This window comes from Paractinoplanes pyxinae, from assembly GCF_026626335.1.
GTDB lineage: Bacteria > Actinomycetota > Actinomycetes > Mycobacteriales > Micromonosporaceae > Actinoplanes > Actinoplanes pyxinae.
Genome location: NZ_JAPNTZ010000006.1, coordinates 340,245 through 396,257, shown reverse-complemented (window position 1 = coordinate 396,257; position 56,013 = coordinate 340,245). Strand labels below are relative to the sequence as shown.

Sequence of the window (56,013 nt, the reverse complement as noted above, 5' to 3'; positions counted from 1 at the left end):
GCTCGCCCTGCTCAACGCGTGGAACGTCACCCGCAACACGGACGCGGCGGGCCGGCAGATCCTCGGCCCCGGCAAGCTGCCCGCCCTGCACGCCGCGGTCACCAAGGCGTGCGGCGAGGTCATTCACGACCCTCGCCAGTGCGGTTTCCAGCCGTCGTCGATGCTGTGCCCGGCCGGCACTGACACTCCGAATTGCCTGACGGCGCCCCAGGTCCGTACGGTCGTCGACTTCTACCGCGGCCCGCATGGCCTGTACAACGGCGGAATGCCGTACGGCTCCGAATTGGGTTGGAAAGATGCGTTCGTCGTGAGTTCCGGCTCGCCGCTGACCGGCCCGACGGCCACCATCGCGCTCAACTGGTTCCGCTACCTGGGCTTCGCCCACAACCAACCGAACTTCCAATTGCGCGACGTACGGTTCACCAAGGCCACATTCGACCGGCTGAACGTGCTTGGCAATGCCATCTACAACGCGAACAACCCCAACCTGGCGGCGTTCCGCGCCCACGGCGGCAAAATCATCCTGTACCACGGCTGGGCCGACCCCTCGATCCCGCCTTTCTCAACCCTCGACTACTACACAGCAGTCCAGAAACGTGGCGGCAGCCAGTCGTTCTCGCGCCTCTACATGATCCCGGCCGCCTACCACTGCCTGTTCGGCCCGGAAGCGTCCGACGAACCGTCCGAGATCGCCGTCCCCGAGTTCCTGCAGCCGCTCATGGACTGGGTCGAGAAGGGCACCCCGCCCGCCGCGATCAACGTGCCCACCGTTGACCCGGACTGGAACGTGATCCGCGACCTCGACATCCAGCCGTTCAACGCGCTCACCCCGGTGCATGCGGCCCCGGGCAGCCTCAACGCCGGTTACCACTACGTGGGCCGGTACTGAAAAGGGAGAGGCCACTGTGGCCGATCGGATCTGTCACCCCGTCTGAACCGGCCATTGATCTCGCGACATCCCGCCGCGAAGACTGGCGGTCCGGGCCGGACGAGGGCGGGGTGCCAGATTGACCGAGTTCATCGTCGGCGAGTCCGTCCTGATGGACGAGCCGCTCTCCGACTACGACGCCATGCGGGTGTTCTTCGAGCTGGCCGACGAGCGTGGTCATCTCGCCCCGTCCGTGATCGTCGACGACGAGGGCCAGGTGCTGACCCATCGGGACTACTCCGATCGGGTCGGCGCGGTGCACGAGGGGGCGGGCGCGTGGGCGTTCTGCCGGCAGCCACTGCCGGAGGCACTGGGAGCGGCCGAGGGCGCCGGGTGGGTGCGTCAGATCGCGCCGCACCTGCTCCTCCAGGACAGCGTGCCGTACCCGGCCGAGCCCGTCTTCAACTACCAGCCCTACCTGCAGCGTTTCGGCTCGGAAGCTCCCGTCATGTTGCCTCCGGTGGCGAACGCGGCCGCGATCGCGTTCGCCCCGGACGGGACGCGGGTGTGCGTTCTGGAGGAGCGGGCCCGCGGCGGATATGCCGTTCACGAGTACGAGCTGGGCCTGGGCGGGCAACGGCTGATCGCCACCTTCCCGGGCGGGGCGGGCTGGTTCCTGACCGAGGTGGCGTACGGACCGGACGGCCGGTGGGTGCTGGTCACCGGGGGTGGCCGGGCTTGCCTGATCCGGGTGGCCGACGGCCTGGTCGTGCCCCTGCCGGTCGGGGCCGAGGCGGCCGCCTGGAATCCCCGCCAGGGGCCCGACGCCCTGCTGCTGATGTCCACCGACCGGGTCGGCGGCCGGCTCCTGGTTCAGGACTACGACCTCGCGACCGGGGAGGTCCACCCACGGTCCACAATCGAGTCGCACGACGGCCGGCCGTTGGACGTGCGGGAGATGGCGCTCTCCGCCGACGAACGGGCTCTGGTCATCGCCCCGGTCGGAGCGGTCGGCCTGGACCAGGCTCCCCGCGGCGGTGTCTGGGTGGCCGCCGTGGTCGAGCTCGATCGGGGCACGATCGACCCGGTCTCGGCCGCCCGGTTCAAGACGGCGCAGGTCAGCCGGCGACACGGCAATCCGCGCTGGTGCGAGCGGCCGGTGCGAGTCACGGGCAGCACGGCGCCGCACCCGCGGCTGATGGAGCGCGGCTGGACGCGGCGTGACGAGCAGCCGCCGCCCGTGGAGCGCTGGCAACCGATCCTGGACGCCGTGATCCGGGCCTGGCGTTCCGGCACGGTTCCGCACGGCACGCTGGCGCAAGAGTTCATCCAGTACGCACTCAGCGTCGACAACCGGGACGAGGCGCTGCGGCAACTCGGCGACCTCAGCCGCGGTCACGCCGTACCGCGGCTGGTGCGGCAGCGCATCGACGACGGCCGCCGGCTGTGGACTCCCGTTCCCGCCGATCCGGCCGCGGTCGCCGATCCGGTCCCGCCGATCGTGCCGGCCGCGGTCGGGCAGCTGATCGACGCCGGCGACAGTGCCGCGGCCGCCGTCGCCGCCCGTGACCTCATCGCCGCCGCGGCCGGCGAACCGTGGCTGTGGCTGGCCGAGCAGAGCTCCCGGGCGCTGTACGCCGGCTCCTACGAGACCGCGGCCCGGATCGCGCTGTGCTCGCTCCGGTGGCACGTGCACCACGTGGCCGCGGACTGGTCGTTGGCTCGCACCGGCCTGGGCACCGCCGCCCGCGAGGTGGCGACCAGGCTGTACGTGCAGGGTTTCACGGCGTGCACCCACCTGCCCGAGCGGCAGAAATTCGTGCATATCAGCGACGACCGGCACGCCGAATCGGTGCGGGGAGTACTGCGTCCGCAAGTTGCGCTGCGAGGCATTCACCGGTGGGATGTGCTCGCTGCGCAAGCTTTGAAGCGAGCCGTCGCCCGCCACCGGGCCAGTGAAGGAGTTGAAGGCTGTTGAACTGGGCATTCATCTCGTACCAGCGAGATGACCTCCGGCTCGTCGAGCCCATCGTGGCCCGGCTCCGGGAGGCGGGCGTCGGCGTCTGGCTCGACCGCGACGACCTGCAAGCAGGCGACAACTGGCGCCAGGCGATCAAGCGGGCGATCCGGGAGGGTGGCGCCTTCGTCCCGATGTTCTCCCCGCGCTACAACTCCCGCCGCAGTACCTACATGAACGTCGAGCTGCGTGAGGCCATCGAGCAGGCCCGACAGATGCATGTCGACCGCCGGTGGATGGTCCCGGTGATGCTCGAGACCTGCGAGTTGCCGGACATGCGGATCGACAGCAGCACAGACCTCACCGACCTGCACTACGTTGACTTCACCGCAGACTGGAACGCCGCCATGGCGTCCCTGATCAAGGCGCTGCGATCGATACTCGAGGACGACCGGGAGCCGGGAGCGACCCTGCCTGGCGCCGACATCCCGATCTGGGACGACCCGGATGTGCGACGGATCTATCGGGTGATCGATCGGCAGCCGTTTCCGAACTTTCATGTCTTCAACGACAGTCCTCATCAACTCCAGCTCGTCCGCGACTTCGTGCTGGCCGATCAGAACGCCGGCTCCGACGGACCTCCGGCCGCCTTCGTCGACGCCTGCCTGGCCGGGATCCGCGCCGTGGAGAGCCTGGCCGCCGTCGCCGACCCGGGGTGGCTCAAGTTCTTCACCTTCATGACCGACGCCAACAACCACTTCCTCTGGGACCTCTACCGTCCCGCCCTCGAGGTGGGCGCCATCGCCTCGTGGACGGTCGAGACCATCGAGAAGCACGGCTGGGGTCCGGACGGCAACTCCACCGCGATGGGCCAACGGCACAGCAACGCGCTCGGCCTTGCCGCGGCGGCGGGACAGGTCCCGCCCGGCACCGGGGACCGCGCGCGACAAGCCGCCGCGGAGGGCTACTTCCAGCGCTTCCAACAGAGCTGACAGAAACCGGCCGGGAGGTAAGGATGGGGGATGCGGGTTTTCCGGGACGGCTACGGCGTCCCCCATCTGCGGGCGGACACGGTCGATGAGCTGGCGTTTCTTCAGGGGCGGGTGACGGCTCGGGACCGCCGCGAGCAGATCGAGGTGGAGCGGCGCAAGTCCGAAGGGCTGTTGTCCGAGAGGATCGGAGCGGACGGGCTGGGCTGGGACAGGTTCGCGCGGCGGGCCCGCATCGACGACACGGCCCGGCGGTGCTTCATCAATCTTGATTCGCGTACGCGGGACTGGCTCCGGGCGTACGCGGAAGGGGTTCGGGCCGAAGGCCTGGTCTGGCACCCGTGGTCGTCGCTCGGCGTGTTCCTCGCGCGGCACATCATGTTCGCGAGTTTTCCCAGCAAGATGTGGAACTCGCACGTCGAGCGGACGCTGGGGCCGGATGCCGTCGGGTGGTTCTTGAACGAGGACGCGGCGGCCAGTTCGGGCAGCAACTCGTGGGCGGTCCCGGGGATCGTGGCCGGCGACCCGCACCGGCTGATCGAGCTGCCGGGTGTCTATCAGCAGGTCCGGCTCTCGTGCCAGGAGTTCGACGTGGCCGGCCTGACCTTCGCCGGTGTGCCGGGCGTGCAGCATTTCGGGCACACGGGCGGCGTGGCCTGGGCCGTCACCAATGCGATGGCCGACTATCAAGACCTGTTCGTCGAAGAGCTCCGGCGCACGCCGGCGGGGGTCGAGGCTCGCGGTCCGCTCGGCTGGGAGCCGGCCGAGTCGCATACCGAGACCATTCCCGTACGGGGCGGGGGCAGCGAACTCGTCGAGGTGATCGAGACCGCCCGCGGCCCGATCGTCGACGGCAACCTGAGCCTGCGCACGCCGACCCGGGCCGGGTTCGATCTGGGCTTCGGCGCCCTGTTGCCGTTGCTGCACGCGTCCACCGTGGACGATGTGGCCGACGCCCTCGAACGCTGGGTCGAGCCGGTCAACAGCGTCCTCACGGCCGACACCACCGGGCGGGTCCTGCAGCTCACGGTGGGCCAGGTTCCGGTGCGCGACGAGCGGAACGGCCGCTTTCCGGTGCCGGCCTGGGATCAGACGTACGCGTGGCAGCCCGGCCACGTGCCGATGACCCGCCTCGAGGTGACCGGCGTCGCCGTGAACGCCAACGACCGCCGCCCGGACACCGAGGCGTACGGGAACGTTTTCGCCTCGAAGGCGCGAGCCCACCGCATCCGCGAGCTGATCGACGAGGGTGTGCCGTCGCACCGCATCCACATGGACACCCCGATGCGGGCGACGAGCCTCGAGGCCGGACGGCGGGCCGCCTGGCGGTTCGAGGTCGCGCGCCGCCTGCACGAGCATCCCGCGCTCAAGCCGCTGATGCAGCCGCACGGCTTCGACCCGCTGTTCAACGGCTGGACCGATCCGCGCGTGCGCATCGGCAACGTGCTCGACGGCGTGCTGGTCGGCCTCGGGCTCACCCTGGCCGAGGTGGTCGACCCGGAGACGATCGAGTCGGGGCCGTGGGGTTCGCGGCACCTGCTCGCGCCCGTCCGGCTGCCGGGGTCGCAGGTCGAGATCCCGCGCACCGAACTGTCGGGGGAGCGCGACTCGGTGCTCTGCCTGAATAGCATTCCGGGCGTGACCGATCTGTGCTCGCGCGGCCCGGTCGCCCGCTATGTGTGGGACATCGCCGACCGGCAGCGCAGCCGCTGGGTCGTGCCGTTCGGCGCCTCCGGCGATCCGGACTCGCCGCACTTCCTCGACCAGTTGCCGCTGTGGGCCGCCGGCGAGCTGATTCCGCTGGTCACGGACTGGTCCGCGTTGATCGAGGAGCCACTAGGCTGACCGCATGAAACTTCGCGCGGAGCTGCAGCGCACGGGCGGCGCCACCACCGGCTTCCAGGTTCCGGACGAGTTCGTCACCGAGCTCGGCGGGGGCGGCCGGCCCAAGGTCGTGGTCGTGCTGAACGGCTTCACCTTCCGCTCGTCGATCGCCAAGATGGGCGGCAGCTACTGGCTGGGCGTCAGCGCCGAGCGGCGGGAGGCGGCCGGGGTCAGCGGCGGCGAGACGTACGACGTAGAGGTCGAATTGGACGCAGCCCCGCGCGAGCTCGAGGTGCCGGACGATCTGCGGGCCGCGCTGGAGGCCGAGCCGTCCGCCCGCGACTTCTGGGCGACGCTCTCGTTCTCGAACCAGCGCTACCACGTCGACCAGCTGAACTCGGCCAAGACGCCCGAGACGCGGGCCCGCCGCCTGGCCAAGTCGCTCGCGCTGCTCGGCCAGGGCAAAGCTCGCTGATCAGCCCGCGGGGCGGTAGGCGACCTCGGGGTCGAGCAACCGGATCCAGGCCGGCCGCCACTGCGGGGCCCGCGCCTGCGTCTCTTCCTGCAGGTTCGTACGCCACGGGCCGGACACGCCGTCGTCGGCCCACCACTTCGGCCACGAGTCGTAGCGGCGTTCCACCAGCACCGCGGTCGGGGTGGTCTGCACGCGCAGGAACAGCCACCGCCCGTACCGGGGGTCGGCCTCGGCCCGCCGCAGGTTGCGCACCAGCTCGCTGAGCTGCTGGAAGGTGCCGAAGCGGGGCTCGTCGGGCTGTTCGCGGGGCGGGTGCTTGCCGGCCTGCACGCTCAGGCTGGTCGCGTCGGCGTAGGCCAGAACCGTGCAGCGGCCGTCCTGGTGCGGCGAGCGTTCCCGCATCCAGGCCGCCAGCGCCTCCAGCTCGGCCGTGCGCGGCGGCTCGGGGCGGTTCAGCTCGGCCGCGTCCTGCATCGCGGCCCACACCAGGCGGTCGTGCTCGCCCTGGCTGAGCCGCCGCACCCGGCGCATCGGCGGGCGCTCGCCGGCCGGGATGCGCGGGGGCCGGGTGCCGGCCGTGATGCCGCCGCGGCCGGCCGCGAACAGCGCGGCGTGCAGGTCGAGCGCGGGCTCGGTGAGCCGGCCCAGCAGCCGCTCGAAGGACGAACCGCTGATCTCGCCGCGCACGGCCGCGGTGAGCAGGTCTTCGCTCGCGGTGCGCACGTCGTCGCGCTCGGCGGGCGTCCGGAGTTCGTGCTGACCCCATTCCCGTACGACCTCGGCCAGCTCTTGCAGGGTGGCCTCGGTGCTCAGCACGGGCGCCACGGTGTGGGTGAGGCCGTCGCTCAGCCCGTCGCGGTAGCGGGTGCGCGACCAGCGGCCTTCGGCGTGCCACACCACGAAACCGAGCCGGTCGGCCTCGGCCAGCGCGGTCAGGTCGTCCCAGGGCAGCCACTCGGGGGCGCCGGTGAGCAGGTCGATCGGCGGGTCGGCGTCGACCGTGGCGCTGTGGTCGCGGTCGTAGCCGAACAACACCGCCCGCGCGCCGTCGACCAGCGCGAGCCGGGCCCAGCTGCCGCCGTGGTCGTCGTGGTGCGCGCCGCGCTCGTCGACGAACCAGACGTCGGCGTAGCCGATGCCGGTCAGCGCGGCGGAGAGCGTCGCCCAGCGCGTCCAGAGCAGTCCGGGCGCCGGCAGATCCACGTCGGTGAGCATCAGTCCACTGTGCCAAACGGCTCGGCGCGGATGTCACCCCCCTAGGGCCTTGCGTGCCTTACCTCTGCGAAAACGCCCGGACCGGACGACGGCCCCGTACGTGCATCGACTTCTTACAATGCCGGGGGTCGTGGCCGGGGGGCCGCGATCCCAACTGCAGAAGGGTCACCCGAATGCCGTTGAAGAAGCACCGACTACTGACCGCGGCGCTGGCCGGAATCGTCCTGACCGGATTGGCCGCCGCTCCCGCCTCCGCCGGAGGCTCCCGCGTCCTGACCGACGCGGTGCCCACGCCCAAACTGGGCTGGTACAAGTGTTACGAGATCGCCGAGTGCGCCACCGTCAAACTGCCGCTCGACTACCGCAAGCCCAAGGGTCCCAAGACCGAGATCGCCGTGCTCCGGGTCAAGGCCAAGAACCCGGCCAAACGGATCGGCAGCCTGTTCGTCAACCCGGGCGGGCCGGGTGGGTCGGCGACGCAGTTCGCGCTGGCCGCGCCCCAGTTCCTCAGTGACTCCCTGCTCGAGCGGTTCGACGTCGTCGGCGTCGATCCCCGCGGCATCGGGGCCAGCCAGCAGGTCAAGTGCTTCCCGTCCGTACGGGCCCAGACCGCGGTGCTGAATCTGATGAACGTGCCGTTCCCGGTGACCAACGCCGAGGAACGCAACTACATCGCCGGCTCCAAGAAGCTGGGCCGGGCCTGCTCGACCACCGGCCGCCCGCTGACCGCCCACTCCTCCACGGCCGAGGTGGCCCGCGACATGGAGGTGGTGCGCCGCGCGGTCGGCGACAAGAAGCTCACCTACCTGGGCTTCAGCTACGGCAGCGCGCTGGGCCAGTACTACGCCAACATGTTCCCGTCCCGATTCCGGGCGCTCGTCGTCGACGGCGTGCTCAACCCCAACGCCTGGGTCGGCAACTCGCGGCAGATCCTCGACCAGCGGCTGCACTCCGGCGACGCCGGCTACAAGGCGCTGATCGAGATCCTGAAGCGCTGCGACAAGGCGGGCGAGACGAAGTGCGTGTTCGCCGAGGGCAACCCGGTGAAGCACTTCGCCCAGGTGGCCAACCGCCTCAAGACCGACCCGGTCGACTTCCCCGACGGCGCCGGGGGCACCGTCAAGGTCACGTACGCGGTGTTCGTCAGCGCCATCCTCGGCGCGCTCTACAGCACGAACGCGGGCGCCGAGGTGACTGCGATCGCGGCCGAGGTGGCCGCGGTGCAAGAGGGCGGTTCGACCGCTCCGCTGCTGGCTCGCTACCGGGCGGCCAAGGCGGCCCGGGCGTACGACTTCCCGTACGAGAACGGGTTCGAGGCGTCCAGCACGGTGATCTGCACCGACGGCAAGCACCCGGCTCGCGCCGAGTCGTGGCCGGCCGCCACCGACCGCCGCGACCGGGAAGCGCCGTACTTCGGCCGGTCCTGGGGCTGGATCGACAGCCAGTGCGCGAGCTCGACCTGGACGGTGCGCGACCCGAACGCGTACACCGGGCCGTTCACCAAGCGCACCGCGAACCGGTTCCTGATCGTCGGCAACTTCTGGGACCCGGCGACCAACTACCAGGGCGCCGTGTCGTCGCGGCGGCTGGCCCCGAACGCGAGCCTGCTCTCCAGCAACAACTGGGGACACACGGCGTACGGCTCGGGCGTCTGCGCCACCACGACGATCGACAACTACCTGTTGACCGGTAAGGCGCCGAAGGACGGCAAGGTCTGCACCGACGCGGCGCAGCCGTTCACCACGCCGTTGCCGCCGCCGTCGACGCTGTCGTCGGCCGGGGCCGGTAAGAAGCGGCCGCCGGTCGTTTCCCCGCGTCCGATTTCCATTCTGGGTTAGTCGGTGGTGGGGCGGCTCGGCACGGGCCGCCCCACCCCTTCTACGTGTGGCGGAAGCCGCCGTCTGAGGGCTTCCAGTCGGCGCTGTCGCGTGTGTCGGCGGTGCGGCCGGCGATCGAGAAGGCGAGGATGACCAGGAAGAAGAGTGCGATTGCGATAGCCATAACTAAAGTTTCGTCCCGGCTGTACAAGGTCGACAGTGGCAGAGATGCCAGACACCTTCAAAATCCTGCCAACCCGCCGTATGCTCCGTCACATGCTGCGCAACGTGGCCGTGATCGCCCTGCCCGAGGTGGCCGTCTTCGAGCTCGGCGTGCTGTGTGAGCTGTTCGGTTACGACCGCACGGCCGACGGTCTGCCCGCCTACGACTTCGCCGTCTGTTCGCTCGACGGCGGTCCGGTGCCCAGCCGGGCCGGGTTCGACATTTCTGTACGCCATGATCTGAGCCGGGCCGAAGAGGCCGACCTGGTCGTGGTGGCGCCCTTCGACAATCCGGCCTTCGAGCCGCCCGCGCCCGTGCTGGACGCCCTGCGCCGGGCCCACGATCGGGGCGCCTGGGTGATGAGCGTGTGCACCGGCGCCTTCGCCCTCGGTGCGGCCGGCCTGCTCGACGGCCGCCGCTGCACCACCCACTGGCTGCACACGGCCCGCCTGGCCCGGCTCTATCCGGCCGCCATCGTCGACCCCGACGTGCTCTACGTGCAGGACGGCCGCGTGCTGACCAGCGCCGGCACCGCCGCCAGCATCGACGCCGGCCTGCACCTGATCCGGCAGGAGCACAGCACGGCGGTCGCCACGATGCTGGCCCGGCGCATGGTCGTGCCGCCGCACCGCGAGGGCGGCCAGGCGCAGTACATAGAGACGCCGCTCAAGTCCGTGCAGTGCGAGACGCTGCAGCCGGTGCTGACGGCCGTGCTGGCCAGCCTCGACCGGCCGCACACGGTCGAGACGATGGCCGAGCTGGCCCACATGGCGCCGCGCACCTTCGCCCGCAAGTTCCGCGACGAGACCGGCGCCACCCCGCACGACTGGCTGATCAGCCAGCGCATGCTGCTCGCCCGCAACCTGCTCGAAGAGACCGGCCTCGGCGTCGACGCGATCGCCGACCGTACGGGGTTCGGCAGCGCCGCCACGCTCCGGCATCACTTCGCGCAGCGGCTGTCGACGACGCCTCAGGCCTACCGGGGCACGTTCCGGTCGTCACAGCCGGTGTGAGCCCGGGACCGGAGGGGCAAAGGCTGGTCATGGCGAAGACTCCCGGCCCCACGGTGTTCGTGCTCTTCGGGGCGACCGGCGACCTGGCCCGGCGGATGGTGCTGCCGGCCTTCTACACGCTCGCGATCGAGGGCCTGCTGCCCGACAAGTGGATCCTGGTCGGCAACGGCCGGGGCGACGTCTCGCACGAGGACTTCCGAGCCCACGTCCGCAAGGCGCTGGAAGAGTTCGGCCCGGCGCCCGGCGACGGCCCGTGGAAAGAGTTCGCCGACCGCCTGCGCTTCGCCGGTGGCGGCTTCCGCACCGAGGATTCGGGCAGCCTGCTCGACGTCATCGAATCCGCGCGCTCCGAGCTGGGCGGCACTCCTCAACTCGTCCACTATCTGGCCATTCCGCCCGTCGCCTTCGAAGAGACGACCAAGGCGCTGGGGGAGCACGGCCTGGCCGAGGGAGCGCGGGTCGTCTACGAGAAGCCGTTCGGCACGTCCCCGGCCGGATTCCGCTCGCTCAACCGGCTCGTGCACCGGGTCTTCGACGAGGAGCAGGTCTACCGGATCGACCACTTCCTCGGCAAAGAGGCCACGCAGAACCTGCACGTGACCCGGTTCGCCAACGAGGTGTTCGCGGCCATGTGGACCCGCGAGCACATCGAAAGCGTGCAGATCGACGTGCCCGAGACGCTCGGGGTCGAGCAGCGGGCCGAGTTCTACGACGCCACCGGCGCGGTGCTCGACATGCTTGTCACGCACCTGTTCCAGGTGGCCGCCGAGGTGGCCATGGAGCCGCCGGCCAGCCTGGACGCGGCCGATCTGCAGTCGGCCCGCGAAAAGGTGATCCGCTCGTTCCGCCCGCTCGACCCGGCCGAGGTGGTGCTGGGCCAGCACACCGGCTACAAGTCGATCAAGGGCGTCAAGCGGGGCTCGGCCACCGACACGTACGTGGCGGCGAAGCTCTGGATCGACAACGCGCGCTGGCGCGGTGTGCCGTTCCTGCTGCGTACGGGAAAAAGAATGGCCGGCAGCCGGCAGGTCGTCAGCCTCGTGCTCAAGACGCCGACGGCCCCGCTGCCCGGCCTGCCCCAGCAGGCCAACGTGCTGACGTTCGACCTGGCCGGCAACGGCAAGATCGACCTCTCGATGCTGGTCAAGCGGCCCGGCGTGGCCCTCGAGGTCGAGGACGGCTCGGTGCGCCTGCCCTTGGAAGAGGTGCCCGACGCGGTGCCGCTGCCGCCGTACTCCCGCCTTATCCACGACGTCCTGCTGGGCGACCGATCCCTGTTCACCCGTCCCGACGGCCTCAGCGCCACCTGGAAGACCGTCGAGCCCCTGCTGGACGACCGCCCCAAGCCGCTGCCCTACGCGCAAGGCTCGTGGGGGCCGGCCGCCGCCCGCAAACTGGCCGAGCCGCACCGCTGGCTCCTCGGTCAGTAGCCATGTCGCCGGTGATCCGCCTCAGGCCGCTCGAGCCGCCGGACGCTGTCACGATGGCCTCGTGGTCGCTGGACGAACGGTTCCGGGCCGCCGCCGAGTGGTCGCCGCGTCTGTCGGTGGCCGAGCACGAGGCCTTCCAGAGCCGGTTGATCGCCGAGCCGCCGGCTGAACTCGTGCGCCTCGGTGTCGTTCATGCTGGAGAACTGGTCGGTTACGTCGACCTCCACGGCGTCGAGCCGGCGCGGCGGGAACTCGGCTTCGTGATCGGCGACTCCCGCCACTGGGGGAAAGGCCTGGGCCGCCAGGCCGCGCAAGCCGCCCTGGACCACGGCTTCACGCGGATGGCCTTGAGCGAGATCTGGGCCGAGGCGTGGGCCACCAACACGGCGTCGATCCGCATCCTCCAAGGCCTCGGCATGACCGAACTGGCCCCGGGCGACCAGGGTGAATATCAAGGCGCCGCGACGCACTACCGCCGCTTCACCCTTCGTCGCTGAGGGGCCGGCGGTCACTGCACCGGCTGGGCGATCTCCGTCTCCCAGGTCGCCGGGTCGGGGTGGTCGCCGGGGTCGGTCAGGTACGTCTCCCAGGGCGCTCCCGCCGCGGACAGCCCGCGGTCGCGCATCCACTTCTCGATCTGCTGGTAGGACTCGGACAGGTTGTCGTACGAACCCCGGTGGATTGCCACCGCGGCCTGCCCGGCCGGGATGACCAGCGCCTCGATGCCGTCGGTGGGCGCTGTCGGCGGCGGGGCGGCGATGGTGATGCCGGCCTCGATGACCAGCGATCCCAGGCCGACCTCCGGATAGCGGGTGAACGGCGGCCCGGCGATGGCCAGGCCGTTCTGCTGGGCGTAGTCGAACACCGCCGGCAAGGTCTCGGAGAGGGCGGTCGCGATCTCGTCGCGGGTGACCCGGCGACGGATCACGAGGGCGTGGACGGTGGGCAGGTCACGAACCGAGATGTCCAGGGGCACAGGGGGTTTCCTCTCGATGAGGCTGATCCGATACAGGCTGATGCACGGCGCCGTCGAACTCACCGTGGCCGCGTGCGCCGCCGCGGCGCGGCGTCCGGCGACGTGCAGTCCGCGGGTGCGGTAGCGGAGCGGGCTGCGGCCCAGGTGGCGGGTGAAGGTGCGGGTGAAGACCTCGTGGCTGGCGAACCCGTGGCCGGCCGCGATGGCCGAGATCCGGCGGTCGCCGCCGACCACCTCGGCCGCGGCCCGGGCGATCCGCACCCGGGTGGTGTAGGCCTTCGGCGTCTCGCCGGCGAACCGGCCGAACCGGCGGTGCAGATCGAACCGGGACCGGTGCGCCCACCGGGCCAGGACCGACAGCGAGACGTCGCCGCTCAGCCGGGAGTTCACGGTGGCGAGCAGCTGCAGCAGTTCCGGGGCGCCGGACGACACCCCTGGACGGTACCGGCCGACCGGCATCACGACTTGACGGTTCTTGCTCGGAATCGGCGAGATCTTCAGTTGAAACTGGTCAGTCTTAACTGAAGAAAGTACGGTGGATCGGTGAGTGATGTCCCGGAGTCAGCGGCGCGCGCCGCCACCGACGTTCGCGTCGTGTTCAGCCGGCTGCGCCGGCGGCTGCGAGAGGTGGCCGCCCTCGGCGATCTGACGCCGTCGCAGACCTCGGTGCTCAGCCGGCTCGAGAAGGGCGGGCCGGCCTCGATGAGCGACCTGGCCGCGGCCGAGCAGGTGCGGCCCCAGTCGATGGCCGCGACCTTGGCGGCGATCGCCGAGCACGGTCTCATTCAGCGGCAGCCCGATCCCGGCGACGGCCGCCGCCAGCTGATCTCACTGACCGACGCTGGGCGCGAGCGGATCGCCGTCTCGCGCCGCAGCCGCGACGAGTGGCTGGCCCGGCGGCTCACCGACGACTTCACCGAGGCCGAACGCCGTACGGTGATCGAAGCCATGGCCCTGCTCGACCGCCTGGGCGACCGGCTCGACGGCCGGGGCGACCGGCTCGACGGCCGGGGCGACCGGCTCGACGGCCGGGGCGACCGGCTCGACGGCCGGGGCGACCGGTGACGTCGTTCGACCGCAAGCTGATCGCGCCGATGGTGCTCGGCTCGATCCTCAACCCGATCAACTCGTCGATGATCGCGGTGGCCCTGGTGCCGATCGGGGTGGCCCTGCACGCGCAACCGGCCCAGACGGCGTGGCTCGTCTCCGGGCTCTATCTGGCCACGGCGACGGGGCAGCCGGTGGTCGGGCGGCTGGTTGACCGGTACGGACCACTGCCCCTCTATCTGGCCGGCAGCGCGCTGGTCGGGGTGGCCGGAGTGCTCGGCCTGCTCGCGCCGTCGCTCGGTGTGCTGGTCGTGGCGCGGGTGCTGCTCGGGCTGGGCACGTGCGCGGGGTTCCCGGCGGCCATGTACCTGATCCGCCAAGCCGACGACAAGCCCCGCAACGTGCTCACGACCCTGTCGGTGTCGGCCCAGACGATCGTGGTGGTCGGACCCAGCCTCGGCGGGCTGCTGATCGGGGTGGCCGGGTGGCGGGCAATCTTCGCGGTGAACATTCCCCTGGCTGTGGCCTGCGTGATCCTCGGCTGGCGGCGCCTGCTGAGGTCGCGGCCGGCTGCGCCCGCGGAGCATCTGGACTACCTGGGCATCGGGTTGTTCGCGGGCATGCTGACGGCGCTCATGGTCTTCCTGATGAGCCCGTCGCTGGGCGAGATGTGGCTGCTCGCGCTGGCGGCGGCGTTCGGCGTGGCCTTCGGGCGGCGGGAGCTGCGAGCCGCGGACCCGTTCCTCGACCTGCGGGTCTTCGGTGGCAACGGCCCGCTCATCGCCACCTATCTGCGAGCCCTGCTGGCCCAGACCGCCGCGTACGCGTACCTCTACGGTTTCACGCAGTGGCTCGAAGCAGGCCGGAACCTGAGCCCGACCCACGCCGGCCTGGTGCTGCTGCCGATGTCGCTGCTCGCGATCGTCGTCTCCACGTTCAGCGGGCGGCGCCCCGGCTTCCGAGCCAAGCTGCTGGTCGGCGCGGGCGGCCAACTGGTGGTCAGCGCGCTGATGTTGCTGCTGAACGGAAGCAGCCCACTCTGGCTGCCGATCCTGCTGTCAGTGCTGTGCAGTCTGCCCCAGGGGCTGAACTCGCTGGCCAACCAGAATGCTGTGTACTTCCAGGCCGATCCCGTACGAATCGGAGCGTCGGCCGGTCTGCTTCGGACCTTCACGTATTTGGGCGCCATGGTCTCGTCCGCCGCCACCGGCATCTTCTTCGCCGACGGGGCCGGCACGGCCGGCCTGCACGGCTTGGCCGTCTTCCTGATCGTCGTGGCGTCGCTGCTGCTGGTCATGGTGGTGGCCGACCGCTCCCTGACCGGGCTGGGCGCCCGGTCCGCCGCACAGCCGAGCACAACGTCTGCCTGAACGCGGCTCCAGCCATGCCGGCGACCACTCTCGAATCACCCATTTTCTCGCCGTCGCCGTCGCCGTCGCCGTCGTCGTCGCCGTCGCCGTCGTCGTCGCCGTCGTCGTCGCCGTCGCCGTCGTCGTCGCCGTCGTCGTCGCCGTCGCCGTCGTCGTCGCCGTCGTCGTCGCCGTCGCCGTCGTCGTCGCCGCTGCCGTCGCCGCTGCCGCTGCCGCTGTCGTTGCCGTTGCCGTTGCCGTTGCCGTTGCCGTTGTCGTCGTCGCTGTCGCTGTCGCTGTCGCCGCCGCTGTCGCTGTCGTTGCCGTTGTCGTTGCCGTTGTCGTCGTCGTCGCCGTCGTCGTCGCCGTCGTCGTCGTCGCCGTCGTCGCCGTTGTCGTCGTCGTCGTCGTCGTCGCCCTCGCCGCCGCCGTCGTCGCCGTCGTCGCCGTCGTCGCCCTCGCCCTCGCCGCCGTCGTCGTCGCCGTCGCCGTCGGCCGTCCGCTGAGGCAAAACTGTCGTACCCCCGGAGCAGAATTCTGGCCATGAGTTACCTCTGGCCAACGATCAGTGACTGCCGAGCAAGCTTTCTAGGCGCTCGACCGCCTCGGCAACCGTTGCCACTGTGTGGGCCGTCGCCGCCGCCGGCGGGCGGTCGATCATGACAACCGGGATGCCGCGTGCGCGGGCCGCCACCAGCTTGGCATCGGGGCCACCGCTGTCCTTGCTGACCAGCACGTCGATGCGATGCTCGGCGAGCAGGCGGCGCTCGCCCTCGAGGCTGTAGGGGCCGCGGTCGAGCAGCACCTCGAGCCGGCGCGGCATGGGCGGCTCGGGCGGCTCCACCGAGCGCGCCAGGAACCAGGCGTCCACCTCGGCGAAGGCCGCTATGCCTTGCCGCCCGGTCGTGAGGAACACCCGGCGGCCGGTGAGCGAGGCAGCGGCTTCCTCGAGGGTGCGCACCCGATGCCACACGTCGCCGGGCTGTTCGACCCATCCGGGCCGGCGCAGCACGACCAGCGGCACCCCGGCCCGGGTCGCCGCCTGGGCCGCGTTGGCGCTGATCGTGGCCGCGAACGGGTGCGTCGCGTCGACCACCACGTCGATGCGCTGCGCCGCCAGGTAGGCGGCCAGCCCGTCGACCCCACCGAAACCGCCGATCCGTACTTCGCCGGCGGGCAGCAGCGGAGAGGAGGTACGCCCGGCCAGTGACGTGATCACCGTGTACCCGCGCAACGCCCCGGCGAGCGCCCGGGCTTCGCTGGTGCCACCCAGGATGAGAACGCGCGGCTGCCGTGCGTCAGGCATCGCGGGTGGGGCGGCAGCGGGTTGTTGAGTACAGGTGGCTGTCGGGGAAGTGAGAGGCGGTGAGGGCAGCGCCCACGACGATGACTGCTGTGCGGCGGATGCCGGCCTCTTTCACTTGGGCGGCGATGTCGGCCAGGGTGCCGCGGACGATCAGCTCGTCGGGGCGGCTGGCTCGGGCCACCACGGCCACCGGGCAGTCGGGGCCGTAGGCGGGCAGCAGGTCGGCGACCACGGCGTCGATGCGTTGGACGGCCAGGTGCAGCACCATTGTGGCCCGGCTGGCCGAGAGGGTGGCCAGGTCTTCGCCGGGGGGCATGGCGGTGGCTCGTTCGGCGGTCCGGGTGAGGATCACGGTCTGGGCCACGCCGGGGACGGTGAACTCGCGGTGCAGCGAAGCAGCCGCGGCGGCGAACGCGGGCACGCCGGGGACCACGTCGTAGGGGATGCCGGCGGCGTCGAGGCGGCGCATCTGCTCGGCCACCGCGCTGAAGACCGACGGGTCGCCGGAATGCAGGCGGGCGACGTCGTGGCCGGCTTCGTGGGCGGCCACCAGCTCGGCGGTGATCTGGTCGAGGTTCAGGCCGGCCGTGTCGACCTGGCGGCTGCCGGGCGGGCACCATTCGAGCAGTTCCGGTGGCACGAGGCTGCCCGCGTACAAGCAGACCGGCGCCGACGCGATCAAGCGCTGCCCACGCACGGTGATCAGATCCGCCGCCCCGGGCCCGGCCCCGATGAAGTGCACCGTCATCAGGCCACCGTCCTCGAGCCGACCGGTTCGGCGGCGTTGTCGTTGCGTCGGGTCATGGGGTGGTGGACCGGATCGGTCGCCCTGGAGCCGGCCCCGATGAAGTGCACCGTCTCCAAGCGCCGCGTCATCGGGTGGTGGACCGGATCGACCGCCCTGGGGCCGGCCGCGATGAAGTGCATCGTCTCCAAGCCGACCGGTTCGGCGGCGTGGCCGTTGCGTCGCGTCATCGGGTGGTGGACCAGATCGGCCGCCCTAGGCCCGGCCCCGATGAAGTGCGCCGTCTGCGAGCCGGCCGGTTCGGTGGCGTTGTTGTTGCGTTGGGTCATCGGGTGGTGGAACAGATTGGCCACCCTGGGGCCGGCCCCGAAGAGGTGCACCGTCTGCGAGCCGGCCGGTTCGGTGGCGTTGTTGTTGCGTCGGGTCATCGGGTGGTGGACCAGATTGTCACGGGCATCATGGGCCTCCAGCCGGTGAAGTTGCCGACCGGGGAGCCGCGGCTCACGGACAGGCGGATCAGGTCGCCGCCTAACTCGGCGTGGGCTGCGGCCAGGGCGGCTTCGGATTCGAGGGTTACGGCGTTGGCGACCAGGCGGCCGCCGGGGCGCAAGGCGGTCAGGCAGGCGTCGAGCACTCCGTCGTTGGTCAGGCCGCCGCCTATGAAGATCGTGTCGGGGGTGGGCAGGCCGTCCAGGGCTTCGGGGGCTCGGCCAGTGACGACCGACAGGCCGGGAACGCCCAGCACCGAGGCATTTGTCCGGATCGAAGCGACGCGAGCGGGTGCCGATTCGATGGCTATGGCGCGGCAGCTCGGGTGGCTGCGCATCCACTCGATGCCGATGCTGCCCGAGCCGGCGCCCACATCCCACAGCAGCGCGCCGGGTACGGGGGCCAGCACCGCCATCGTCACCGCGCGCACCTCACGCTTCGTGAGCTGGCCGTCGGTCTCGTAGAGGGAATCCGGCAGGCCGGGCGCCACCGACGTCGCCGGGCCGTCGGGGCCGCAGTCGATGGCGATCACGTTCAAAGGGTCGCCCGGTGGGTGCTCCCACGACGCCGCGAAGCCGGAAATCCGCAGCTCCGCAGGGCCGCCCAGCTGCGACAACACCGTGATCGAGGCCGACCCGAAGCCGGCCGCCGCCACCAAGGAGGCCACCGCACCGGGGGTCGAGGCGTCGCGCGACAACACCAGCAACCGTTGCCCGGGGTTCAGGGCCCGCCGCACCGTGGCCGGGTCGGCGGTGACCAGCGAGATCACCTCAGTGGTGGCGAGCGGCCAGCCCATCCGCGCAGCCGCGAGCGCCGCCGACGACGGGTGCGGAATCACGCGTACGCGATCGGAACCGGCCAATCGGACCAGCGTGGCCCCGATGCCGTGGAACATCGGGTCGCCGCTCGCCAGCACGACCAGGCCGGGCTCTTCCAGGTACGAGGACAGGGCCGGGAGCAGGGGAGACGGCAACTGGACCCGCTGCGCCGTGACCGAGGGCGGGAGCAGGGACAGCTGCCGGGCGCTCCCCATGATCATCCGCGCCGCCTCCAGCGCGCCATGGCTCGTACGGGAAAGCTCTGACCAGCCGCCGGCGCCGATGCCGACCACCGTGACCAGGCAGGGGTTGTCGGCGCTCACGGGACGAACCTATCGAACGGCGCGGGCCCGAGAATTTCCGCGTCCGGTTGAGCGAAGGCCGCGCCGGGTGCGTACAACAGCCAGACGGCTCCCCGAGACCGGGTCGTCACGTCGGCCGCAGGGGGTGGCAGACGACCGGACCGACCGCTGAACGGGTGACGAACATGGCGCAGGGACCGCCGACGTTCCAGACGTTCCAGGATCAGCGCTACGAGCCCGACGACGACGCGCAGTTCTTCGCCGATCTGCGGGCCATGCCCGACGACGAGGACGACCGCTGGGTTCCCCAGGACCGCCACGACCCAGGCCAGGACCAGTGGCCCGACGACTCTCTGCAGGATGATCCCTATCGCCGCAGCGACATCCTGGTCGAGTCGCAGACCGACCCGACCGGCTGGAAGGCGTCCGGCCCGGCGCAGCCGCCGATCCCCGACGACCGTCCGCCGGCCGAGGCCGTCAGCGGCAACCGCCTGCTCACCGTCCTGTTGTTCTTCGGTGGCCTGGCCACCAGCGTCTCCCTCTGGCTGTTCGAGACCCAGTCGGGCGAGATCGGCGACACCGCCAGCCTGATGCTCGCGGCCGGCCGCATCACCGGGCTCATCGGCGGCTACCTGCTCTTCATCCAGCTGCTGATGATGAGCCGGGTCAGCTGGCTCGAGGAGTGGGTCGGCGCGCGTGACCTGCTGCGCTGGCATCGCTGGCTGGGCACCTCGCTGACCTTCTTCGTGCTCGCCCACGTCGTCTTCATCGTGTACGGCTATGCGCTCACCGCCGAGACGGGCGTCGTCGAGCAGGGCTGGACGATCATCACGACGCTGCCCGAGATGCTGAGCGCCACGGCGGCCACCATCATTCTGGTCGTCATCAGCCTGATCTCGATGAGGGCGGCCAAAACCCGGCTTCCGTACGAGTTGTGGCACCTCATCCACCTGACGGGCTACCTGGTTCTGCTGCTCGGGTACGGCCACCAGGTCGCCACCGGGGCCAACCTCAGCGGCCCGTTCGCCTCGATCTTCTGGCCCGCCCTGACCGCGCTGGTGATCTCGGCCCTGGTCTGGGGCCGCCTGGTCGAACCGCTGTGGCTCAACCTGCGGCACAAGTTCGAGGTGGCCGAGGTCGTCAGCGAGGGCGGCAACACGTTCTCGATCTACATCGACGGCAAGAACCTCGAGAAGCTGCCCGCGCAGGCCGGCCAGTTCATGCGGTGGCGGTTCCTGACCCGCAACGGCTGGTGGCAGTCGCACCCGTTCTCGCTGTCGGCCGCGCCCAACTCGCAGTGGCTGCGGCTCACGGTGACCGCGGTCGGCGGCCACACCGAGCGGCTGGCCCAGATGAAGCCGGGCACGCCGATCTGGGCCGAGGGCCCCTTCGGGGTTTTCACGGCCCAGCGCCGTACGCGTCGACGCGCCCTGCTGATCGCCGGTGGTTCGGGCATCGCCCCGATCCGCGCCCTGCTCGAGGACATGCCGCCGGACACGATCGTCATCTACCGGGCCGGCCGCCCCGACGAGCTGGTGTTCCGCGGCGAGCTCGAGGAACTGGCCGAGCAGCGCGACGCCTGGGTGCGCTACATCGTCGGCGGGCGCAACGATCCCGGCCCGCGCCGCCTGTTCACCGGAGAGGGCATGCTCGGCCTGGTGCCCGACGTGAGCCGCCGCGACGTGTACCTGTGCGGCCCGCCCGGGCTGGTCGAGGCCGCGGTCGGCACCCTGCGCGAGCTCGACGTCCCCGACAGCCAGCTGCACCTCGACCCGTTCGAGTTCTGAGTAGGAGTTTCTCGCGATGCGACGTAGTACCGCAGCCGCCGTAGGCACCCTCACCGGCGCCGCCCTGATCATCGGGGTGCGACTGAGCGTGACGCCGCCCGAGGCACCCGCCGTGGCCGCGCCGGTCGGCAACCTGGCCGGCGCGACGCCCGCCCCCAAGCCGTCCTCCAAGAAGCCCGCCGCGTCGGGCTCCAAAGAGAAGCCGGCCGAGAAAGAGCAGGAGAAGTCCAAGAGCGGCCTCAAGGACGGCGTCTTCAAGGGGAACGCCGCCGCCAACCCGTACGGGAAAATCCAGGTCACCATCAAGGTCGAGGGGGGCGAGATCACCGACGCGGCGGCCAGCTACCCGACCGCGAACGACAGCGCCACGATCAACCCGCCCGCCATCGCCGCCCTCAAGGAGTCCACGCTTCAGGCGCAGAACGCGGACGTCTCGGCCGTTTCGGGCGCCACCTACACCAGCGAGTCCTACGTCAAGTCACTCCAGGCGGCGCTGGACGCGGCCAAGGCGTAGGGTCACGCTCTGTGCGCCATGTCGAACATGTGATGGGGACGACGGTCAGCATCGAGCTGGGCGAGGACAGGCCCGAGGCCGAGCTGGGCCGGCTCATCACGGAGGTGTGCGACTGGCTGCACGAGGTGGACGCCCGGTTCAGCACGTACAAGGCGGACAGCGAGGTGTCCCGGTTCGGCCGCGGCGAGCTGCGGATCGAGGACGCCTCGGCCGATCTGCGGCACGTCCTGGAGGCGTGTGCCGATCTCTGGCGGGACACGGACGGTTACTTCGACGCGTACGCGGGGGGAGCGCTCGACCCGTCGGGCTACGTGAAGGGCTGGTCGGTCGAGGTGGCCGCGGCCCGGCTGCTGGCGGCCGGCTCCCACGACCACTACATCAACGCGGGCGGCGACATCCGCATGCGCGGCAACCACCCCGACGGCGGGCCGTGGCGGGTCGGCATCCGGCATCCGTGGGAGGCCGACAAGGTCAGCTGGGTGCTGGCGCTGCACGACGGGGCGGTGGCGACCTCGGGAACGTACGAGCGGGGCGATCACGTCGTCAATCCGCGTACCGGGCGGCCCGCTCAGGGGCTGCGGTCGGTCACGGTGGTCGGGCCGGATCTGTCGATTGCTGACGCGTACGCGACGGCTGCGCTTGCCATGGGCGAAGCCGGGATCGCCTGGCTCGCGAAGCGGGCGGCCGACGGCTACGACTCGGCTGTGGTGACCGACGACGGCCGCGCGTTCAGCTCGGCCAACCTGCCGGCCGCTGTCTGATACGTCTACATTAACCCGCCGCTCGGCCCTGTGGACGGCGGCCCGGTCGGTCCGTGCAGTTATCCACAACCGGGTGAAACTGGGCGGCGTTCATCGACCGCTATGAGGCAGCATGGGCCGCGTGGACATACGGGGACCGGCAAGATTTCTCTGGTGGTTGGGAAGAAGTAACAAGGGCCGGGTTGCGCTCGGCGCGATGTTCGGCTCGCTGTGGTTCCTCAGCCTGGCCGCCGCGCCCTGGCTGCTCTCCCGCGCGATCGACCACGGCCTGGCCCCGCGCGAACCGGGCACGCTGATCGGCTGGGCCGCGGCCGTGCTGGTGGTCGGCGCGGCCAGTGCCGGTCTGGGCATCATGCGGCACCGCAGCATGACCAAGATGCGGATGGCGGCCGCCCTGCAGACGGCCGACCTGGTGATGAGCCACGCCACCCGGCTCGGCTCGGCGCTGCCCCGGCGCATCACCGCGGGCGAGGTCGTCACCATCGGCATCTCGGACGTGTGGACGATCGGCCGGGCCATGAACGTCGGCGGCGTCGGGGTCGCCTCGGTCCTGGCCATCTCGGTCGTGGCCGTGGTGCTTTTCCGTACGTCGCACATGCTCGCCGTCGTCGTGCTGATCGGCGTGCCTGTGCTCGCCATCTTCGTCGGCCCGCTGCTCCAACGTGGTCAACGGGCCGGCCTGGGCTATCGCGAGCAGCAGGGCGAACTGAACGCCCGCCTGGTCGACGTGCTGGGCGGCCTGCGCATCCTCAACGGCCTCGGCGGCAAAGAGACCCATCTCGAGCGGTACGACCGGGAATCGGCCCGCCTGCGCGACCAGGGCTACCGCGTGGGCGGCCCGTTCAGCTGGATCGGAGCGCTCGGCGACGGCTTGCCTGTGGTGTTCCTGGCCGTCGTTGTCTGGCTGGCGGCCCGGCTCGCGGCGTCGGGCGAGCTCACCGTGGGCGAATTGTTTGGTGTGTACGGCTACACGGCCATGCTGGTGATCCCGGTGAACGTGCTGATCTTCTGCTCGTTCGACGTCACCCGCGGCCTGGTATCGGCCCGGCGCGTGGTCGACTTCCTCCGGCTGCCGGTCGACGACCCGTCCGGCGACCCGGCCCCCGACGGCCCGGCCACCCTGCACGACCCCGCCTCGGGCGTCTTCGTGGAACCGGGGCAACTCACGGCTCTGGCCGGCGCCCGTCCGTCCGACGCCGCCGCGGTGATCGACCGGCTCGGCGCGTACGGGCCGACCGAAGCCACCTGGGGCGGCCGCCCGCTGGCCGGCGTGGTCCAGGCCGAGGTCCGCGCCCGCATTCTGGTCGCCGAGCCGGACGCGGCTCTGTTCGCGGGCCGGCTGCGCGACGTGATCGCCGGCCGCGACGAGCCCGACGACGACCGCGTCCGGGCCGCGATCACCACCGCCGTCGCCCACGACGTCGCGTCCGACCTGAACCGGCCGATCGAATGGTCCGGCCGCAACATCTCCGGCGGACAGCGACAGCGGGTGCGGCTGGCCCGGGCCGTGCACGCCGACCCCGAGATGCTGCTGACCGCCGAGCCCACGTCCGCGGTCGACGCCCACACCGAGGCGGCCATCGCCGAACGCCTCAGCGAGGCTCGTCGCGGCCGGGGCACGGTCGTGGCCACCACGTCGCCGGTGCTGCTCGACCGGGCCGACGTCGTGCACTACCTGGTCGACGGCCGGGTCGCCGCCTCCGGCACCCACCGCCGGCTGCTGGCCACCACGCCCGGCTACCGCGACCTGGTGACGCGCGTCTTCGAGGAGGAGGACGCGTGAACCTCCCCGTCGCCGATCAACGCCAGGTCGGCCGGGCCGCGCTGCGCCTGGTGACCGCCGACCGCCGCTCGGTCGCCGTGATGATGACGCTCAACGGGCTGGCCGCGCTGGCCGGTCTGGGCGGCCCGTGGCTGGTCGGCCGGATCATCGACGAGGTCGGGGCCGGGGGCGGGGTGGGCACGGTCGACAAGCTCGCCCTGGCCGTGCTGGCCTGCGCCATCGCCCAGACCCTGCTGGCCCGGCAGTCGCTGTCGATCGCCTACCGCTTCGGCGAGCGCACCGCCGCCCGCATCCGCGAGAACTTCCTGCGCCGCTCGCTGGGCCTGCCCGCCGCGGTGATCGAACGGGTGCCGGCCGGCGACCTGGCCGCCCGCGGCACCACCGACGTCGACGCGGTGGCCAACACGCTGCGCGACATCCTGCCCAACATCTTCATCGGGATCGTCCAGATCGTCTTCATCGTCGTCGCCGTGCTGGTGCTCGACCCGCTGCTCGGCATCGTCGGCGTGCTCGGCCTGTCCGGCATCTGGTTCTCGACCCGGTGGTATCTGCGCCGGGCCCGCTCGGCCTACCTGACCGAGGGCGAGGCCAACTCCCGGCTGGCCGACGAGCTGGCCGCCACCACCGCCGGCGCCCGCACCATCGAGGCGTTCGACCTGGCCGAGCGCCGCCTGGCGGTCGGCCATGAGGTGATCACCGAGACCCGGCGGACCCGGCTGGCCACGTTACGGCTGCGCAGCGTGTTCTTTCCGTCGGTCGAAATCTCGTACGCGGTGCCGAGCGTGCTGGTGCTGCTGATCGGCGGCTGGCTGTTCTTCGAGGGCCGCGTCACCCTGGGCACGGTCAGCGCGGCCGTGCTCTACCTGCGCCAGCTGGTCGGCCCGCTCGACATGATCCTCATCTGGATCGAGTCGTTGCAGAGCAGCAGCGCGTCGTTCGCCCGCATCGAAGGCCTGGCCTCGGTGCCGGCCGCGCCCCCGGCCGCCACGACGCTGCCCACCGACGACCGCATCGAGATCAGCAACGTCCGGTACGCGTACGACGAAGGCCGCGACGTTCTGCACGACGTCAACCTGACCGTACGACCGGGGGAGCGGCTGGCTATCGTCGGCCTCTCCGGCGCGGGCAAGTCGACGCTGGGCCGCCTGATCGCCGGGGTCGACCGGCCCGGCTCGGGCACGCTGACGGTCGGCGGCGTGCCCGTGGCCGACCTGCCGCCCGACGTGCTGCGCCGCCAGGTGGTGCTGGTGACGCAGGAGCATCACGTCTTCCGCGAGTCCCTGCGCGACAACCTGATGATCACGGCGCCGGACGACGACCTGCGCCGGGCCCTGAAGATGGTCGGCGCCGACTGGGCCGACGACCTCGACCGCGACCTGGGCGAGCAGCCGCCCGACGGCGCCCAGGCCCAGCAGCTGGCCCTGGCCCGGGTCGTGCTGGCCGACCCCCACACGGTGATCCTCGACGAGGCCACGGCCCTGCTCGACCCGACGGCCGCCCGCACTGCGGAACGCGCTTTGGCCGCGGTGCTGCACGAACGTACGGTCATAGCCATCGCCCACCGCCTGCAGACGGCCCACGACGCCGACCGGGTGGTGGTCATGGAGGACGGCCGCATCATCGAGGTGGGCACGCACGACGAACTGGTCGAGGCCGACGGCCCGTACGCGGCGTTGTGGCATTCCTGGCACAGCAGCGACTGAAAGGCGGGGGCTCTGGTGAAGGTGCATGAGCGGATCGACGGGCGGTTGCGCGAGTTCATCGAGGCGCAGCCGATGTTCTTCGTGGCCACCGCCCCGAACGGGCCGGGCGGGCACGTCAACGTCTCACCCAAGGGCATGGCGGGCACGTTCGCCGTGCTCGGCGAGCTTCGTGTGGCCTACCTGGACTACCACGGCAGCGGCGCCGAGACGACGGCCCACCTCGACGAGAACGGCCGGATCACGCTGATGTTCTGTGCCTTCCAGGGCCCGCCGAACATCGTCCGGCTGCACGGTCACGGCCGCACGGTGCCGGTCACCGCGCCCGAGTTCGCCGAGCTGCTGCCCCTGTTCGAGACGCCACCGGACACGCACGGCGTCCGCTCGGTGATCGACGTGACAGTCGAGCGGGTCAGCGATTCCTGCGGGTACGCGGTACCCCTCATGACCTACGACGGCGACCGCGACCTGCTGGTCCGCTCCCACGAGCGACGCTCCGACGACGACCTGGCCGAGTACCGCCGCAAGAAGAACGCCGTCAGCATCGACGGCCGCCCCATCTTCAATGCCTGATCACGCCGCGGTGGTGCGGAAGACCCCGTTCAGGGCCAGGTCGATCGTGCGGTCGGCCGCGGCCCGGCCGTCCAGGGGCCCTTCGAGCACGCCCTCGACCATGGTGAAGATCAGGATCAGGTCGGCCGGTTCCAGGTCGCGGCGGACGAAGCCGTGCTCCTGGGCCCGGCGCAGGGGCTCGGCCAGCAGGGCCACGATCCGGCGCAGGTAACGCCCCTGCACCGCGGGGTCCAGGCGGCGGGCCAGGTGCACGAGCGGCCGCATGGTGACCTGCGTGTGGAGTACGGCGTCGAGCATCGGCCGGAAGGCGGCAGGCTGCTGGTCGGTGGCGGCGATGTACGCCTCCAGACGCTCGACCTGATGCGCGATGACCGCCGCGGTCAGCGCGAAGCGGTCAGGAAAGTGGCGGTAGAGGGTGGCCTGCCCGACCCCGGCGCGGCGCGCGATCTCCGGCATGCCGACCGCGTCGCGCCCGCTGGTCATCAGGTCGCTGGCCGCCAGCACGATCGCTTCCCGGTTACGCCGAGCATCCCGCCGGCGCGGCGCCTGCACCCCGTAGAGCATCGCCCGCCTCCCTCCGTTCCGCGACCACCCATGTGCTTCCCCAACCACCGCCCGGCCCGCCCCGGCCGCCCGCCCCGGCCGCCCGGCCTGCCCTGGCCGCCGCCTAGCTGCCTTTGCCACCCGCTCGACCGCTGCCCCATCCGCGGCTGTGGCCTGCGCTTTCATGCCTCGAAGTGACCTACGTTACTGGCTGGTAACGATAATGTCATGAAGTTCAATTTCTCGGAACCGGCTCCTACGCTGCCGAAACCGGAGCGCTCCAGCCCCTCCCATATGCGATCCCGACCCGCACGGACGTGCCACCGCGTCCGCCGGGGGCGGCTGACCGCCTTGTTCTGCCTGAGGAGTGCGCATGGAGCCCCGCCGCAAGATCCTGCTCAGCGTCGCCTTGACCGCCGGTCTCGCCCTGTCCGGCGCCGTCCCCACTTCAGCCGCCGCCGCCTCGTCACGCCCTGCGCCGTACGGGACGTCTCGTCTCGCGGCCGGCTCTGTAGCGGCTGAAGCTGACCGCGCCGCCCGACCGGCCGGCTCCGTAGCGGCTCAAGCTGACCGCGCGACCCGGCGGGCCGGCATGTCGGCTGCGGTTGCCACCAGCGGGTTCAAGTTCGTGGACATTGCCGGGGCGGGGGTGACGCTCAAGGCCAACGTCATCGGCCCGGCTGCGGCGGGCCGCTACCCGGCCGTGATCCTGCCGGCGAGCTGGGGGCTCAACGACCTCGAATACCTGGCTCAGGCCCGGAAGCTGGCCGAGGGCGGCTACGTCGTCGTCTCGTACACGCCGCGCGGGTGGTGGGCCTCCGGCGGCGAGATCGACACGGCCGGGCCCAAGGACATGGCCGATCTGTCCAAGGTGATCGACTGGACGTTGGCCAACACGGCCGCCGACCCCGACCGCATCGGGGCGGCCGGGATCTCGTACGGCGCCGGTCTTAGTCTGCTCGGCGCGGCCTTCGACAAGCGGATCCGGGTCGTGGCCATGATGAGCGGCTGGACCGACCTCGTGTACTCGCTCTACAGCGACCAGACCCGCCACCGCCAGTCGGCCGGGCTGCTCGAGCTGGCGGCGGCCCTCCTGGGCAACTCGGGGCCGGAGCTCAGCGGCAAACTGGCCGACTTCAAGGCCAACCGGGACGTCGCCGACGTGATGGCCTGGGCTCGGGTGCGCTCCCCGGCCACGTACCTGTCGCAGATCAACGCCAACGGCCCGGCCGTGCTCATCGCGAACGCCTGGGGCGACTCGTTCTTCCCACCAAACCAGTTGGTTGACTTCTACCGCGGGCTGTCCGGGCCCAAGCGGCTGGAGCTTCGGCCCGGCGACCACGCGATTGCCGAGCTGGGCGGCGTCTTCGGCTTCGAGAATGACGTCTGGTCTGGCGTACGGGATTGGTTCGACCAGCATCTGGCCGGCCGCCCCGGCGAAACCCGCCCGCCCGTGCTGATCCGCCCCGACAACGCCGCCACCGAGTCGTACGCCGACTGGTCCGCGCTCAGCACGGCGACCACCCGCTACGGCCTCGGCGCGATCCGCCCGCTCGACGGCACGGGTCTGCTCGGCGGCGCCCCCACCACGGGCTGGACCAAGAGCCTGCCCACCGACCTGGACACCACGGCCAACGGCGGCGTGGTTCTGCTCACCAACGGGGTGGCCGCCTTCACCAACCAGCGCCCGTCCGTGTGGTTGCCCACGGTCAGCCGGGCCCGCGCCGGCGTCTGGGCCGCGGCCCGCCCCGGGACACCGCTCAAGGTCCGGGGCATTCCCCGCGTACACCTCAATTTGACCGGAAGCCCCGCGCAGGGCTCCCTGGTCGCCTACCTCTACGACCTCGACGCCGTCGGCACCGCCCGCCTGATCACCCACGCCCCGGTGACCTGGACGGGCGCCGGACCGGTGGACGTGGCGATGTCAGCCGCCGCCTACGACGTGCCCGCCGGCCACTCGCTGACCCTGGTCGTGGACACGGTCGACCCGCTGTACTACGACGCCAACGAGCCCGGCCGCAGCATCACCATCGCCGGCGGCTCCTACCTGGACCTGCCGACGCGCTAGCGCTTGTGCTTCGGCAGCTTGGCCTGCACTCGCTGGAGGTCTTCGGCCGGCGCCGACAGGATGCCCCAGCGGGACCGCCAGGCCATGACCGACCCGATCGACACGGCCGACAGGATCGACCCGACCGACAGCCACGACCCGATCGACAGGATCGAGAGATTGGAACCGACCGACCCGATGGAGAGCGACGACCCGATGGACCCGATCGACAACACGGACCCTTTGGAGTAGATGCTCAGCACGGAGTCCTCGGACTTGTAGGACAAGATCGAGCCCTTCATCCCGCGATTATCTCCTTTCCCGCCCGGCCGCGCGTGCCCGGAAATGCTCAGAAGTCGGCACAGATGTAAGGCATCTGGCGGGGGAACAGGCTGCTCAGTGGGCCCACCGCGGCGGCGTCGACCTGGCCCAGGCCGCGGGTGACGACCTCGATCGGATCGAGTACGCCGTACAGAAGCCCGCTGAAACCGCCGACCGTGAGGGTGGCCGACGGGGTGTTCGTGCCCTTGGCCACCGTCAGGCGGCCGCCCTCACCGGTCAGGCGCCACAGGCCGCCCACCATCGGGTCGTCCGGGATCTCGATCGTGACGTCCCCGTCGCCCACCGCCGTGCCGGTCAGGGCGGGCATGTCGAGGACGCGCACCATCGCGCCGCCGTGCCGGGGCTGGTCGACCTTGGCCTCGGTGGTCACGGTGAAGTCGGTGCCCCACAACTCGGGCACCTCGTCGGTGCTCACCCGCACGTGGACGCGTGCCACCTGGTCGACGTGCCGGCCGAAGAACTGCAGCAACAGCGCCCGCCCGAGCGGACCGGTGGTCAGCAGGTCAGAACCGTGAAGATCCCCGCCGTACGCCCCCACGCGGTACTCGATGGCGCCGGCCACCTCACCGTCGACGCGTGCAATCGCCACCCAACGCTTGTCCTCCCGGAACTCGGCTGCGCGAGTTTCGTCGTACACCGCGAAACCGTGCCTTTCGCCGAGCAGACGCCGCTGCAGGCCCTGCCACTCGGCGTAACCCTCACGCATGGGCAGCACCTCGACCTCGCCCGGCAGCTCGGCCCGCGTCAGATGAGACAGCCCCTCAGGCGGAAAAGTGGCAATCCGGTGCCGCGGCGTGCCGACATAGCCGAACCGGGCGTAGAAGCTCGGCCGGAACGGATAGAGCGCGCTGACCGTGCTGCCCTCGTCGCGAGCCACGCGCAGCAGCCGCTCGAGCACCCCACGCACCAGCCCCCGCCGCCGAGCCGACGGATGGGAGGCGACAGACGCGATGCCGGCCATGTCATGCACCTGGCCACGCACGTTCTGCCGCATCCGCAGCGAAGCCGCGCAGGCCAGAGCCCGCCCGCCCTCCTCGGCGACCATGTTGATCGCGGTCGCGAAATAGGCCATGCGCCGCTCGTACGCCGCCTCCTCCTCCGCCGGCCAGGGCGAAGGCATGAACGCGTACGTCTGCAGGGGGAACATGGTCGCCGTGCGCTCAGCCGAGCTGATCTGTCGGAACTCCATGGCCTTCATCCAACACCGGGAGCCCGGCCTGTGGATAACACGGAACGCCCAGGTGAACCCCATCCCGCGACGCGCCGGGGTACCCCGGTTTGGCAAGGCCCCTGGTGACCCGCTAATGTTTCATCCGTCGCCGGGGAAGCCCGGGGGGACAAGCGGACGTAGCGCAGCTGGTAGCGCATCACCTTGCCAAGGTGAGGGTCGCGGGTTCGAATCCCGTCGTCCGCTCGGAGAGGCCTTCACAGACGTGCTGGGCCTGCTCGGTGGAGTGGCCGAGAGGCGAGGCAACGGCCTGCAAAGCCGTCTACACGGGTTCAAATCCCGTCTCCACCTCGCAAGAGGTCTATACCCGAGGGCGATTGGCGCAGCGGGAGCGCGCTTCCTTGACACGGAAGAGGTCACTGGTTCGATCCCAGTATCGCCCACGAGTGGCAGGGGCCGTGTGTCTGCGGAAAGCGCAGACCGCGGCCCCTCGTCATGTCTGCTCAGGGGGCCGAGCCCCCTGAAACCCCACGGTGCGGTGGGCACCCTTCGCTATTCGGCGTCGGCGTGCGAACACTGTTTCGAGACGGCATCGCGTCGGTGGGAGGCGCGGGGGTGCGGGACAAATCAGGCTCCCATGTGGCCACCGTTGCCCTCGGCGACAAATCCGAGCCCGCGCTCGCGGTCGATGGTAGGTCTCGCGGTCAGTATCCGGCACCGGATTTAGGGCCGGGGGAGCGGCCCGTTGGAGCCCAGCGTGTTCTTCTCGGTCTCTCACGCCGAGCCCTCATCGATCGGGCGCACCGTTGGGCAAAGCGTCCGGCGCGATGGCAGTAATGCGCGCAGGTGCGAGGATGGTGCCACGACTGGCATCGGGGTGGATGGGGGCCGGGGATGCGCAAATCGCACCGGGTGGTGGTTCTCGTCCTCGAGGGGGCGCTGCCGTTGGACGTCGGGATTCCGGCGGAGGTGTTTCATCCCGAGTCCGGTTTTCCCTACGAGGTGTCGACCTGTGGGGTTGTCGCGGGGACGGTGCCGGCGCACGGGGATTTCGGCTTCACGGTTCCGCGAGGGCTGGAAGCGTTGGACGACGCGGACACGATCGTTGTGCCGGGGTACGCACCGGCGGGCCGGCCGATTCCGGTGGAGGTGTGCGAGGCCCTTCGGAGCGCTGCAGGAAAGGGGGTGCGTATCGCTTCGATTTGTTACGGGGCGTTTGCGCTGGCGGATGCTGGGCTGCTCGATGGGCTGCGAGCTACTACGCACTGGGATGCGGCGGAGAAGCTTGCCGAGCGGCACCCACGGGTCACGGTTGAGCCGAACGTGCTCTTTGTTGACGAGGGGTCCATTCTTACGTCGGCGGGGGCTGCGGCCGGGCTTGATTTGTGTCTTCACATCGTTCGGCGGGACCTCGGTGTGAGCGCTGCCAATGAGATCGCTCGGGGGCTCGTCACGGCGCCCTACCGGGCCGGGGGTCAAGCTCAATACCTGCCGAAGACCGGCCCGGCCGTGCAGGGCGAAAGCCTGGCCGCGACGCGGGAATGGGCCATGGCGCGGCTCGGGCAGCCGCTCACGATTGCGGGGCTCGCCGCGCACGCGCAACTGTCGCCGCGTACGTTCATGCGTCGCTTTGCCGAAGAGACCGGCAGCACGCCGCTGCAGTGGATTCTGCGGGCGCGGGTCGACACCGCCCGCGAACTGTTGGAAAGCACGAAGCTGTCGGTGGATTGCATCGCGGAAGAGGTGGGACTGGGGACCGGGTCGAATCTCCGGCTGCACTTCCGCCGGCTCCTTGATGTGTCGCCCACCGAATATCGCGCCACCTTCTCGGGGCGGAACTAATTACGACGTACGCGGGGGAAGCGCAACACTTTCGCCGGCCACATCGATTGCAACCTTGCCGCGGAGTGCGTACGACCGCCTGTTCTCCAGCAGCTCGTGAGCCTCGCCCACGCGAGCGAGCGGAAGCGTCGCGCCGATGATCGGCTTCACGAGGCCGCGCTCGACCAGGTTGGTCAGCGCGTCCAGCTTTCCCCGGTTCTGCCGGGTGAAGACCAAGTGGTAGGCGGCGTTCTTGTCCCACGCGTCGATGAGGTTCTGCGGCTGCGCGATGTCGACGATGCTGACCACCCGTCCGGAGTCGGCGAGCGCCAGCGGGCTGCGGGTGAGCGTGTCGCCGCCGATCGTGTCGAGGACGACGTCGACCCCCTCGCCGCGCGTCATCTCGGCCACGGCATCGACGTAGTCCGTCGCCGCGAAGTCGATCGCCGCGTCCGCTCCGAGCGAGCGTACGAACTCGTGATCGCGGGCCCTGGCGGTGGTGATTACTCGTACGCCCATCGCCTTCGCGACCTGGATCGCGATCGTGCCGACGCCGCCGGTGCCGCCATGGATCAGGATCGTCTCGCCCACGGTGAGCTGAGCCCGCGTCACGAGAGCCTCCCAGACCGTTCCGCCGACGAGAGTCAGGCTGGCGGCCTCGAGGTGACTGAGGTTCTCCGGCTTCCGGCCCACGAGGTCGACGTCGGCGACGTGCTGCTCGGCGTAGGAGCCGGGCCCACCGAAGATCCGCGGCGTGTAGTACACCGCGTCGCCGACACGGAACTCCGTCACGTGCGATCCGACCTCCTCGATCACGCCGGAGATGTCATGCCCGGTGATAGCCGGAAGCGGCACCTGATCCGCGTAGTCCCCGCGCCGGATCTGATAGTCAAGCGGGTTGATAGCGGTCGCATGAACGCGCACCCGCACCTGGCGAGGCCCGACTTCCGGTACGGCGACGTCGCGCACCTCGAAAGCGTCGGCCCCTCCGAAACGAGTGAGCACAACAGCCTTCATCGATTCAGCCATAGCAGAGTTCCCCATCGTGGTCCCGAGTGCGCGACGCGCGGTTCCCTCTCAGCGTCACGCCCGCGATCCACGGACTCCAGTGGCAGCAATGCCATTATCCGCGAGGATAGTGACAACAGGTGCAGCGCCCGGCTCGCCTGAACGAGGGGCCCTGCACCTGTTGCGGCGACGCTGCGGCCGAATCGGGAACTTAGATCGCGAAGATCTGAACGGAGCCGATCCAGTCGTCGAGGCCGTAGAAGTCCAGGCCGAAGTCGGTGCGGTTGTTGTAACCGCTGCCCGAGACCTCCCGGTCGACGTACCCGTTGGCTGACGAGCAGTTCGTCCAGTTGTAGAAGCGCACCCGGTAGGCGCCGGCGTCGGTGCGGACCGACACGCCGAGGCTGGAGGTCGCGTCGTTCACGGGTCCACCGGTCGTCCAGCGGTGCAGTGACAGGTTCTGGCAGCCGCTTCCGACCTGGCCCCAGGAGCGACGCCAGAAACCGGGGGACGGCTGAAGGGAGTAGCCCTTGTAGAGGCAGACATTGAGCCGGTCACTCACGGTCGGGTCAGGGCACCCGTAGCTGCTGAGACCGTTGGCCTGGGGGACAACGCCGACTCCGGCGGCGACGATGATGGCAGCCGCCAGGCCGAAGATCCTCGAAATTAACTCTTGCCGGCCTCGAGGTCAGCGTTGGGCTTCCCAGCGGGCCGTGAAAGTAGCGGATTGGCCTTGGGCGGCGTCGTCGCCCTGGATGATCCACTCGAGCTTCCACGTCCGGGTCGCGTTGGTGGTCACGGACCAAGTGCCGACTCCGGTTGCCCAGGTGCTGCTGGTCGAGACGAAGTTCGCCAGAGTCTGCGAGGACGCGCGCATGCCGGTGCTGTTGTAAGGCGTGCTGGTCGCCGTGAAGTCGCTGCAGTCGGTGTTGCTGCCGGTGCCGCTCTGAACTCGAAAAACCATGTACGAGCCCAGCGTGCCGGTCACCGCAGGGATATACATGCGGACCGTCGCGGGCAGCGTTCCCGTGTACGTCGTGATGACGCAGGTGAAGGCGGTGCTCCCGGGAATCCCGTTGGTGGCGGTGAAGAACTGGCTGCCCGTGGCGGCCGAGCCGGTCAGCACGACCGTCCCGCTGGACATAGCGTTGCCGCTGTTCGAAGTGGTGGCCGTGAAGCGTGCGTCGGCTGGGCGTAGGTGAGTCACCGCTACTGCGACGGCCGTAGCGGCGGCATACCAGCGCAGGCGACGCCAGAGGCGGCGCTGCGGCCGGCGGGAATGTCTGCCCACGGCTCCCGGCCTCCTCCCTTGCCTGTTCGGCAGGGCCTCGGCGGCGCTGAACGCGAAGCGGCTCCGGCGGCTGAACGCCACCGGAGCCAACTTGCCGAGTCACTTGACGCCTATCGCTGCGCCTCCCAATTGACTCCGAACTTCACGCCGTCACCCTGTGCGCCGTTCTGCGGAGACGCGGACGCCGGAAGCTCGTATGTGAAACGGAAGATACGCCACTTGCCTTGGGCGATGGCCGGTGAGGCGAGGCTGGTACCGGCGTAGGTGTTGTTGTTCTTGATGAGCGTCTGAAGTGGGGTCGCCGCCACGACGTCCTGCCAAGAGTTGCTGGCCGGCGTGCAGTCGTTGAAGGTGGGGTTGGTCAGGGTCAAGTCGGTGGTGTTGACCTCGACGTGCAGGGTGGTGTACTTGTCCATCTCCGAGGCGTCAGAGTCGGCCCAGTCGACGTAGCTGCCGCCGGCGTCGCTCTCCTGCGCCTTGTTCGTGCCCGTGATGGGGAAGTACATCTTGATCGCGGTGGGCGTCAGCGAACCCGTGTAAGTGACGGCGATGCAGCTCGAGACAGCGGCGTCGCCCGGAGCAATGCCCGAGGTGTTGAACAGCTTCGACGATCCGCCGTCGTTGTCGGAGATGGCGACCGTACCGGCGGACACGGTGTTGCCGTCGTTGCTGGTGGTCGAGGTGAAGGTGGCGTGTGAGGACGTCCAGACGATCCCGGCGCAAGCGACCAGGCCCGCGGCTGCGGCCACGCCCCGGCCGAGGCGACGCGTCGTGCTTGCCGTGCGGACTGCCGTGTTGACGTTCCCGCGCATATGTCTCCCCTTCATCGTTCCCCCGTGGAAACCGCTGCGGCGGCTTCACCGGTCCAGTTCGGTTGAACGATGGAAGGGTTCGAGTAGCGGAACAGAGCAGCTGAGTTGCGAACAAGTTCGCGGCCGGAGAGACGGCTGAACCGGTACGAGTCAGCGTCGACGGGCCCTTTCAAGGATCGCTTCGCAGTTGTCGGATAGCGGTAGGAATCGGCGTCCACGGGCCGGTTAAGGATCTTCGCCGGATCGGTGAGCGGAACTGGTTTGTCCGGCCCGGTGGTCGGTGGGCGCCAGAGCATGAGCGCCAGCAGCAAGATGCCGGCCGCAATGACGGGCAGGTACCGTCCCTGCCGGATCCACAGATAGGGCAACCCGATCCACGGGATGCGAATGCGCGGAACACCGACCAGGTTCGCCATCGGCACCGGCGTGGTGTCGGCCGTCTGGTTGGCGTCGCCCTTGGTGATCATGCTGCCCGCGTCGTCGAAGCGGATCACCCGGTGCATCAGCAGTTCGCCGGGGTGGGCCGGGTCGTCGACCAGGACGACGGTGCCCGCCGTGACCTTGTCCGGCGGCGGGGCGGCCGAGACCACGTCGCCCGGCCGGATCTTGGGCATCATCGAGCCGGAGACCACAACAGTGGACTTCCACCCCACCAGCACCGGCGCCACCGAAACCAGCAGCAATCCCAATGTGCACACGACGAAGGCATCCCGGGAATCGAGCAGCAGCCAGCGAATCCGGGACCGGGCACGGTGTACGAGCGGCCGGTCGTCAGCGGGTTGTGAATGCTTGCCCACGGCGCGCCGCCCCCTGTCCTCCGGGTGTCCCATCGGCGTACTGATGCGGCGGGCTGAGCCGGCGCTGCTCAGTTTCAGCCCGGTTGCGCCGAAGTGAGAACTATGCGGCGGATGCGATGGGGGATCGCCCTGCTGGCGGCGGTCGCCGGCATGATCGCCGCGGTGTTCCTGCTGCCGACGTCGTCGGCCACCTTCACCTCGGCCGTGAATGTGCCGGCCACGTTCGCCGCGTCGGCCGCCTTCCCCGGTCAGCCCAAGCTGATCAGCGACAAGGGCCCGGTCTTCTACCACCGCATGGAGGAGGCACAAACTCCGCCGTCGACCACGGTCGCCGACACGATGGTCTCGAGTCAGGGCGCGTACGGGATGACGCCTATCAGTTCGTCGACGTGGTGGCGCTTCGACGAGGCAGCCGGGGCGACCTCGTTCAGCGACATCTCGGGCGCGGCCGACACCGCCTCGATCACCGGCACCGCGACCGCCGGCGGGGCCGGGCCGATGGGCGGCGCCGTCACCCTGGGCAGCGGCAGCTATCTCACGTCGGCCGGGTCACCGTTCCGAGCCGACCGCAGCTTCACGATGTCGGTCTGGGTCAACATCGGCACCGCGTTGCCCACCAGCCGCTTGGGTGTGCTCAGCATGACCGGGGGAACAACCGCTTCCCCGTACGATCGAAGCGACGCGATGATCGTCGCGGAGCCCCCGGCCAACTGCGCGTCAGCCAGTCCGTGCTGGTCCTTCGCCATGGCGGGCAACCCGCAGAACGCCTCCGTCGCCTTCGACGTCGCTCGCAGCACCAGCGCGCTGACGACCAGCACGTGGGTCCACCTGGTCGCGGTTTTCGACGCGGGCACCATGACTCTGTACGTCAACGGAAACCCGGAAAGCACCAAGGCCCACACCGTCCCCGCCAACGCCGCCACCAACGCCGGCCTGACCGTCGGCCGCTACCGGGACGCCGGTTGGCTCGGCACGACCACCGGCACAACCCAGATCGGCGAGACGCGCACTTGGCGCCGAGCCCTGACCGCGGCCGAGGTCACGCAGCTCACGGTCCGCCCCACCGCTCGCTACGCGTTCAACGAAGCCGCCGGTACGAGCACGACCTACACGACCACGGCCGCCAGCACCGGGCCTCCGGGCGCGGTCAGCCGCTCCGGCCCGCTCACCATTTCCGGCGGAACCCTGGCCGCCGGTCGCGAACGGAACGCTTTCACCTCTGTCACCGCCGGAGGCACGCTCAACGGCCCGAGCTCTCAGCTCAATACGACCGGCAGTTTCACGGTCGCCGCATGGGTGAAACTCACCGACACCGTGGTCGACCGGATCTTCTTCTCGGCCAACTACGGCGCCGGCACCGTCGTAAGCCTGGGCTACAGCCAGGCCAACAACAAGTGGTTGATGGGCGTCCTGACCGGGCTGCCCACCGTGACCGCGTACGCCGACGTCACCGCGCCCGTCGTGAATCAATGGGTCCATCTGGTCGCGGCTTACGACAAAAACAACGGCCTGCTTCGCATGTACGTCGATGGCGTCCCTCAGACGCCGGTGTCCATGGGTGCTTTCACCGCCGTGACAGCCGACGACGTGATCGTGGTCGGCGCCCGCCGAGCGCTCGGAATCTACACCGACCCCTGGCCCGGTCAGGTGGACGACCTACGCCTCTACAACAGCTACCCGCTCAACGCGTCGGCCGCCGTCACCGCTGGCACGATGCAGACCTTCGTCAACCTGCTCAATCCTGGTCTCTCGGCCGAGGTTCCGGGCGGACTGCAGGGCAGCACCAAAACGGGTCACGCCGGATCCACCGCGGTCGCCTTCGGCGGCACCGGCAACGCGTACAACAATAAGTATTCGACCTCGGCCGCCACGACCACCTTCACCGTCGAGTGCCTGATCCGCGTCGCCCCGGGCCAGAGCGGTGTCATAGCGGGCTTCACCGCCGGCGCCACCGGGCTCGGCGGCACCACGACCGACCGGCTGCTCTATGTCGACTCCACCGGCAAAGTACGTTTCGGCGTGCTGCAGTCCGGCGCGGCGATCACCCTTGCGAGCGCCACCAACGTCGACGATGGCGCCTGGCACCACATCACGGCCGGCCTCGGCCCGATCACCGGCACCGGCAACCTCGCCGCCGGCGGCCTTCGGCTTTCTCTGGACGGCACGGTCGCCTCGACTAACTCTATGACCTCGGCCGCCGCCTCAACCGGGGTCTGGCGCTGGGGCGGCGCGCCGTTGCTGCCGCTGGCCATCTGGCCCTCCGCGCCCGCCAACCCCTACCTGACCGGCACGATCGACGAGTTCGCGGTCTACGACAAGCAGTTGACCGACCAGGACGACCTCTGGCGCGTCTACGGCAACTACTGACCACTCGTACGGGGGTCCGGTCTCGCATGAAAATGCGGGATGGTGCATAATCCTCGTGTGACCAAGGTTCTGTCTTCTCTTCCGGTCGGCGAGCGCGTCGGCATCGCGTTCTCTGGTGGGCTCGACACGTCGGTGGCGGTCGCGTGGATGCGCGAGAAGGGGGCTGTGCCCTGCGCCTATACGGCCGAGATCGGTCAGTACGACGAGCCCGACGTGACTTCCGTGCCCGATCGCGCCATCGCGTACGGGGCCGAGCTCGGGCGGCTTGTCGACTGCCGGGCCGCTCTCGTCGAGGAGGGGCTGGCCGCCCTGGCCTGCGGCGCGTTCCACATCCGCTCCGGCGGGCGCACCTACTTCAACACCACGCCGCTGGGCCGCGCCGTCACCGGCACCCTGCTCGTGCGGGCCATGCTGGAAGACCAGGTGCAGATCTGGGGTGACGGCTCGACGTTCAAGGGCAACGACATCGAGCGCTTCTACCGGTACGGGTTGCTGGCCAACCCGTCGCTGCGCATCTACAAGCCCTGGCTCGACAAAGACTTCGTGACCGAGCTCGGCGGCCGCAAAGAGATGAGCGAGTGGCTGCTCGCCCGCGACCTGCCCTACCGCGACTCCACCGAGAAGGCGTATTCGACCGACGCCAACATCTGGGGCGCGACCCACGAGGCCAAGTCCCTCGAGCACCTCGACAACGGCATCGAGCTGGTCGACCCGATCATGGGCGTCCGGTTCTGGGATCCGGCCGTGGCCATCGCCACCGAGGACGTGACGATCGGCTTCGCCGAGGGCCGCCCGGTGACCGTCAACGGCAAAGAGTTCGGCTCCCCGGTCGACCTGGTGCTCGAGGCCAACGCGATCGGCGGCCGGCACGGCCTCGGCATGTCCGACCAGATCGAGAACCGCATCATCGAGGCCAAGAGCCGCGGCATCTACGAGGCGCCGGGCATGGCCTTGCTCCACATCGCATACGAGCGGCTGGTCAACGCCATCCACAACGAGGACACGGTTACCAGCTACCACAACGACGGCCGCAAGCTGGGCCGGCTCATGTACGAGGGCCGCTGGCTCGACCCGCAGGCGCTCATGCTGCGCGAGGGCCTGCAGCGCTGGGTCGGCAACGCCATCACCGGCGAGGTCACCCTGCGCCTGCGCCGCGGCGACGACTACTCGGTCCTCAACACGACCGGCCCGGCGTTCAGCTACCACCCCGACAAGCTGTCCATGGAACGCACCGAGACGCCGGCCTTCGCCCCCGCCGACCGGATCGGCCAGCTGACCATGCGCAACCTCGACATCGCCGACAGCCGCGCCAAGCTCGAGCAGTACGCCCAGCTCGGCATGGTCGGCAGCCCCCAGGGCCTGGTCGGCGCCCTCCCCGCCGGCGGCGCCGAAGAAATCGCCTCCCGAGGCGCCGTCTCCTCCGAAGACGACCTGCTGGACCAGGCCGCCATGGAATCCGGCACCGACTGACCCCACAACAGCCGGCCCAGTCCAGCGCCAGCCGGGCGAGGCTGCACCGCGCCGTCGTTCCAGGCGCACCAACCTGCACGCGTACTAACGGCCCGTCCCCCCGAGGGGGCGGGCTGTTGGCGTTGGAGGGGGCTTGACAGTTCGTAGGCATGGGTAGATCGTAGGCGGACGCTTATGATTAAGGAGTCGGCCATGGCATTGCAGTTGGGCATGATCGGGCTTGACGTGCGTGATCTTCGGCGGTCGATCGAGTTCTACCGTCTTCTCGGGCTCGACATCCCCGAACCTCACCCCGAGTTCCCCGCGGCGCTCCACCGGATGGAAAGCGGAGTCACGCTCGTGCTCGCCGAGGGTTTCGCGGCCAAGAACGATCCCGACTGGGTTCGTCCGGAACGCGGGTACCAGCAGTTTCTCGAATTCTTCGTGGGCGACGACGCGTCAGTCGACGAGCAGTGGCGCACCCTCACCGAGGCCGGCTATCACGGCCGGATGGCGCCGGCCAAGACCACCGGCCCCTACGCGGCCATGATCGACGACCCGGACGGCAACGTCATCCTGATCTCCTCCGACGCCGCCGCGGACCCCACCGCTACGAAGCCCGGGCTTGGCGCCGGCTCGGAAGTCACCGCGGGCTGAACAGAGTGGTCCGTGAGGCGGGGATCCGGGTCGGCGGCAAAAACCGCGTCGAAGGCGTACTCGTTCGCCGTCAACTACCACGACGCTGAGGTCGTCGGCCGAACCCGGGTCGTCACCGGCTCCATCCCGGGGCCGTGTTCAGGCGCCGCTAACCCAGTTGGTCGCGGCGGCGGGTCAGGTAGGCGACCTCGGCCGTGTTGCCGGCCAGGTCGATGGCCTTGTCGTAGGCGGACCGGGCCGGCTCGCCGCGGCCCAGGCGGCGTAGCAGGTCGGCTCGGGTCGCGTGGTAGGCGTGGTAGCCGGCCAGCTTGCCGTCGAGGCGGTCTACGGCGGCCAGGGCCACGTCGGGGCCGTCCACTTCGGCCACTGCGATGGCCCGGTTCAGCGCCACGATCGGGGACGGGTCGATCCGGACCAGCTGGTCGTAGAGGGCGACGACCTGCGACCAGTCGGTGTCCCGGACGTCGCGGGCGTCGGTGTGCACGGCGTTGATGGCGGCCAGGATCTGGTAGCGGCCCGGGGCCTCTCCGGTGGCCAGCCGCTCGCGTACCAGTTGGTGGCCCTCGGCGATCAGCGACCTGTCCCAGGCGCCACGGTTCTGTTCGCCGAGGGCGACCAGCTCTCCGCCGGCCGAGATTCGGGCGGTTCGGCGGGCCTCGGTGAGCAGCATCAACGCCAGCAAGCCGGTCACCTCGCCGTTGGCCGGCAGCAGGGCGCGGATGAGGCGGGTCAGCCGGATCGCCTCGGCGGTCAGATCATGGCGTATGGGATCGGTGCCCGCGCCCGTGGCCAGGTAGCCCTCGTTGAAGATCAGGAAGAGTGCGGCCAGCACGCCGGAGACCCGGATCGGCAGGTCTTCGGCGGCCGGCACCCGATAGGGGATGCGAGCCGCCTTGATTTTGGCTTTGGCCCGGGTGATCCGCTGTTCCATGGCCGTCTCGCGGACCAGGAAGGCGCGCGCGATCTCGGCCACGGTCAGGCCGCCCACCATGCGCAGCGTCAACGCCACCCGCGTCTCCAGGGCCAGCGCCGGGTGGCAGCAGGTGAAGATCAGCCTCAGCCGGTCGTCGTCTATGGCGCCGGACGGCTCGGGCGGGCTGTCGTCGCGCATCATCTGAGCCTCCCGCTGCTTGTCGTCGCGTTTGCTCTCCCGCCGGATCCGGTCGATGGCCTTGCGGTTGGCGGTGGTGGTGAGCCAGGCGCCGGGGTTCGGGGGCACGCCGTCGGCCGGCCACTTCTCGACGGCGACGGCGAACGCCTCGGCCGCGGCCTCCTCGGCGATGTCGAGATCGCCGAAGCGCCGGCACAGCGCGGCGACCACCCGCGCCCATTCCTCGTGGTGGGCGCGGACGGCGGCCTCGTGGACGTCGGTCACGCTCATTCGCCGAAGAAGGGCCGGACCTCGACCCGCCGGTTGCAGGCCTTCGAGCCGTCGGCGGCCAGCTTGAGCGCCACGTCGAGGTCGGGCGCCTCGAAGATCCAGAAGCCGGCGATGAACTCTTTCGACTCGAGGAAGGGGCCGTCGGTGAACAGCGTCTCCTCGCCCCGGTTGTCGATCACGGTGGCCGTGCTGGGCGCGTTGAGGCCGCCGGCGAACACCCAGTGGCCGGCCGCCTGAACCTTGTCGTTGAAGGCGTCAATGGCGGTCATCTCGTCGTCGGTGGCGGAGCCGGACTTGTCGTCGATCACGGAAACCAGGTACTGCATGTTCTCCTCCTTCGTCGTCCTGCTGATGCTACGAACGCCGCCGCACTGATCCGACACATGACAGTGGTGCCAATGTGGCTTGCCTCGGCGCCAGAGTGGTGCCATAGTGGTGCCATGGACCTGACGACGTATGTGAGCAACCTCGGCCGCGAGTTCGCCGCGCTGGCCGAGGCCGGTGGCGAGGAGTCGCGGGCCCTGGTCGAACGCCTCACCGGAGCGCTCGAGTCGGCGATCCGGATGACGCTTCTGGACGCGCTGTCGGCGGCGGCCGACGAGATCACCCGGGATCTGGCTCCGGGCTCGGTCGAGGTGCGGCTGCGCGGCCGTGACCCGCAATTCGTCGTGAAGGCGCCGTCCGGCGAGGCGGCCGCCCCCGAACCCGCTCCGGCTCCGGAGGTCGAGCCCGTGGTGGCCGAGGACGGGCCGGCCACCCGGATCAACGTACGCATGCCCGAGCCCTTGAAGGCGGCCATCGAAGAGGCCGCGGCCAAGGAGGGCCGTTCGGTCAACGCGTGGCTGGTGCGGGCGGCGGCCGCCGGCCTGCAGCGCTCCGAGCCCGAGAACCGTACCGAAAACAACCCCACCACCAGCAAGAGGAGCGTCCAGCGCTTCACCGGCTGGGTCCGCTGATCCACCCCGACGTGAGAAAAGTGGGTACCACCATGCCAAAATTCGACACCCCCGAATCGATCGCCGTCGTTGTCGAGCTCGCCGTCGGCAACGTGCGGATCGCCGCGAGCGAGCGCGCCGACACCGCCGTCGAGGTCGTCCCGAGCGAGGGCTCCGACGAGTCCGATGTGGAGGCGGCCCGGCAGGTCAAGGTCACCTTCGCCGACGGCCTGCTGCGGGTCATCGGCCCCAAGCGGCTCTTCGACTTCTCGCGCAAGACCCGGTCGGTCGACGTGACCATCGAGCTGCCGACCGGCTCCCAGATCTCGGTCACGACGTCGGCCGGCGACATCCGCTGCGCCGGGCCGCTGGCCGAGTGCCGGCTCAAGACCGCGGCCGGCGACATCGGCGTCGAGCAGACCGGCCCGCTCAACCTCAGCACCTCGGCCGGCCGGGTCACCGCCGGTCGCGTTGACGGCCACGCCGAGATCTCCACCGGCTCCGGCCGGGTTCAGATCGGCGAGGTCACCGGCACCGCGGTCGTCAAGAACTCGAACGGGGAGACCACGATCGACGCGGTCGCGGGCGACTTGCGCGTACGGGCGGCCAACGGCGACATCCGGGTCGACCGCGCCGGTGCCGCCGTCGACGCCAAGACCGCCAACGGCGCCATCCACATCGGCGAGGTGGTGCGGGGCGCGGTCACGCTCGGCACCGCCATGGGTGACCTCGACGTCGGCATCGCCGAGGGCACGGCGGCCTGGCTCGAGCTGAACACGAGCTTCGGGCACGTCCGCAACCAGCTGGACAACACGACCAAGCCCGAGGGTCCCGGCGACACCGTCGAGATCCGCGGCCGCACCTCGTACGGCGACATCACCATCCACCGCTCCTGAACGGGGAGAGCCATGCCAACGAGAGCCCCGGCGATCGAGGTCGCCGGACTGGAGAAGTCCTACAAAGACCTGAAAGTGCTCAAGGGCGTCGACCTCACCGTCGACCGGGGCAGCGTCTTCGCCCTGCTCGGCTCGAACGGCGCCGGCAAGACGACGATCGTGCGCATCCTGGCCACCCTGCTCAAGCCGGACGCCGGAACCGCCACCGTCAATGAGTTCGACGTGGTGTCGCAGGCGGCCCACGTACGGGAATCGATCAGCCTGACCGGGCAGTTCGCCGCCGTCGACGAGATCCTGTCGGGCCGCGAGAACCTGGTCATGATCGCCAAGCTGCGGCGGGTGCCGGACCCGGGCGACGTGGCCGACGACCTGCTCAAGCGCTTCGACCTGGCCGACGCGGGCGGGCGGCGGGTCGGAACGTACTCGGGTGGCATGCGCCGCCGCCTCGACATCGCCATGAGCCTGATCGGCGACCCGCCGGTGATCTTCCTCGACGAGCCGACCACCGGCCTCGACCCCGAGGCGCGCCTCGAGGTGTGGGAAGAGATCCGGAAGCTGGCCGGCGGCGGCACGACTGTCCTGCTCACCACCCAGTACCTGGACGAGGCCGAGAAGCTGGCCGACCGGATCGCGATCCTGCACCAGGGCACGATCATCGTCACCGGCACGCTGGCCGAGCTGCGCCAACTGCTGCCGCCGGCCCAGGCCGAGCTGGTGGAACGGCAGCCCACCCTCGAAGAGATCTTCCTCGCGATAGTCGGGAAGGAGAAGCGATGACCGCCCACGTCCTCAACGACACCGGTGTGATGCTCGACCGCTCCCTGAAACACGTCACCCGCAGCCTCGACACGATCATCACGGTCACGATCATGCCGATCGCGTTCCTGCTGCTCTTCCGGTACGTGTTCGGTGGCGCCATCCAGACCGGGACTGACAACTACACCAACTACCTGATGCCGGGTGTGCTGCTCATCGCCATTGCCAGCGGCATCTCGTACACCGGGTTCCGGCTCTTCAACGACATGCAGGGCGGCATCTTCGAGCGGTTCAACTCGATGCCGATCGCCCGCTCGTCGGTGCTGTGGGGCCACGTGCTGACGTCGCTGGTGTCCAACGCCATCTCGGTGCTCGTGATCATCGGCGTGGGCCTGATCATCGGCTTCCGCACCTCGGCCGGCGTGCTCGCCTGGCTGGCCGTGACCGGCATCCTGGTGATCTTCACCCTGGCCCTGACCTGGCTTGCCATCGTCGCCGGCCTCAGCGCCTCGACACCGGACGGCGCGTCGGCCTTCTCGTACCCGCTGATCTTCCTGCCCTTCATCAGCTCGGCCTTCGTGCCGACCGAGACGATGCCCGGCCCGGTGCGCGCCTTCGCCGAGAACCAGCCGGTCACCTCGATCGTCAACTCGATCCGGGCGTTGTGGGCCGAACAGCCGGTCGGTCACGAGATCTGGATCGCCCTCGCCTGGTGCGTCGGCATCCTGATCATCGCCTACCTGTTCGCCATGGCCGCGTACCGCCGCAAGATCGCCTGATCCGCGCGGCATGGCTCCCTCGGTCATGATGGAGCCATGCCGCAGCGCCTTTCCTACGCCGACGCCGTGCGGATCCTCGGGGGCGCCGGGCCGGTCGCCAAGGCCGTCGACAACCTGCTGGGCGGGGTGCTGAGCGTCGCGACGGCGGGCGGCAGCGATCTGGCCATCAGCCTGTTCGACGCCAAGTCCGAAGTGGTCCGGCTGGGCCGGCTGGTCACTGTCCGAATTAATGATTCGGTACGAGATCTGGGACGGCACGACCGAAGCCGGCGCCTACAGGCCGCGCATGCGGTCCTAGCCGTGACCGCGTTCTTCGAGGCGCTCGACGAATGTCTGGCCGACGTGTCGATGGCCGACCCGGAGTTCCGCCGCGAGGAGCAACTGCTGCTCATCAGCAAGGCCGACGGCACCCTGGTCGAGCGCCTCATCACGAGCTCCGTCCCGTTGCCGGCGCCCGACCAGTCGTACGAGAAATCGCTCGAGAAATGGTTCGCCGAGTCGGCCGCCCGGATGAAGACGCATCTGACCGGCCTCGCCGTCTGGGACGCGGCCGACGACCGGGCTCGCGCCTCGTTGTCGGCCCTGCTCGACCAGCGCCTGCCGGCGGTCGCGCTCCGCCGTTACGACGAGGCCCACCGCCGCCTGGCCGAAGAGATCCCCGAGTTCGCCATCTGGGCCGGCCGCATCGAGGCCCGCGCCACCACTCGCGGCCTGGAACGGCTGGAATCGGTGCTGCTGCAGGTCAGTTCGGGCCGCGACCCCAGCCGGCACCGCGCCGCCCTGGCCCGGGCCTACCGCGCCCTGCTCGAGCGGCCGGTGCTGGGCGGCGACTCCGGCGAGGTGCTGCTGCCTGCGCTGGGCGCCGCGTACCTCGACCCGATCTTCCGCGTCCGCACGGCCGGGCCGGGTGCCCGCCCGGCCGACGATTTCTGGTGGACGACTGTCGAGCCCCGGAACGACCTGGCCGCCTTCCTCGCCTCGTACCTGACCACCACGCAGGCCACCGAGGCGCCGATGCTGCTACTCGGCCAGCCCGGCGCCGGCAAGTCGTCACTCACCCGGATCCTGGCCGCACGCCTGCCCGCCGCCGACTTCTTCGTCTGCCGCGTCGCGCTGCGCGACGTGCCGGCCGAGGCCGAGATCCAGGACCAGATCGAGCTGGCCCTGCGGGCGACGATCGGCGAGACCGTGTCGTGGGCCGAGCTCGCCCGGGACGCCGGCGGCGCCCTGCCGGTGGTGCTGCTCGACGGCTTCGACGAGTTGCTGCAGGCCACCGGTCTGCACCAGTCCGACTATCTGCAGCGCGTGGCGCAGTTCCAGCAGCGTGAGGCGTCGCTGGGCCGGCCGGTCGCGGTCATGGTGACCAGCCGGGTCGCCGTGGCCGATCGGGCCCGCCTGCCCGGGGGCGCTCTCGCCGTACGGCTGGAACCGTTCGACGACGCGCAGATCGAGCGCTGGCTCGAGGTCTGGAACAAGGTGAACTCCGGGCCTTCGCTTGATGTCGTGCTCCGGCTGCGCCACCTCGCCGAACAGCCGTTGCTGCTGCTCATGCTGGCGCTCTACCACGCAACGGGCCACGAGCTGCACGGCGGAAACCTGGACGGCGGGCAACTGTACGAGCGGCTGCTGGCGTCGTTCGCGGCGCGCGAGGTGCGCCGGGTGCACGCGGGGCAACCCGACTCGGCGATACCGGCGCTGGTCGAGCAAGAGCTGCTGCGCCTGTCGGTGGTGGCGTTCGCGATGTTCCACCGGCTGCGGCTGTGGGTCACCGAACGCGAACTCGACGACGACCTGGCCGGCCTTGGGCTGAGCCCGTCGCGCCCGGGTCGCACCGAAGCGTTCCGCACGCCGCTGACCGCCGGGCAAGAGATGGTCGGGCGCTTCTTCTTCATCCAGCGCGCTCAGGCCGTGCGCGACGATCAAACCCTGCAGACGTACGAGTTCCTGCACGCCACCTTCGGCGAATACCTCGTGGCCCGGCTGGTCGTGCAGGCCGTACGAGACACCGAGGCGCGCGAGGCGGCCGGCACGCTGGCGTTGCGGCTGGGCCCGGCCAACGACGACGACCTGCTGCGGTCGCTGCTCGGGTTCACCGCGCTGACCGCCCGGGCGACGGTGCTGCCCTTCATCGCCGATCTGCTCGACGGTGCTGATCGCGAAAGGTTGCGTACGTGGCTGACCGGGCGCACGAGCCAGGCGGTGACCAGACCGACGTACGCGGAAAGCTCTTATCGCCCGGTCGACAAGCGTGCCGACCACTGGATGTCCACCTACTCGTTCAACCTGCTGCTGCTCACCTTGTCGTGTGGCGGCTCGCTGCGCGCGTCCGACCTGTTCACCACGACCGACGACCCGGCGTACTGGTTGCGCGGCTCGGTCCTGCAGTGGCGGGCCGCCATCCCCGGCGACATGTACATGGACGCCATGGCGAAACTGGCTGTCGTCCGGGTCTGGCACAACGGCCGGCGCGACGTCGAGCTGTGCCGCGCACCCGACGGCCCGCCCGCCGACCTCGACATCAGCTGGACCAACGAATTCCCGCCGGGATCCTCGCCGGCGCCGGTCTGGCGGCCCAGCTTCGACCTGCGGTCGGCGCTGCGATCCATGAACCTGAGCAACAGCGTCAGCGACGACAGCCTGCTGCACGCCCTCGAACCGCTGATCGCCCGCCAGCCGGAATCGCTGACCACCTTCGTCCGCCAGGAATCGGGCACCGACGAATCCCTCGCGCGCAGCTTGGTCGCGCTGTGGCTGGCGTCCGCCCTCGAAGAGTCACCCGACGAGCTGATCACCCGGTACGAGCACGTGACCACGGCGATCGCCGCCATCGGTCCCGCTCAGGCCCGCCCCGCGGTCACCATGCTGATGCAGGCGCTCAGGGCCGACGCCGACCGCCTCCCTCCCGACCGCGTCGTGGCCATCACCCGCATCCTGGTGGCACACGGCCAGGTGGCCACCCCGCGCGGCGCGGAGCTGGCCCCGCGCGCCCTGCTGACCCCGGCGGTGACGGCTCTCGGCTCGTCGGTGGCTCCCTTGTGGATGTTGCTGTCCGACCACATGCCGACGCTCGACGACGACCTGCTCGTGCGGGCGTTCCACGCCGTCCTCAACGCCACCGAGGCGGGCGACAACAAGATCCGAGACCTCGTACGTCAACTGGACGATCAGGGCCGGGCCGGTGCCCTGGAAGAGCTTGATCCGGTTCTGGCCGTACGGTTGTCGGCCTTCCGCTGACGTCGGTGGCGGGCGGGGAGCAACTTGGTTGTGAAGCCCGCCGGACCGGGTGTTTCGGCTGCTCAGGGCCCTACCGTGGCAGGAGCCGGTGCGTCACCCCCGCCGCCCGGCCCCGAAGGGAAGTCCTGCATGAGCTCACGTCGTCACCTGCGGATCGCCGTCGCCGTTGTTGCGGCCACCGCGCTGGGCGCCCTCCCGGTGTCGGGCGCCGCGTTCGCCAAAAAACCCAACTCGGCGACCAGGGACACCGACCGCGACGGCATGCCCGACGCGTACGAGAAAGCGAACGGCCTCAATTTCCGCAAGAACGACGCGAAGGCCGACAAGGACCGCGACAAGCTACCGAACTTGGCCGAGTTCAAGGCAGGCACCAACCCCTCAAAGCCCGACACAGACGGAGACGGCCTCCCCGACGGCGACGACAAGCGCCCCAAGATCAAAGACCCTCGCCACGGCGACAAGCCCGCCAAGCCCAAGCCCGACAAGCCCGCTAAGCCGGCCAAGCCCGCCAAGCCCGCCGACTCCGAATCTCCGAGCGACGACCCCTCCGGCGACGACAGCTCACCCAGCGACGACCCCGCCCGCAGCGACGACGACTCACACCACGACGACGGCTCGAGCCACGACGACGACAGCTCTCACCACGACGACTGACATCCCCCCGCGCCTTGTTCGCAGCGCCTTGTTCGCCGCGCCTTGTCCGCCGCGGCGACGGGCCTAGGTCTTGGCGTTTCGACGGGCCTGACGCCCGCGGTCGTGACAGGCGTGAGTCGCGGCGTTCCGACGGGTCTGGCGCCCGCCGCCTCGACGCGCCCGAGTCTCGCTCAGCCGGCGCTCAGTGGTTCTTGGCTACCTCGAACGAGCGCGCAACGATCTCCCGCAGCGCCGCCTGATCGGCTTGGTCGACGCGCTTGATGTACAGACAGCCCTTGCCCAGCGAGTGCGGCCCTAGCCGCCCGAGCTGATCCGCGTAGCCGTCGAGATCCCCGGTCAGGTAAAGAACGGTCTGCGCCTTACGCGGCGAGAACCCGATCGCCGCGACGTCCCCTTCCCGCCCCGACTCGTACTTGTAATGCCGCGACCCAAACCCGATGATGCTGCCGCCCCACATAACCGCCGGCTCGCCAGTCACCTCACCCATGAGCCCAACAAGCAGCCGAGCATCCCGCTGCCGCTGCGCATCCCCCACACCGTCCAAGAACTTCGCGACGTCATCGTCCACAGCCGCACTCTCGCACACCCGCCCCCACCTGTGGATAACTCGACCCGCTCAAAGCCCCCGCCCCTAAAATAAAGACGTCCCCGGGTGGGCGGGGGTAAGGGTGGCCCACCCAGCAAGATCAGGCCGCGAAGTTCAATCCCGCTGCAATGATCAGCGATGGCCTGGCCGAGGTCGATAACCGGCGATACACAGGCACGACGAAGGCGACCGAATCATCGGTGCGGACGGCAGGTTCGCTGCCGGCGCACTGGTCGAACGGTCCACCGCTATCTGGTGCTGCTACAACCAAGCGACGCCCGGCTGAGCACCGACGCCGCACCTTCCCGCAGCATCGGAGACGGCGTAGCGCCCGGCCACGTCGGGATCGCCCGGGTCGGCGCGAGCGGCTGTCGCCGGACGGTGTGGCTATCGCCCAGCGAGGTGGCCGTCGTCGGTGGTGAGGCGCTGTTCGAGGCGTTGGAGCAGTTCGGTGCACTGCCGGACGGTGTCGAGGTCGTCGCCCAGCACGTCGGTCAGTTCGCGCGCCCAAGCGCTGCGCAGCCCGCGCAAGTTGGCCGCGGCCAGCTCGGTCGCTCGGACGGCGACCCCGCGCCCGGTGCTGGGCACCCGGGCGACCATGCCTTTGCTCTCGAGGGTGCGCAAAGCCGTGCTGACGTTGGTGCGCTGCAGGCGGGCGCGGCGGGCGATCTCGCTCGGGGCGGTGCCGGGGTACAGGTCCACGATTCGCATGACCTGGCGTTCGGTTTCGGTCAGCGGCACCACCTCGGACCCTTCGGGTGTGCGGGCGCGCACCAGCCGGCCGACGTTGAGGATCAGGTCCGCCAACTCGGCCAGCGGGCTCTCGGCGGCGGCATGGTCCGGGTCACGAGGCATGGCACCAGCCTAGTGGATTATGCGACGATAATTATGTGTCCATAATCCAGACGTTACGGGTGCCGCGCCGCGGACGGTTGGCTCTCATGCTCGGTGCGCTGAGCGCGTTCGGCGCGCTGACGATCGACATGTATCTGCCGGCCATGCCGGGCATGGCGTCCGAGCTGCGGACCAGCGCGCCGATGGTTCAGCTGACCTTGACCGTGTTCGTCGTCGGGCTCGCCGTCGGCCAGGTCATCGTGGGTCCGCTGTCGGACACGTGGGGGCGGCGCCGACCTCTGGTGATCGGCTTGGCGGTGTACGTCGCGGGGTCGCTGTGGTGTGCGGTCGCGCCCACGGCGGGCTGGCTGATCGGCGGGCGGGTTCTTCAGTCGCTGGGCGCGGCGGCGGGTACGGTGCTGGCTCGCGCGATCGTGCGGGACCTGTTCAGCGGCACGGCCATGACCCGGTTCTTCTCGACGCTGATGATGATCAACGGCGTGGCGCCGGTCGTGGCGCCCGTCGTCGGTGGCCAGCTGCTGACTGTCGCCACCTGGCGGGCGGTCTTCCTCGTCCTGGCCGCCGCCGGTGGTGTGCTGTTGCTGGCGGTGGTCTTCGCGCTGCCCGAGTCGCTGCCGGTACGCGACCGGGCGCCGGCCCACCCGCGCGCCACCCTGAGGACGTTCCGGGGCCTGGTCACCGACTGGCACTACCTGCGTTACGTGCTCGCGGCGGCGCTGATGTTCGCCGCCGTGTTCGCTTACATCTCCGGTTCGTCGTTCGTCCTGCAGGACGCGTACGGGTTGTCCGCCCAGCAGTTCAGTCTGGTCTTCGGCTTCAACGGCCTCGGCATCGTCGTTCTCGGGCAGGTCGGTGGCCTGCTCGTCGGCCGCGTCGCCACCGAGCACACCCTGCTGCGCATCGCGCTGACCGTGGCCACGGTCGGTGCCGCCGGGGTGCTGGCCGGCGCCGTCCTTAATCTGGCGTTGCCGCTGCTGCTGGTCAGTCTGTTCCTGGTGGTGTCGATGCTGGGTGTCGTGCTGGCCAACGCCACCTCGCTCGCCCTGGCCGGTCACGGCTCGGCCGCCGGTTCGGCCTCTTCGCTGCAGGGGTTGCTGCAGTTCCTCGTCGGCGGCCTGGCCGCGAGCGCCATGAGCCTGCCCGGCCACATCACCGCCACCGGCATGGCGACCACCATGCTCGTCTGCTCCGCCGCCGCCCTGACGGTCTTGGGCGTACGGCGTTGACCGGACCGTTGTCTCGCAGGATTTGCAAGGTTTGGGTGCTCCCTGTTTGCGACGGGTTTGTGAGTAATGCCGGAGTCGAAGGGGTGGAGCGCGGGACGAACGGCTGAGTGGCGCGGTGACGGCGGTTAACACTGGCCGCATAGGCTCGGCGGCATGACGCGCATCCTGCTGATCTCGGGCAGCACCCGCGAGGATTCCCTGCACACGGCCGCCCTGCGCACCGCCGCCTGGTACGCGCCGGAGGACATCAACGCCGGGCTCTTCGAGGGGCTGCGCAACGTTCCCGCGTACGTTCCGGGGGAACAGGATCCGCACGACACCGTGGTTCTGTTGCGCCATCAGGTCCGGATTGCCGACGCCGTGCTGATCAGCACGCCGGAGTACTCGGGTTCGATTCCGGGCGCGCTCAAGAATCTGCTCGACTGGCTCATCGACGACAACCTTCTGGCCGGCAAGCCGGTCGCCTGGTTGTCGGTGGCTCACGCCAACGAGGACGACGGCGCCCGGGCCACCCTCGAGACCGTTTTGGACCATGCCAGCGCCAAGATCCTGCGGGCTGCCTGCATCCGGCTGCCGATCGATCCGGCCGCCGTCGATCACCAGGGGCTGGTCACCGATCCGCGGCTGCATCAGGCGCTGCTCGACGCCCTGCAGGGGCTCGCCCGGCTGCTCGCACTGACCGAGGCGCCGCCCCGGCCGGCCTGGCAGCACTACTCGAGCGTCTTCCCCGTCATCGAGCGCCGCGACGCCCCGGGCTGGCAGCGCGGCTGAGCATCCTGCACCGTTGCGAGGTTGCCTCTTGTGCGGTTTGCGCAGGACAATGGCCGGCGACGGGGGAGGATGGCAACGATGCGATCTCTGGACGGCACCGACGCGCGCATTCTGCGAGCCCTGGACGCCGACCCCGACGCCACCGTGGTCGCGCTGGCCGAGCGGCTTTCCATGTCCCGCAACACCGTGCAGGCCCGCCTGCGGCGCATGCGGGAGTCCGGCGCGCTCGGCGCCTATTCGCGCCGGCTCGAGACGGCGGCCCTCGGGTATCCGCTGATGGCGTTCATGACGTTGTCGCTCAGCCAGCGCGAGGGCGACCTGGCCGCCCAGCAGATCGTCCGGATCCCCGAGGTGGTCGAGATCCTGGCCACCACCGGCGACGGCGACCTGCTCGTCCGCATCGTCGCCAAGGACACGGCCGACCTCTACCGGATCACCAATCTGGTCGTGGCCGCCCCGGGCGTTGTCCGCACGTCGACGTCGATCGTGCTGCACGAGGTCGCCCCGCACAGCGTCGACGGGCTCCTGCGCCGCCACACCGAATGATTACCCACTGTTACTTCCGCTGGAATGGCACTACGCTTGTTCGCGGCCGCGTTCTTGTTTTTTGATCAACAAGGCCGCATTACTTGACGATCGTTCTCGGTGGACGATCCAAAGAGCCTGGACCAGGTGTAATGCGCACGGTGTCTAGTACTCGCAGTCATGAACGGATTGCTGGACCGAGGGACGAATCCACGCCGGTGATTGCAAGTTGCATACCAAAACGGGCACTCGGCGCGTCCGGTAGATGAATTGGCACATTCAATCGGACGCTACGCATTGTCGTATCGCTGTCACGCTTCGTACAGTGATGGTCAACAATCATCGATCAAGATGAGTGCGAGAAGCGGGCCGACCTGGCGGCGGCCTGCGGGGGAGCCGAACATGCTGATCAAAGTCATCGACCGGATCACCGACCAAGCGCTCCACGAAACAATGTGGACCATGTACCGGGATGCGTTCGAGGAGCTGAACCACCTGGCGGTTCAGCGGCACCTGATGACCCGCGACGAGTTCGACTCGGTATTGGCTGACACTCGGGTCGACAAGTATCTCGCCCTCGATGACGACGGCACGATCTGCGGCGTGGCCACGTACACAAATGATCTCGATGCAGTTCCTCTGATCGCACCGCAGTACTTCGAGCGGCACTGGCCCGAGCACTACAGCGCCCGCAAGATCTGGTACATCGGCTTTGTCGCGGTCAGCCCGCACGCCCAGGGCCGCGAGGCGTTCGCCCAGCTGGTCGAGCAGATGTACATGGTCGCCTCGGCCCAGAACGGCCTGGTCTGCCTGGACATCTGCAACCACAACGACGAGGTGCGGCGCATGTCGCGAGTGTTCCGGATGATGGTGAGCCGGCTCAGCGACAACATGAAGTTCACCCGCATCGACCAGCAGTCCTACTGGCTGTACGAGTTCCCCTCGGCCGCCTGAGAAAGGCCCGAGAAAGGCCCGGCCGAAACCCCGGCACATAACGCGGCAGGCCGCCCCGAGAGGGTGACGGTCTGCCGCGGAGCTGGGGGGAAACCTCACTTCATAGGCAACCTCCACATCGATCCAATGTGTGTCCTCTCCTTCCCAGGCGGTGGGGGAACCGGCATGGGAAAGCCTCGGTGCGGTGCGGGAAAGATCAGTAGGGATATCCGCTGCGGGCGCCCACCGGATCGGCGTGCAGGGCCCGCAGCATTGAACTATCGGGGATGACATTCACCCGCCCCTCGGTGCCGCGGCCGATTGCCGCGTACACCTCGGGCCGGGCTGCCCGCATGATCATCGCCCACACGAAGCCGATCATTGCCACGGCGAGATAGAGGGCCGGAATCAGCCACTGGAACGGTGAATCCCCGTCGACCTGAAGCAGTTCACCGAAGCCGATGCAGGTGGCGGCCAGGACGATGGTGAGCAGCAGGAATGCGCACGCGGGAGCGATGTAAGCCTTCCAGATGCTCTCCTGGCGCCGGTTACGCATGAAGAAGGCCAGCACCGCGGCCGACGCCGCCCACATCAGGATCAGCACCCCGAGGCCACCGATCGTGGTCAGCCACGCGAACACGAACACCAGCGGGTCGGAGCCGACGAGCGCGTACAGGCTGAGCACGATGATCGCCAGCACGCTCTGGGTGATCGAGCCGAGCAGCGGTGCGCCCGTGCGCGGGTGGGTGCGTCCCCACGCGGCCGGCAGCACGCCTTCGCGCCCGAGGGCGAACTGATAGCGCGACACGGCGGCGTGGAAGGCCAGCAGGGCCGCGAAGACGCTCGTCAGGAACAGGACGTAGCCCAGGTCGACCATGAAGCCCGGCAGATGCGGACCGACTAGCGTGAAGACCAGGTCGGTCTCGTGCTGGGCGGCCTTGGCGGCGATCTGGTCGGGGCCGGTGTTGACCGACATTGCCCAGGCCGAGATGGAGCAGAGCACGCCGGCCAGGATCACCGCGATGTGCGTGGCGCGGGCGATCGTGCGCTTCGGGTCCTTCGCCTCTTCGGAGAGCACAACCGTGGCCTCGAAGCCGACGAAGCCCGCGATCGCCAGCACCAGCAGCACGCCGACCACCGGGGTGGCCAGGGGCGCCGGGGAGAACTGCGAGAACGTGACGTGGCCGTTGGCCGGGTTGCTGACCATCACGAGGTCGTAGATGAGCACGACCGCGATCTCGAGCACCAGCAGGACGGCCAGCACCTTGCCGCTGAGGTCGACCCACAGCAGGCCGAGCACTGCCACCGCGAACCAGGCTGCGATGGCGCACGCGTACCAAGGAACGGCGAAGCCGAACGCCCCCAGGATGCCGCTGGCGACGGATCCGAAGAGACCGAAGAGCCCGATCTGCATGAGTGAATAGGCGGGCAGGGCGACGAAGGCCGCGCCCACACCGATGATCCGGCCCAGACCATGACTGATGTACGAGTAGAAGGCGCCGGTGTTGACGATGTGCCGGCTCATGGCGACGAAGCCGACGGTGAACAGGGACAGCAGCCCCGCCGTCACGAGGTAGGCGATCGGCACCGCGGTGCTGCCGATGATCGCGTAGATCGTCGTGATCGAACCGATGATCACGGTGAGCGGGGCCGCACCCGCCACGCCGAAGAACACCACCGACGGTACGCCGAGCCTGTTCTTGGCCAGCGCCTTCGAGACGATGTCCGGCTCTTCGGGTTCCATACGTGACACGAGCATCCTTCCGGCCCAATGATCAGAGTTGTCGCGCCCCAGGTGGTGGCGCCCGGTGCCGCTCACCGGCGGCCCACTGTGACGACCGAGCCCACCGAAGCCTCGGTGTACTCGACGAGCTCCCGAAGGTCTGACGGGAGCGACCCCACGGCGCTGGGCAGCGACTGGAATGCGTGCCGGTGTGCCTCGAAGTCGTAGAGAACGTGCCGGGTCAGCCCGGTGGCAGCCACCAGGCCGATCAGCACCCTGTCGCTGATGGTCATGCCGATGCCGCGGACCAGCAGGTTGGCCAGCCGGGCGGGCGCCCAGGCGGCCGCGTTGCGCTGGGCCGCGCTGTTGGGCATATAGAGAGTCTCGGTGGAGGAGAACATGCGCCGCCGGGTGACCGGCTCGACCGCGCCGAGGCGGGAGAGCCGCTCCCCGACCCTGATCGCCGAGTCCTGCGAGAGGAAGGCCAGCCAGACCC

General features: G+C 69.9%; 53 protein-coding genes, 3 tRNA genes and 1 pseudogene (2 of these 57 running past the window's edge). 35 read left to right on the top strand and 22 right to left on the bottom strand.

What is annotated here, in order from left to right; all coding sequences use genetic code 11:
- The 5 genes from OWR29_RS19020 to OWR29_RS19000 form a co-directional block, all read left to right on the top strand.
- A protein-coding gene (locus OWR29_RS19020; RefSeq protein ID WP_267564244.1) for a tannase/feruloyl esterase family alpha/beta hydrolase crosses the window boundary here: on the top strand, positions 1-889 show its 3' portion. The gene continues 605 nt to the left of window position 1, outside the view; only the last 889 of its 1,494 coding nucleotides appear in the window; its start codon lies beyond the left edge, outside the window; the stop codon is at positions 887-889.
- Positions 890-1,007: 118 nt separating this feature from the next.
- Positions 1,008-2,846 (top strand): WD40 repeat domain-containing protein, encoded by a 1,839-nt coding sequence (locus tag OWR29_RS19015; RefSeq protein ID WP_267564243.1) that lies wholly within the window; start codon positions 1,008-1,010, stop codon positions 2,844-2,846.
- Entirely contained in the window at positions 2,843-3,817 is a 975-nt protein-coding gene (locus OWR29_RS19010) for a toll/interleukin-1 receptor domain-containing protein (RefSeq protein ID WP_267564242.1), read from the top strand. The genes OWR29_RS19015 and OWR29_RS19010 overlap by 4 nt, the downstream gene beginning before the upstream one ends.
- A 30-nt stretch (positions 3,818-3,847) precedes the next feature.
- On the top strand, positions 3,848-5,659 hold the full coding sequence (locus OWR29_RS19005) for a penicillin acylase family protein (RefSeq protein ID WP_267564241.1): 1,812 nt from the start codon (positions 3,848-3,850) through the stop codon (positions 5,657-5,659).
- A gap of 4 nt (positions 5,660-5,663) precedes the next feature.
- Positions 5,664-6,113: a YdeI/OmpD-associated family protein gene (locus tag OWR29_RS19000; RefSeq protein WP_267564240.1), complete on the top strand. Its 450-nt coding sequence runs from the start codon at positions 5,664-5,666 to the stop codon at positions 6,111-6,113.
- On the opposite strand, the gene OWR29_RS18995 is transcribed toward OWR29_RS19000, so the two are convergent.
- Positions 6,114-7,328 (bottom strand): hypothetical protein, encoded by a 1,215-nt coding sequence (locus OWR29_RS18995; RefSeq protein ID WP_267564239.1) that lies wholly within the window; start codon positions 7,326-7,328, stop codon positions 6,114-6,116.
- 173 nt (positions 7,329-7,501) lie between these two features.
- Between OWR29_RS18995 and OWR29_RS18990 the strand changes: the two genes are divergently transcribed.
- The gene (locus tag OWR29_RS18990; RefSeq protein ID WP_267564238.1) at positions 7,502-9,166 is read left to right on the top strand and encodes an alpha/beta hydrolase; all 1,665 of its coding nucleotides are present in this window, start codon (positions 7,502-7,504) and stop codon (positions 9,164-9,166) included.
- Between the two features lie 40 nt (positions 9,167-9,206).
- Here the strand turns inward: OWR29_RS18990 and OWR29_RS18985 are convergent, their stop codons facing one another.
- Complete coding sequence (locus OWR29_RS18985) at positions 9,207-9,329, bottom strand: hypothetical protein (protein ID WP_267564237.1); 123 nt, start codon at positions 9,327-9,329, stop codon at positions 9,207-9,209.
- Between the two features lie 92 nt (positions 9,330-9,421).
- On the opposite strand from OWR29_RS18985, the gene OWR29_RS18980 reads away from it, so the two are divergent.
- The 3 genes from OWR29_RS18980 to OWR29_RS18970 are packed head-to-tail and all read left to right on the top strand — an operon-like array spanning position 9,422 to position 12,308.
- The gene (locus OWR29_RS18980) at positions 9,422-10,381 is read left to right on the top strand and encodes a GlxA family transcriptional regulator (protein ID WP_267564236.1); all 960 of its coding nucleotides are present in this window, start codon (positions 9,422-9,424) and stop codon (positions 10,379-10,381) included.
- 29 nt (positions 10,382-10,410) lie between these two features.
- Entirely contained in the window at positions 10,411-11,811 is a 1,401-nt protein-coding gene (gene zwf / locus OWR29_RS18975; protein ID WP_267564235.1) for a glucose-6-phosphate dehydrogenase, read from the top strand.
- A gap of 11 nt (positions 11,812-11,822) precedes the next feature.
- The gene (locus OWR29_RS18970) at positions 11,823-12,308 is read left to right on the top strand and encodes a GNAT family N-acetyltransferase (protein ID WP_267564234.1); all 486 of its coding nucleotides are present in this window, start codon (positions 11,823-11,825) and stop codon (positions 12,306-12,308) included.
- 11 nt (positions 12,309-12,319) lie between these two features.
- On the opposite strand, the gene OWR29_RS18965 is transcribed toward OWR29_RS18970, so the two are convergent.
- Positions 12,320-13,219, bottom strand: coding sequence for a helix-turn-helix domain-containing protein (locus tag OWR29_RS18965; RefSeq protein ID WP_267564233.1), 900 nt, complete (start codon positions 13,217-13,219; stop codon positions 12,320-12,322).
- 111 nt (positions 13,220-13,330) lie between these two features.
- Here OWR29_RS18965 and OWR29_RS18960 point away from each other — a divergent pair, with 111 nt between their 5' ends.
- Positions 13,331-13,852, top strand: a complete 522-nt coding sequence (locus OWR29_RS18960; RefSeq protein ID WP_267564231.1) for a MarR family winged helix-turn-helix transcriptional regulator — start codon at positions 13,331-13,333, stop codon at positions 13,850-13,852.
- On the top strand, positions 13,849-15,204 hold the full coding sequence (locus OWR29_RS18955) for an MFS transporter (RefSeq protein WP_267564230.1): 1,356 nt from the start codon (positions 13,849-13,851) through the stop codon (positions 15,202-15,204). The genes OWR29_RS18960 and OWR29_RS18955 overlap by 4 nt, the downstream gene beginning before the upstream one ends.
- Here OWR29_RS18955 and OWR29_RS18950 read toward each other — a convergent pair.
- The 5 genes from OWR29_RS18950 to cbiE are packed head-to-tail and all read right to left on the bottom strand — an operon-like array spanning position 15,128 to position 18,864.
- Positions 15,128-15,694, bottom strand: a complete 567-nt coding sequence (locus tag OWR29_RS18950) for a hypothetical protein (RefSeq protein ID WP_267564229.1) — start codon at positions 15,692-15,694, stop codon at positions 15,128-15,130. The two genes, OWR29_RS18955 and OWR29_RS18950, sit on opposite strands and share 77 nt — an antisense overlap.
- A gap of 54 nt (positions 15,695-15,748) precedes the next feature.
- A complete protein-coding gene (locus OWR29_RS18945; RefSeq protein WP_267564228.1) occupies positions 15,749-16,489 on the bottom strand; it encodes a cobalt-precorrin-6A reductase in 741 nt (246 codons plus the stop codon).
- On the bottom strand, positions 16,482-17,237 hold the full coding sequence (gene cobM / locus OWR29_RS18940) for a precorrin-4 C(11)-methyltransferase (protein WP_267564227.1): 756 nt from the start codon (positions 17,235-17,237) through the stop codon (positions 16,482-16,484). The genes OWR29_RS18945 and cobM overlap by 8 nt, the downstream gene beginning before the upstream one ends.
- Positions 17,237-17,662 (bottom strand): hypothetical protein, encoded by a 426-nt coding sequence (locus OWR29_RS18935; protein WP_267564226.1) that lies wholly within the window; start codon positions 17,660-17,662, stop codon positions 17,237-17,239. The genes cobM and OWR29_RS18935 overlap by 1 nt, the downstream gene beginning before the upstream one ends.
- Positions 17,659-18,864 (bottom strand): precorrin-6y C5,15-methyltransferase (decarboxylating) subunit CbiE, encoded by a 1,206-nt coding sequence (gene cbiE / locus OWR29_RS18930; protein WP_267564225.1) that lies wholly within the window; start codon positions 18,862-18,864, stop codon positions 17,659-17,661. The genes OWR29_RS18935 and cbiE overlap by 4 nt, the downstream gene beginning before the upstream one ends.
- 164 nt (positions 18,865-19,028) lie before the next feature.
- Between cbiE and OWR29_RS18925 the strand changes: the two genes are divergently transcribed.
- The 6 genes from OWR29_RS18925 to OWR29_RS18900 all read left to right on the top strand — a co-directional run bounded on the left by OWR29_RS18925 (position 19,029) and on the right by OWR29_RS18900 (position 25,961).
- A complete protein-coding gene (locus OWR29_RS18925; protein WP_267564224.1) occupies positions 19,029-20,630 on the top strand; it encodes a ferredoxin reductase family protein in 1,602 nt (533 codons plus the stop codon).
- 16 nt (positions 20,631-20,646) lie between these two features.
- Positions 20,647-21,144 carry an FMN-binding protein gene (locus OWR29_RS18920; RefSeq protein WP_267564223.1) on the top strand — a complete coding sequence of 166 codons (498 nt, stop codon included), beginning with the start codon at positions 20,647-20,649 and terminating at the stop codon, positions 21,142-21,144.
- Positions 21,145-21,176: 32 nt separating this feature from the next.
- Complete coding sequence (locus OWR29_RS18915) at positions 21,177-21,905, top strand: FAD:protein FMN transferase (RefSeq protein WP_267564445.1); 729 nt, start codon at positions 21,177-21,179, stop codon at positions 21,903-21,905.
- 196 nt (positions 21,906-22,101) lie between these two features.
- Positions 22,102-23,688 (top strand): ABC transporter transmembrane domain-containing protein, encoded by a 1,587-nt coding sequence (locus OWR29_RS18910; RefSeq protein ID WP_267564444.1) that lies wholly within the window; start codon positions 22,102-22,104, stop codon positions 23,686-23,688.
- A complete protein-coding gene (locus tag OWR29_RS18905; protein ID WP_267564222.1) occupies positions 23,685-25,391 on the top strand; it encodes an ABC transporter ATP-binding protein in 1,707 nt (568 codons plus the stop codon). Before OWR29_RS18910 ends, OWR29_RS18905 begins: the two co-directional genes overlap by 4 nt.
- Positions 25,392-25,406: 15 nt before the next feature.
- The gene (locus OWR29_RS18900) at positions 25,407-25,961 is read left to right on the top strand and encodes a pyridoxamine 5'-phosphate oxidase family protein (RefSeq protein ID WP_438872617.1); all 555 of its coding nucleotides are present in this window, start codon (positions 25,407-25,409) and stop codon (positions 25,959-25,961) included.
- Here OWR29_RS18900 and OWR29_RS18895 read toward each other — a convergent pair whose 3' ends face one another.
- A complete protein-coding gene (locus OWR29_RS18895) occupies positions 25,962-26,525 on the bottom strand; it encodes a TetR/AcrR family transcriptional regulator (protein WP_267564221.1) in 564 nt (187 codons plus the stop codon).
- Between the two features lie 352 nt (positions 26,526-26,877).
- On the opposite strand from OWR29_RS18895, the gene OWR29_RS18890 reads away from it, so the two are divergent.
- Positions 26,878-28,572 carry a CocE/NonD family hydrolase gene (locus tag OWR29_RS18890; protein WP_267564220.1) on the top strand — a complete coding sequence of 565 codons (1,695 nt, stop codon included), beginning with the start codon at positions 26,878-26,880 and terminating at the stop codon, positions 28,570-28,572.
- A 53-nt stretch (positions 28,573-28,625) separates the two neighbouring features.
- Here OWR29_RS18890 and OWR29_RS18885 read toward each other — a convergent pair.
- Together OWR29_RS18885 and OWR29_RS18880 are read right to left on the bottom strand one after the other, a co-directional pair.
- Positions 28,626-28,853 (bottom strand): annotated as a pseudogene (locus OWR29_RS18885) (hypothetical protein); the annotation flags it as partial.
- Positions 28,854-28,900: 47 nt separating this feature from the next.
- Complete coding sequence (locus OWR29_RS18880; protein ID WP_267564218.1) at positions 28,901-30,082, bottom strand: GNAT family N-acetyltransferase; 1,182 nt, start codon at positions 30,080-30,082, stop codon at positions 28,901-28,903.
- A 152-nt stretch (positions 30,083-30,234) separates the two neighbouring features.
- On the opposite strand from OWR29_RS18880, the gene OWR29_RS18875 reads away from it, so the two are divergent.
- The 4 genes from OWR29_RS18875 to OWR29_RS18860 all read left to right on the top strand — a co-directional run bounded on the left by OWR29_RS18875 (position 30,235) and on the right by OWR29_RS18860 (position 31,903).
- A tRNA-Gly gene (locus OWR29_RS18875) sits at positions 30,235-30,307 on the top strand.
- Between the two features lie 34 nt (positions 30,308-30,341).
- Positions 30,342-30,412: transfer RNA gene (locus OWR29_RS18870), tRNA-Cys, on the top strand.
- Between the two features lie 20 nt (positions 30,413-30,432).
- A tRNA-Val gene (locus tag OWR29_RS18865) sits at positions 30,433-30,504 on the top strand.
- Positions 30,505-30,955: 451 nt separating this feature from the next.
- Positions 30,956-31,903 carry a GlxA family transcriptional regulator gene (locus OWR29_RS18860; protein ID WP_267564217.1) on the top strand — a complete coding sequence of 316 codons (948 nt, stop codon included), beginning with the start codon at positions 30,956-30,958 and terminating at the stop codon, positions 31,901-31,903.
- Here OWR29_RS18860 and OWR29_RS18855 read toward each other — a convergent pair whose 3' ends face one another.
- From OWR29_RS18855 to OWR29_RS18835, 5 genes are all read right to left on the bottom strand, one after another.
- Positions 31,904-32,911, bottom strand: a complete 1,008-nt coding sequence (locus tag OWR29_RS18855) for a zinc-dependent alcohol dehydrogenase family protein (protein ID WP_267564216.1) — start codon at positions 32,909-32,911, stop codon at positions 31,904-31,906. It abuts the gene before it with no gap.
- Between the two features lie 190 nt (positions 32,912-33,101).
- Positions 33,102-33,314, bottom strand: coding sequence for a hypothetical protein (locus tag OWR29_RS18850; RefSeq protein WP_267564215.1), 213 nt, complete (start codon positions 33,312-33,314; stop codon positions 33,102-33,104).
- 264 nt (positions 33,315-33,578) lie between these two features.
- Positions 33,579-34,034: a hypothetical protein gene (locus OWR29_RS18845; RefSeq protein WP_267564214.1), complete on the bottom strand. Its 456-nt coding sequence runs from the start codon at positions 34,032-34,034 to the stop codon at positions 33,579-33,581.
- A 257-nt stretch (positions 34,035-34,291) separates the two neighbouring features.
- Positions 34,292-34,993 (bottom strand): hypothetical protein, encoded by a 702-nt coding sequence (locus OWR29_RS18840; RefSeq protein ID WP_267564213.1) that lies wholly within the window; start codon positions 34,991-34,993, stop codon positions 34,292-34,294.
- Positions 34,994-35,004: 11 nt separating this feature from the next.
- Positions 35,005-35,691 (bottom strand): signal peptidase I, encoded by a 687-nt coding sequence (locus OWR29_RS18835; protein WP_267564212.1) that lies wholly within the window; start codon positions 35,689-35,691, stop codon positions 35,005-35,007.
- A gap of 210 nt (positions 35,692-35,901) precedes the next feature.
- On the opposite strand from OWR29_RS18835, the gene OWR29_RS18830 reads away from it, so the two are divergent.
- The 3 genes from OWR29_RS18830 (at position 35,902) to OWR29_RS18820 (ending at position 40,263) form a co-directional block, all read left to right on the top strand.
- Positions 35,902-38,157 carry a LamG domain-containing protein gene (locus OWR29_RS18830; protein WP_267564211.1) on the top strand — a complete coding sequence of 752 codons (2,256 nt, stop codon included), beginning with the start codon at positions 35,902-35,904 and terminating at the stop codon, positions 38,155-38,157.
- Between the two features lie 57 nt (positions 38,158-38,214).
- Positions 38,215-39,627 (top strand): argininosuccinate synthase, encoded by a 1,413-nt coding sequence (gene argG, locus OWR29_RS18825; RefSeq protein ID WP_267564210.1) that lies wholly within the window; start codon positions 38,215-38,217, stop codon positions 39,625-39,627.
- Positions 39,628-39,819: 192 nt separating this feature from the next.
- A complete protein-coding gene (locus tag OWR29_RS18820; RefSeq protein WP_267564209.1) occupies positions 39,820-40,263 on the top strand; it encodes a VOC family protein in 444 nt (147 codons plus the stop codon).
- Between the two features lie 148 nt (positions 40,264-40,411).
- Here OWR29_RS18820 and OWR29_RS18815 read toward each other — a convergent pair whose 3' ends face one another.
- Positions 40,412-41,644, bottom strand: coding sequence for an RNA polymerase sigma factor (locus OWR29_RS18815; protein WP_438872616.1), 1,233 nt, complete (start codon positions 41,642-41,644; stop codon positions 40,412-40,414).
- Entirely contained in the window at positions 41,641-41,970 is a 330-nt protein-coding gene (locus OWR29_RS18810) for a YciI family protein (RefSeq protein ID WP_267564207.1), read from the bottom strand. The genes OWR29_RS18815 and OWR29_RS18810 overlap by 4 nt, the downstream gene beginning before the upstream one ends.
- 114 nt (positions 41,971-42,084) lie before the next feature.
- Here OWR29_RS18810 and OWR29_RS18805 point away from each other — a divergent pair, with 114 nt between their 5' ends.
- The 6 genes from OWR29_RS18805 to OWR29_RS18780 all read left to right on the top strand — a co-directional run bounded on the left by OWR29_RS18805 (position 42,085) and on the right by OWR29_RS18780 (position 48,898).
- Complete coding sequence (locus OWR29_RS18805; RefSeq protein WP_267564206.1) at positions 42,085-42,600, top strand: ribbon-helix-helix protein, CopG family; 516 nt, start codon at positions 42,085-42,087, stop codon at positions 42,598-42,600.
- Positions 42,601-42,632: 32 nt separating this feature from the next.
- Positions 42,633-43,475, top strand: a complete 843-nt coding sequence (locus OWR29_RS18800; protein ID WP_267564205.1) for a DUF4097 family beta strand repeat-containing protein — start codon at positions 42,633-42,635, stop codon at positions 43,473-43,475.
- Positions 43,476-43,487: 12 nt separating this feature from the next.
- Positions 43,488-44,252, top strand: coding sequence for an ABC transporter ATP-binding protein (locus OWR29_RS18795; RefSeq protein ID WP_267564204.1), 765 nt, complete (start codon positions 43,488-43,490; stop codon positions 44,250-44,252).
- Complete coding sequence (locus OWR29_RS18790; protein ID WP_267564203.1) at positions 44,249-45,010, top strand: ABC transporter permease; 762 nt, start codon at positions 44,249-44,251, stop codon at positions 45,008-45,010. The genes OWR29_RS18795 and OWR29_RS18790 overlap by 4 nt, the downstream gene beginning before the upstream one ends.
- 36 nt (positions 45,011-45,046) lie before the next feature.
- Entirely contained in the window at positions 45,047-48,244 is a 3,198-nt protein-coding gene (locus tag OWR29_RS18785; RefSeq protein ID WP_267564202.1) for an NACHT domain-containing protein, read from the top strand.
- 129 nt (positions 48,245-48,373) lie between these two features.
- On the top strand, positions 48,374-48,898 hold the full coding sequence (locus OWR29_RS18780; protein ID WP_267564201.1) for a hypothetical protein: 525 nt from the start codon (positions 48,374-48,376) through the stop codon (positions 48,896-48,898).
- Between the two features lie 181 nt (positions 48,899-49,079).
- Here OWR29_RS18780 and OWR29_RS18775 read toward each other — a convergent pair whose 3' ends face one another.
- Both OWR29_RS18775 and OWR29_RS18770 read right to left on the bottom strand, forming a co-directional pair.
- The gene (locus OWR29_RS18775) at positions 49,080-49,466 is read right to left on the bottom strand and encodes a DUF1801 domain-containing protein (RefSeq protein WP_267564200.1); all 387 of its coding nucleotides are present in this window, start codon (positions 49,464-49,466) and stop codon (positions 49,080-49,082) included.
- Positions 49,467-49,871: 405 nt separating this feature from the next.
- On the bottom strand, positions 49,872-50,339 hold the full coding sequence (locus OWR29_RS18770) for a MarR family winged helix-turn-helix transcriptional regulator (RefSeq protein ID WP_267564199.1): 468 nt from the start codon (positions 50,337-50,339) through the stop codon (positions 49,872-49,874).
- Between the two features lie 86 nt (positions 50,340-50,425).
- Here OWR29_RS18770 and OWR29_RS18765 point away from each other — a divergent pair, with 86 nt between their 5' ends.
- From OWR29_RS18765 to OWR29_RS18750, 4 genes are all read left to right on the top strand, one after another.
- Complete coding sequence (locus tag OWR29_RS18765; protein WP_267564198.1) at positions 50,426-51,565, top strand: multidrug effflux MFS transporter; 1,140 nt, start codon at positions 50,426-50,428, stop codon at positions 51,563-51,565.
- Between the two features lie 153 nt (positions 51,566-51,718).
- Positions 51,719-52,336 carry an NADPH-dependent FMN reductase gene (locus OWR29_RS18760; RefSeq protein WP_267564197.1) on the top strand — a complete coding sequence of 206 codons (618 nt, stop codon included), beginning with the start codon at positions 51,719-51,721 and terminating at the stop codon, positions 52,334-52,336.
- Between the two features lie 78 nt (positions 52,337-52,414).
- Positions 52,415-52,882, top strand: coding sequence for an Lrp/AsnC family transcriptional regulator (locus tag OWR29_RS18755; RefSeq protein WP_267564196.1), 468 nt, complete (start codon positions 52,415-52,417; stop codon positions 52,880-52,882).
- A gap of 381 nt (positions 52,883-53,263) precedes the next feature.
- A complete protein-coding gene (locus OWR29_RS18750; RefSeq protein WP_267564195.1) occupies positions 53,264-53,815 on the top strand; it encodes a GNAT family N-acetyltransferase in 552 nt (183 codons plus the stop codon).
- A gap of 196 nt (positions 53,816-54,011) precedes the next feature.
- Here the strand turns inward: OWR29_RS18750 and OWR29_RS18745 are convergent, their stop codons facing one another.
- Entirely contained in the window at positions 54,012-55,538 is a 1,527-nt protein-coding gene (locus OWR29_RS18745; RefSeq protein ID WP_267564194.1) for an APC family permease, read from the bottom strand.
- 71 nt (positions 55,539-55,609) lie between these two features.
- Positions 55,610-56,013, bottom strand: the 3' portion of a protein-coding gene (locus OWR29_RS18740; RefSeq protein ID WP_267564193.1) for a GOLPH3/VPS74 family protein. The gene runs 238 nt beyond the window's last position; the window shows 404 of its 642 coding nt (coding positions 239-642); its start codon lies beyond the right edge, outside the window — the gene reads right to left on this strand; the stop codon is at positions 55,610-55,612.

What these genes read in the sequence shown, in the direction of transcription:
- OWR29_RS18760 (WP_267564197.1), top strand. Translation starts at nt 51,719, where the DNA reads ATGACGCGCATCCTGCTGATCTCGGGCAGCACCCGCGAGGATTCCCTG.
- OWR29_RS18880 (WP_267564218.1), bottom strand. Translation starts at nt 30,082, where the DNA reads ATGGAGTTCCGACAGATCAGCTCGGCTGAGCGCACGGCGACCATGTTC.
- OWR29_RS18790 (WP_267564203.1), top strand. Translation starts at nt 44,249, where the DNA reads ATGACCGCCCACGTCCTCAACGACACCGGTGTGATGCTCGACCGCTCC.
- OWR29_RS18745 (WP_267564194.1), bottom strand. Translation starts at nt 55,538, where the DNA reads ATGGAACCCGAAGAGCCGGACATCGTCTCGAAGGCGCTGGCCAAGAAC.
- OWR29_RS18895 (WP_267564221.1), bottom strand. Translation starts at nt 26,525, where the DNA reads ATGCTCTACGGGGTGCAGGCGCCGCGCCGGCGGGATGCTCGGCGTAAC.
- OWR29_RS18795 (WP_267564204.1), top strand. Translation starts at nt 43,488, where the DNA reads ATGCCAACGAGAGCCCCGGCGATCGAGGTCGCCGGACTGGAGAAGTCC.
- OWR29_RS18815 (WP_438872616.1), bottom strand. Translation starts at nt 41,644, where the DNA reads ATGAGCGTGACCGACGTCCACGAGGCCGCCGTCCGCGCCCACCACGAG.
- OWR29_RS18860 (WP_267564217.1), top strand. Translation starts at nt 30,956, where the DNA reads ATGCGCAAATCGCACCGGGTGGTGGTTCTCGTCCTCGAGGGGGCGCTG.
- OWR29_RS19000 (WP_267564240.1), top strand. Translation starts at nt 5,664, where the DNA reads ATGAAACTTCGCGCGGAGCTGCAGCGCACGGGCGGCGCCACCACCGGC.
- OWR29_RS18915 (WP_267564445.1), top strand. Translation starts at nt 21,177, where the DNA reads ATGGGGACGACGGTCAGCATCGAGCTGGGCGAGGACAGGCCCGAGGCC.
- OWR29_RS18935 (WP_267564226.1), bottom strand. Translation starts at nt 17,662, where the DNA reads ATGACCCGACGCAACAACAACGCCACCGAACCGGCCGGCTCGCAGACG.
- OWR29_RS18820 (WP_267564209.1), top strand. Translation starts at nt 39,820, where the DNA reads ATGGCATTGCAGTTGGGCATGATCGGGCTTGACGTGCGTGATCTTCGG.
- OWR29_RS18780 (WP_267564201.1), top strand. Translation starts at nt 48,374, where the DNA reads ATGAGCTCACGTCGTCACCTGCGGATCGCCGTCGCCGTTGTTGCGGCC.
- OWR29_RS18845 (WP_267564214.1), bottom strand. Translation starts at nt 34,034, where the DNA reads ATGTCCAGCGGGACGGTCGTGCTGACCGGCTCGGCCGCCACGGGCAGC.
- OWR29_RS18785 (WP_267564202.1), top strand. Translation starts at nt 45,047, where the DNA reads ATGCCGCAGCGCCTTTCCTACGCCGACGCCGTGCGGATCCTCGGGGGC.
- OWR29_RS18765 (WP_267564198.1), top strand. Translation starts at nt 50,426, where the DNA reads ATGCTCGGTGCGCTGAGCGCGTTCGGCGCGCTGACGATCGACATGTAT.
- OWR29_RS18840 (WP_267564213.1), bottom strand. Translation starts at nt 34,993, where the DNA reads ATGCGCGGGAACGTCAACACGGCAGTCCGCACGGCAAGCACGACGCGT.
- OWR29_RS18985 (WP_267564237.1), bottom strand. Translation starts at nt 9,329, where the DNA reads ATGGCTATCGCAATCGCACTCTTCTTCCTGGTCATCCTCGCCTTCTCG.
- OWR29_RS18810 (WP_267564207.1), bottom strand. Translation starts at nt 41,970, where the DNA reads ATGCAGTACCTGGTTTCCGTGATCGACGACAAGTCCGGCTCCGCCACC.
- OWR29_RS18855 (WP_267564216.1), bottom strand. Translation starts at nt 32,911, where the DNA reads ATGGCTGAATCGATGAAGGCTGTTGTGCTCACTCGTTTCGGAGGGGCC.
- OWR29_RS18920 (WP_267564223.1), top strand. Translation starts at nt 20,647, where the DNA reads ATGCGACGTAGTACCGCAGCCGCCGTAGGCACCCTCACCGGCGCCGCC.
- OWR29_RS18750 (WP_267564195.1), top strand. Translation starts at nt 53,264, where the DNA reads ATGCTGATCAAAGTCATCGACCGGATCACCGACCAAGCGCTCCACGAA.
- cobM (WP_267564227.1), bottom strand. Translation starts at nt 17,237, where the DNA reads ATGACGGTGCACTTCATCGGGGCCGGGCCCGGGGCGGCGGATCTGATC.
- OWR29_RS19005 (WP_267564241.1), top strand. Translation starts at nt 3,848, where the DNA reads ATGCGGGTTTTCCGGGACGGCTACGGCGTCCCCCATCTGCGGGCGGAC.
- OWR29_RS18755 (WP_267564196.1), top strand. Translation starts at nt 52,415, where the DNA reads ATGCGATCTCTGGACGGCACCGACGCGCGCATTCTGCGAGCCCTGGAC.
- OWR29_RS18800 (WP_267564205.1), top strand. Translation starts at nt 42,633, where the DNA reads ATGCCAAAATTCGACACCCCCGAATCGATCGCCGTCGTTGTCGAGCTC.
- OWR29_RS18770 (WP_267564199.1), bottom strand. Translation starts at nt 50,339, where the DNA reads ATGCCTCGTGACCCGGACCATGCCGCCGCCGAGAGCCCGCTGGCCGAG.
- OWR29_RS18925 (WP_267564224.1), top strand. Translation starts at nt 19,029, where the DNA reads ATGGCGCAGGGACCGCCGACGTTCCAGACGTTCCAGGATCAGCGCTAC.
- OWR29_RS18910 (WP_267564444.1), top strand. Translation starts at nt 22,102, where the DNA reads ATGTTCGGCTCGCTGTGGTTCCTCAGCCTGGCCGCCGCGCCCTGGCTG.
- zwf (WP_267564235.1), top strand. Translation starts at nt 10,411, where the DNA reads ATGGCGAAGACTCCCGGCCCCACGGTGTTCGTGCTCTTCGGGGCGACC.
- OWR29_RS18830 (WP_267564211.1), top strand. Translation starts at nt 35,902, where the DNA reads ATGCGATGGGGGATCGCCCTGCTGGCGGCGGTCGCCGGCATGATCGCC.
- OWR29_RS18995 (WP_267564239.1), bottom strand. Translation starts at nt 7,328, where the DNA reads ATGCTCACCGACGTGGATCTGCCGGCGCCCGGACTGCTCTGGACGCGC.
- OWR29_RS18945 (WP_267564228.1), bottom strand. Translation starts at nt 16,489, where the DNA reads ATGCCTGACGCACGGCAGCCGCGCGTTCTCATCCTGGGTGGCACCAGC.
- OWR29_RS18805 (WP_267564206.1), top strand. Translation starts at nt 42,085, where the DNA reads ATGGACCTGACGACGTATGTGAGCAACCTCGGCCGCGAGTTCGCCGCG.
- OWR29_RS18990 (WP_267564238.1), top strand. Translation starts at nt 7,502, where the DNA reads ATGCCGTTGAAGAAGCACCGACTACTGACCGCGGCGCTGGCCGGAATC.
- OWR29_RS18980 (WP_267564236.1), top strand. Translation starts at nt 9,422, where the DNA reads ATGCTGCGCAACGTGGCCGTGATCGCCCTGCCCGAGGTGGCCGTCTTC.
- OWR29_RS18890 (WP_267564220.1), top strand. Translation starts at nt 26,878, where the DNA reads ATGGAGCCCCGCCGCAAGATCCTGCTCAGCGTCGCCTTGACCGCCGGT.